The 50,173-nt window shown below is 41.3% G+C and carries 43 protein-coding genes and 1 pseudogene; 17 read left to right on the top strand and 27 right to left on the bottom strand.

Annotation, left to right across the window (positions count from 1 at the left end):
* Positions 1-767: SIR2 family protein (locus AC1DQW_RS22655; RefSeq protein ID WP_477456140.1), on the bottom strand; the 767-nt coding region annotated here is incomplete at its 3' end.
* Positions 768-969: 202 nt separating this feature from the next.
* Between AC1DQW_RS22655 and AC1DQW_RS22650 the strand changes: the two genes are divergently transcribed.
* Complete coding sequence (locus AC1DQW_RS22650; protein WP_477456139.1) at positions 970-1,779, top strand: TIR domain-containing protein; 810 nt, start codon at positions 970-972, stop codon at positions 1,777-1,779.
* Between the two features lie 414 nt (positions 1,780-2,193).
* Here the strand turns inward: AC1DQW_RS22650 and AC1DQW_RS22645 are convergent, their stop codons facing one another.
* The 4 genes from AC1DQW_RS22645 to AC1DQW_RS22630 all read right to left on the bottom strand — a co-directional run bounded on the left by AC1DQW_RS22645 (position 2,194) and on the right by AC1DQW_RS22630 (position 4,016).
* Positions 2,194-2,499: a hypothetical protein gene (locus AC1DQW_RS22645; RefSeq protein WP_477456138.1), complete on the bottom strand. Its 306-nt coding sequence runs from the start codon at positions 2,497-2,499 to the stop codon at positions 2,194-2,196.
* A 425-nt stretch (positions 2,500-2,924) separates the two neighbouring features.
* Positions 2,925-3,209, bottom strand: coding sequence for a hypothetical protein (locus AC1DQW_RS22640; RefSeq protein WP_477456137.1), 285 nt, complete (start codon positions 3,207-3,209; stop codon positions 2,925-2,927).
* A gap of 173 nt (positions 3,210-3,382) precedes the next feature.
* The gene (locus AC1DQW_RS22635) at positions 3,383-3,799 is read right to left on the bottom strand and encodes a putative toxin-antitoxin system toxin component, PIN family (RefSeq protein WP_477456136.1); all 417 of its coding nucleotides are present in this window, start codon (positions 3,797-3,799) and stop codon (positions 3,383-3,385) included.
* Complete coding sequence (locus tag AC1DQW_RS22630; RefSeq protein WP_477456135.1) at positions 3,786-4,016, bottom strand: hypothetical protein; 231 nt, start codon at positions 4,014-4,016, stop codon at positions 3,786-3,788. The genes AC1DQW_RS22635 and AC1DQW_RS22630 overlap by 14 nt, the downstream gene beginning before the upstream one ends.
* A gap of 516 nt (positions 4,017-4,532) precedes the next feature.
* Between AC1DQW_RS22630 and argH the strand changes: the two genes are divergently transcribed.
* From argH to AC1DQW_RS22615, 3 genes are all read left to right on the top strand, one after another.
* Positions 4,533-5,867 (top strand): argininosuccinate lyase, encoded by a 1,335-nt coding sequence (argH, locus tag AC1DQW_RS22625; RefSeq protein WP_477456134.1) that lies wholly within the window; start codon positions 4,533-4,535, stop codon positions 5,865-5,867.
* Positions 5,868-5,923: 56 nt separating this feature from the next.
* Complete coding sequence (locus AC1DQW_RS22620; protein ID WP_477403852.1) at positions 5,924-6,124, top strand: YwbE family protein; 201 nt, start codon at positions 5,924-5,926, stop codon at positions 6,122-6,124.
* 62 nt (positions 6,125-6,186) lie between these two features.
* Complete coding sequence (locus tag AC1DQW_RS22615; protein ID WP_477456133.1) at positions 6,187-6,891, top strand: DUF1345 domain-containing protein; 705 nt, start codon at positions 6,187-6,189, stop codon at positions 6,889-6,891.
* On the opposite strand, the gene AC1DQW_RS22610 is transcribed toward AC1DQW_RS22615, so the two are convergent.
* Positions 6,888-7,817 (bottom strand): DUF72 domain-containing protein, encoded by a 930-nt coding sequence (locus AC1DQW_RS22610; protein WP_477456132.1) that lies wholly within the window; start codon positions 7,815-7,817, stop codon positions 6,888-6,890. The genes AC1DQW_RS22615 and AC1DQW_RS22610 overlap by 4 nt on opposite strands.
* 118 nt (positions 7,818-7,935) lie before the next feature.
* A complete protein-coding gene (locus AC1DQW_RS22605) occupies positions 7,936-9,567 on the bottom strand; it encodes an amidase (protein WP_477456131.1) in 1,632 nt (543 codons plus the stop codon).
* 217 nt (positions 9,568-9,784) lie between these two features.
* Between AC1DQW_RS22605 and AC1DQW_RS22600 the strand changes: the two genes are divergently transcribed.
* Both AC1DQW_RS22600 and AC1DQW_RS22595 read left to right on the top strand, forming a co-directional pair.
* Entirely contained in the window at positions 9,785-10,762 is a 978-nt protein-coding gene (locus AC1DQW_RS22600; protein ID WP_477456130.1) for a glycoside hydrolase family 5 protein, read from the top strand.
* A 112-nt stretch (positions 10,763-10,874) separates the two neighbouring features.
* The gene (locus AC1DQW_RS22595; protein WP_477403862.1) at positions 10,875-11,366 is read left to right on the top strand and encodes a hypothetical protein; all 492 of its coding nucleotides are present in this window, start codon (positions 10,875-10,877) and stop codon (positions 11,364-11,366) included.
* 9 nt (positions 11,367-11,375) lie between these two features.
* On the opposite strand, the gene AC1DQW_RS22590 is transcribed toward AC1DQW_RS22595, so the two are convergent.
* Both AC1DQW_RS22590 and AC1DQW_RS22585 read right to left on the bottom strand, forming a co-directional pair.
* The gene (locus AC1DQW_RS22590; protein WP_477456129.1) at positions 11,376-12,137 is read right to left on the bottom strand and encodes an MBL fold metallo-hydrolase; all 762 of its coding nucleotides are present in this window, start codon (positions 12,135-12,137) and stop codon (positions 11,376-11,378) included.
* Positions 12,134-12,406, bottom strand: coding sequence for a hypothetical protein (locus AC1DQW_RS22585; protein WP_477403866.1), 273 nt, complete (start codon positions 12,404-12,406; stop codon positions 12,134-12,136). Before AC1DQW_RS22585 ends, AC1DQW_RS22590 begins: the two co-directional genes overlap by 4 nt.
* 116 nt (positions 12,407-12,522) lie before the next feature.
* Here AC1DQW_RS22585 and AC1DQW_RS22580 point away from each other — a divergent pair, with 116 nt between their 5' ends.
* Positions 12,523-13,587 carry a polysaccharide deacetylase family protein gene (locus tag AC1DQW_RS22580; RefSeq protein WP_477456128.1) on the top strand — a complete coding sequence of 355 codons (1,065 nt, stop codon included), beginning with the start codon at positions 12,523-12,525 and terminating at the stop codon, positions 13,585-13,587.
* Positions 13,588-13,840: 253 nt separating this feature from the next.
* Here the strand turns inward: AC1DQW_RS22580 and AC1DQW_RS22575 are convergent, their stop codons facing one another.
* The 10 genes from AC1DQW_RS22575 to spt all read right to left on the bottom strand — a co-directional run bounded on the left by AC1DQW_RS22575 (position 13,841) and on the right by spt (position 26,264).
* Entirely contained in the window at positions 13,841-14,389 is a 549-nt protein-coding gene (locus AC1DQW_RS22575; RefSeq protein ID WP_477456127.1) for a CAP domain-containing protein, read from the bottom strand.
* Positions 14,390-14,556: 167 nt separating this feature from the next.
* Positions 14,557-15,327 carry a hypothetical protein gene (locus tag AC1DQW_RS22570; protein WP_477456126.1) on the bottom strand — a complete coding sequence of 257 codons (771 nt, stop codon included), beginning with the start codon at positions 15,325-15,327 and terminating at the stop codon, positions 14,557-14,559.
* 244 nt (positions 15,328-15,571) lie between these two features.
* Entirely contained in the window at positions 15,572-16,510 is a 939-nt protein-coding gene (locus AC1DQW_RS22565) for a phosphatase PAP2 family protein (protein WP_477456125.1), read from the bottom strand.
* A gap of 1 nt (position 16,511) precedes the next feature.
* Complete coding sequence (locus AC1DQW_RS22560; protein ID WP_477403876.1) at positions 16,512-17,135, bottom strand: sterol desaturase family protein; 624 nt, start codon at positions 17,133-17,135, stop codon at positions 16,512-16,514.
* A 255-nt stretch (positions 17,136-17,390) separates the two neighbouring features.
* Complete coding sequence (locus AC1DQW_RS22555) at positions 17,391-18,116, bottom strand: CDP-alcohol phosphatidyltransferase family protein (RefSeq protein WP_477403878.1); 726 nt, start codon at positions 18,114-18,116, stop codon at positions 17,391-17,393.
* Positions 18,117-18,142: 26 nt separating this feature from the next.
* Positions 18,143-20,704 carry a DUF5686 and carboxypeptidase-like regulatory domain-containing protein gene (locus AC1DQW_RS22550; RefSeq protein ID WP_477456124.1) on the bottom strand — a complete coding sequence of 854 codons (2,562 nt, stop codon included), beginning with the start codon at positions 20,702-20,704 and terminating at the stop codon, positions 18,143-18,145.
* Positions 20,705-21,317: 613 nt separating this feature from the next.
* Positions 21,318-22,643, bottom strand: a complete 1,326-nt coding sequence (locus AC1DQW_RS22545) for an inositol-3-phosphate synthase (RefSeq protein ID WP_477402313.1) — start codon at positions 22,641-22,643, stop codon at positions 21,318-21,320.
* Positions 22,644-22,852: 209 nt separating this feature from the next.
* A complete protein-coding gene (locus AC1DQW_RS22540; RefSeq protein ID WP_477456123.1) occupies positions 22,853-23,839 on the bottom strand; it encodes an NAD-dependent epimerase/dehydratase family protein in 987 nt (328 codons plus the stop codon).
* The gene (locus tag AC1DQW_RS22535) at positions 23,836-24,954 is read right to left on the bottom strand and encodes an N-acetyltransferase family protein (protein ID WP_477456122.1); all 1,119 of its coding nucleotides are present in this window, start codon (positions 24,952-24,954) and stop codon (positions 23,836-23,838) included. The genes AC1DQW_RS22540 and AC1DQW_RS22535 overlap by 4 nt, the downstream gene beginning before the upstream one ends.
* Positions 24,955-25,058: 104 nt before the next feature.
* Positions 25,059-26,264: a serine palmitoyltransferase gene (gene spt / locus AC1DQW_RS22530; protein ID WP_477418021.1), complete on the bottom strand. Its 1,206-nt coding sequence runs from the start codon at positions 26,262-26,264 to the stop codon at positions 25,059-25,061.
* A 367-nt stretch (positions 26,265-26,631) separates the two neighbouring features.
* On the opposite strand from spt, the gene AC1DQW_RS22525 reads away from it, so the two are divergent.
* From AC1DQW_RS22525 to AC1DQW_RS22510, 4 genes are all read left to right on the top strand, one after another.
* The gene (locus AC1DQW_RS22525; RefSeq protein ID WP_477456121.1) at positions 26,632-27,981 is read left to right on the top strand and encodes a TolC family protein; all 1,350 of its coding nucleotides are present in this window, start codon (positions 26,632-26,634) and stop codon (positions 27,979-27,981) included.
* Between the two features lie 205 nt (positions 27,982-28,186).
* The gene (locus AC1DQW_RS22520; RefSeq protein WP_477456120.1) at positions 28,187-29,365 is read left to right on the top strand and encodes an efflux RND transporter periplasmic adaptor subunit; all 1,179 of its coding nucleotides are present in this window, start codon (positions 28,187-28,189) and stop codon (positions 29,363-29,365) included.
* A gap of 70 nt (positions 29,366-29,435) precedes the next feature.
* Positions 29,436-32,615, top strand: a complete 3,180-nt coding sequence (locus AC1DQW_RS22515) for an efflux RND transporter permease subunit (protein ID WP_477456119.1) — start codon at positions 29,436-29,438, stop codon at positions 32,613-32,615.
* A 410-nt stretch (positions 32,616-33,025) separates the two neighbouring features.
* Complete coding sequence (locus AC1DQW_RS22510; protein ID WP_477456118.1) at positions 33,026-33,598, top strand: hypothetical protein; 573 nt, start codon at positions 33,026-33,028, stop codon at positions 33,596-33,598.
* Positions 33,599-33,768: 170 nt separating this feature from the next.
* On the opposite strand, the gene AC1DQW_RS22505 is transcribed toward AC1DQW_RS22510, so the two are convergent.
* Positions 33,769-34,962 (bottom strand): pyridoxal phosphate-dependent aminotransferase, encoded by a 1,194-nt coding sequence (locus tag AC1DQW_RS22505; protein WP_477402323.1) that lies wholly within the window; start codon positions 34,960-34,962, stop codon positions 33,769-33,771.
* Positions 34,963-35,052: 90 nt separating this feature from the next.
* On the opposite strand from AC1DQW_RS22505, the gene AC1DQW_RS22500 reads away from it, so the two are divergent.
* From AC1DQW_RS22500 to AC1DQW_RS22480, 5 genes are all read left to right on the top strand, one after another.
* Positions 35,053-36,027, top strand: a complete 975-nt coding sequence (locus AC1DQW_RS22500) for a cation diffusion facilitator family transporter (RefSeq protein ID WP_477456117.1) — start codon at positions 35,053-35,055, stop codon at positions 36,025-36,027.
* Positions 36,027-36,470 (top strand): NUDIX domain-containing protein, encoded by a 444-nt coding sequence (locus AC1DQW_RS22495; protein ID WP_477456116.1) that lies wholly within the window; start codon positions 36,027-36,029, stop codon positions 36,468-36,470. The genes AC1DQW_RS22500 and AC1DQW_RS22495 overlap by 1 nt, the downstream gene beginning before the upstream one ends.
* A complete protein-coding gene (bioA, locus tag AC1DQW_RS22490) occupies positions 36,467-37,732 on the top strand; it encodes an adenosylmethionine--8-amino-7-oxononanoate transaminase (protein WP_477456115.1) in 1,266 nt (421 codons plus the stop codon). Before AC1DQW_RS22495 ends, bioA begins: the two co-directional genes overlap by 4 nt.
* A gap of 2 nt (positions 37,733-37,734) precedes the next feature.
* The gene (locus AC1DQW_RS22485; protein WP_477456114.1) at positions 37,735-38,340 is read left to right on the top strand and encodes a hypothetical protein; all 606 of its coding nucleotides are present in this window, start codon (positions 37,735-37,737) and stop codon (positions 38,338-38,340) included.
* Between the two features lie 332 nt (positions 38,341-38,672).
* The gene (locus tag AC1DQW_RS22480; RefSeq protein ID WP_477456113.1) at positions 38,673-38,996 is read left to right on the top strand and encodes a GIY-YIG nuclease family protein; all 324 of its coding nucleotides are present in this window, start codon (positions 38,673-38,675) and stop codon (positions 38,994-38,996) included.
* Positions 38,997-39,280: 284 nt separating this feature from the next.
* Here the strand turns inward: AC1DQW_RS22480 and AC1DQW_RS22475 are convergent, their stop codons facing one another.
* The 5 genes from AC1DQW_RS22475 to AC1DQW_RS22455 all read right to left on the bottom strand — a co-directional run bounded on the left by AC1DQW_RS22475 (position 39,281) and on the right by AC1DQW_RS22455 (position 45,274).
* Positions 39,281-41,161, bottom strand: a complete 1,881-nt coding sequence (locus AC1DQW_RS22475; RefSeq protein WP_477456112.1) for an LTA synthase family protein — start codon at positions 41,159-41,161, stop codon at positions 39,281-39,283.
* 68 nt (positions 41,162-41,229) lie between these two features.
* Positions 41,230-41,874 carry a DUF4412 domain-containing protein gene (locus AC1DQW_RS22470; RefSeq protein WP_477418042.1) on the bottom strand — a complete coding sequence of 215 codons (645 nt, stop codon included), beginning with the start codon at positions 41,872-41,874 and terminating at the stop codon, positions 41,230-41,232.
* A gap of 66 nt (positions 41,875-41,940) precedes the next feature.
* Positions 41,941-44,052, bottom strand: a complete 2,112-nt coding sequence (locus AC1DQW_RS22465; protein WP_477456111.1) for a ComEC/Rec2 family competence protein — start codon at positions 44,050-44,052, stop codon at positions 41,941-41,943.
* 421 nt (positions 44,053-44,473) lie between these two features.
* Entirely contained in the window at positions 44,474-44,809 is a 336-nt protein-coding gene (locus tag AC1DQW_RS22460; RefSeq protein ID WP_477408445.1) for a MerR family transcriptional regulator, read from the bottom strand.
* 243 nt (positions 44,810-45,052) lie between these two features.
* Positions 45,053-45,274, bottom strand: a complete 222-nt coding sequence (locus tag AC1DQW_RS22455; RefSeq protein WP_477456110.1) for an addiction module protein — start codon at positions 45,272-45,274, stop codon at positions 45,053-45,055.
* A gap of 124 nt (positions 45,275-45,398) precedes the next feature.
* Here AC1DQW_RS22455 and alaS point away from each other — a divergent pair, with 124 nt between their 5' ends.
* Positions 45,399-48,239 carry an alanine--tRNA ligase gene (alaS, locus tag AC1DQW_RS22450; protein WP_477456109.1) on the top strand — a complete coding sequence of 947 codons (2,841 nt, stop codon included), beginning with the start codon at positions 45,399-45,401 and terminating at the stop codon, positions 48,237-48,239.
* A gap of 472 nt (positions 48,240-48,711) precedes the next feature.
* On the opposite strand, the gene AC1DQW_RS22445 is transcribed toward alaS, so the two are convergent.
* Both AC1DQW_RS22445 and AC1DQW_RS22440 read right to left on the bottom strand, forming a co-directional pair.
* Positions 48,712-49,251, bottom strand: a complete 540-nt coding sequence (locus AC1DQW_RS22445) for a hypothetical protein (protein ID WP_477456108.1) — start codon at positions 49,249-49,251, stop codon at positions 48,712-48,714.
* Between the two features lie 718 nt (positions 49,252-49,969).
* Positions 49,970-50,173: pseudogene (locus tag AC1DQW_RS22440) on the bottom strand (hypothetical protein); the annotation flags it as partial.

Raw genomic sequence — 50,173 nt, 5'->3', positions numbered from 1 at the left:
ATAAAATCTATCGCAAATTGAGCCTTGCATAAATCTTCAATTTCTAAATTTCCGTTAAGTTCCATTTTGGGAGAATATTTGGAAACCTGGTCAAAATATTCATTATGTAATTTTAGCAACCTTAAAACCAGTTGCACATACCATTTTTCGAACTTACAGCCCAGAAATATAACGCCCTTGGCACTTTTAAAAGTGTTAAGGATATCTGTTGGAAGATTTCTATCGCCGATAACAGCCTGTAAAAAGTCAAATAGGTCGTTATGAGTTAAAACAAGAGATTCCTCACTGTCTGTACATCCAAATAAGTTGTAGATAACAGGATTGCTTTGGGTGGGTGGGGCGATATTAGCTGGCGCTTTGGTTTTGTCGTATACTTCAAACCTATGTTTAAATTTTTCTTTGTTAAATTCTTCTGTCAGGTAAATATCAGGTGAAGTAGAAATAATTAAATGGAAGGGTATTTTTGTAATATTTTTATAGATGTCTCTTTTAACATTTGCATTGGCATAGAATTTTTTTATTTTATAATATACCTTCGTTTGTGCTGCTCTATCTTTAAATAAAAAAAGCTCGTCGGCTGTATAATATTTTACAATGTTTTCTTCATTCGGAATATCTAAATATTTTAGCAAAGAATTTTCTAAGGTGCCGTTATCAACTTTAATAATGCCTGGCCCTAAAAGCAAAATACATTTCCCTGCCCTTATAGTTTCTATAAGAAAACTCCAGTCAGGAGCGTTTGTTTTGGTAACAGCTGGGTTGGTCATATTACGATAGGGTTTGGGTATATTAAATCTAAACAAATAAGGGATAAAAACAAATTTTTTTAAAAAAAATAATTGACTTGCATTTTCGTATACTATTCAATCATAATTGTTTATAGTTTGTACATTGTGCTTTGACTCGTTTTTAGTTGTTGTTGAGTGTCATTTATATTTTCATATATTAGAATTAAATTATATAGGATCAATGGAAACCCCATATGTACGCGCTTTGATTGCTAATGACAGGATCGATAAAGCAATTCAGCTAATTATTTTAGCTACGCAAGGGACATCGTTAGCTGACGAAGCGACCTCTATTTCAGCTTCATACAGGAGGTATAGTAATGAGTTGATGAAAGATTTACTAAGTGCCGAAGATGGCAAAAAAGCTTTCGCAAGTGTTACAAACCGGCTTTTGAATTTATTGAGAGCATATGACTTACAACCATTGCCTGTACCCGATGCTAATAAAAGTGTTTTTATATCTTACGCTTGGGGGGGCGATAGTGAAATAATTACAGATCAAATAGATAAAACACTTCAAAGTAATAAAATCCTTATCATAAGAGACAAGCGGGATGTGAATTTTAGGAGCAGTATAAAGGATTTCATGGAAACCTTAGGAAAGGGGAAATGTATTATAGTAATTATTAGTGATAGGTACCTAAAGTCTAAAAATTGCTTATACGAGTTATTACAGATTTCGAGCCATGGCTCATTTGTTGATAGGATTTTTCCCGTGGTACTAAAAGATGCAAATATTTTTGATGCTAAAGACTTAATAGGCTACGTTGAGTACTGGGAGTTGCAAATTAAAGAGTTAAAAAAAGCAATAAAAAAAATTTCACCGGAAAACTTACATGGAATCCGGGAGGATTTGGATTTATACTCAAACATACGTGCATTTTTACCAAGATTAGTTGATAAGATTAGAGATATGAATACCTTAACACCTGAAGCACATAGAGATACAAATTTTGAAGAATTGTACAATCAAATAATACATAATTTATAATTCCCCAAGCTGCCGCAAGAGTTTTGATCGACCCACGCTACGCAAGAACTTTTTCGCTGCCACCTCCAGCCTGGTGTGCCTGTATGCAGATCACGGTGTTTTTGTAAAGCACTCAGCTTAAACTACCCCACGGACCACGTTAAGGATGGCAGCGAATACCGGCCCCAGCGCCTAATGCCTGTAGCCGTATAAGCGTACAGCCCGACCCGACGCAGGAGGGGAACGCCCGGAGAAGTATCAAGTAGGCAGTATCAAGTACCAAGACAGGTGGGCCAATTTGTTATGATATAAACCCATCGCTGACACTGGTGCACCAGCGAGATGAATTATTTATAATAGAAAACACCTAAAGCGTATTAAACTCTTTAGGTGCTGAGAAGAAGCAGTTCATGCACATACGGGATTGCGCAACCATTAGTGAGCTACACCTGTTTCCATATTTTCATATTCATAGTGCACAGGCGTTATCACCGGCTTAACCTGGTCAACAGCAATACCAATTTTTTTCAAAATTGGCATCAGGGTTTCACCAAATTTATTGAATGCATCTGCCGATTCCCAAACATCAATCACCATCCAGTTATTGCCTTGCTGTGCTCCTACATGGTGGTGAAGTCCTGATGGTGCCGATTGGCCCACTTTGCGCAGTTCTACCCACGCTTGATCATACTCTTTGGCAGTCATGCCAGGAATGTTGAATTGAACGATTACTTTTTCCATGATTAATTTCATTTAATTGCGACTGAATTGTAACAATACAAAGTACCATGATGGTAGTAAAAAGAAGAGTTTTTTAGATAATTAGGGGGGAAGCTAACAAGAAGACTGTTTAATGCTAACGCTTTAAATATTGATTTATTTTAATTGATTAATTTACAAATAGTGTTTATGCAGATCGATATGGTAATTCTGTTTTTTGTTGCGGTTTATAAAATATGACAATTCTTAAAGTGTTGATTTTTATATAGATAGCATTTTTTACTGTTTCACCTGTTGCGAACGCAACAGTCTGATTTCCCAGCTATCGCAAAGGCTTTGAAGTATCAGGTAGTTAGTATCAAGTATCAAGACATGAAGAAGAGAGATCAAGACAGGAGCGCTTGAAGAAGTATCAGCTAGTTAGTATCAGGTATCAAGACAAGGGGCTAATTTGACATGATATAAACCGATTTGGTTTTTCCGTTTTTGATTAACACCGAATCTGAAAACGCTTTCTTGAAGATTGAGTCGCCTATGTGCACCGTCTTATAAAAATCCATCTTTTGGTGCGACCGGGTTTCCTGGTGTAAATAGTATCGCAGATCATTCCCTTTCAACCGGATTATTATCCTGCTCCTGGCCATCTCCATTTGCGCGATTTCGCCGCGGATGTTGTTTGAATTAAAAGCATAAAAGCCTTTGCTAACAGCCCGGTGATCGAAATATATCATGGTTAAAAATGTGCCTGCCAGGAAAACCAAGAAAATGATCCGCCGAATTTTTTTCTGCCGCTTGTCCATGTCGGTTAAAATTAATCAAATAAATTTGGGGACAAAGGACTTTCGGACAAAGGAATAACTTTGTTGGGACTTATGCCGTTGTCGGTCTTCCGGACAATAAAGCTTTAATATTTTTCAAGGAAATCGGCTGCTGTTAAAATGGATATTTTTTGAAAAGGGTGCAAAACCAACAGGTCTTTATCTCCGGTTATGATACAATCTGCACCGGATGCTACTGCTAATTCTAAATATTTATTGTCTTTAGCATCGCGGCAAGCTTGTATGCTAATGGTTACAGGTATAAATTTTACAATTGTTTTTAAATCTTCGATGATGGTTAGCCGCTTATCAAAGGCAAGATATTTATCGAATTTTGGGCGGATAAAAACATCGCTGAATTCGTTATAGGCATCGTCGGACAGTACTATAATGCCTTCGTTTAGCGCTTTGTAATAAGCTTTTGCGGTTACCGATGCCCTGGAAAGCAAAAATACACTGATGAGTGTATTGGCATCAAGTACAAAATGCTTAGTTTTCTTCACTTAATAGCTGCGCCAGTAACTCCTCGGTTAAACCATTTCGGGCCGCTTCTTTGCGGGCATCCTGCAAAAGTAATTCAAAGTTTTCCTTCTGAGTTTTGCTTAGCGAATCATTTAGTATATGAGCCAGATTTTTGCCTATTTGGGTACGCAATTTAGCCGAGGTATTGCGCCAGGCCTTTGCCGTTTGATCGTCAACTTCTAATACAATCCGTTCCATACTATTTAAATGATAAACAAATTTAACGAATTTGAATTTAAGTAAAGATTTTTGGACGAAGGATTTTTTGGACAAAGGACTTCCGGACTTTCGGACAAAGGATTAATGGAGCAAAGATTAATTTTGGGGGGATTTCCGGATCTTAATTCTTGATTCTTTTTCCTTCCCCGTCTGCAGAACGGTTCCGGGCAAAAGCGGGCCGAACGATGGTGGGCGGTGCGGCTTTATGACATTGCAAATTTGTATGATCCTGGATTTTTCCGGGTTAAAAAATTAACCCTCCACTGCCACAAAATCCTTCAAAAACCCTATGTCGTTTTTTATTATACAAAACAGGATATTTCTCGATTATTATTACATAATAATGCCTTTTTGTTACACATTATTATGCTAAAAATTACAGCGCAGCTCCAATGTCTTAGGTTAAAACAACACAAAAAAATGCAAGGTAATAACCCTTCTAAAATCTTGCTACTTGATACTATCTACTTGCTACTAAATTTACATCTTTGCACTATGAGCAAGTTATGGCAAAAAACCACTAATGTTAATCAGCTGGTCGAGAGTTTCACCGTCGGCCGCGACCGTGAGTTCGACCAGGAAATGGCCGCTTTTGATGTGCTGGGTTCGCTGGCCCATACCCGCATGCTACAAAGCATCGGCCTGATGGATGTTGCTGATCTTGAGCTTGTTCAGCGCGAACTAAAAGCTATTTATGCTGATATTGAGCAGGGAAATTTCACCATCGAAGATGGGGTAGAAGATGTGCACTCGCAGGTAGAAATGCTGCTTACCCAGCGTATTGGCGATGCCGGTAAAAAGATCCACTCCGGCCGCTCCCGCAACGACCAGGTGCTGGTTGACCTGAAACTGTTTTTTCGCCACCAGCTGCAACAGGTAGTTGAAGAAACCGAAATCCTGTTTCGCCAGCTTATTGAGCTGAGTAACAGGTATAAAGATGTGCTGCTGCCCGGTTATACCCACCTGCAGGTGGCCATGCCCTCGTCATTCGGCCTCTGGTTTGGCGCCTACGCCGAAAGCCTCGCCGACGACCTGGAACTGGTATTGGCCGCTTATAGGATCACCAATAAGAACCCCCTGGGTTCAGCAGCCGGCTATGGCTCGTCGTTCCCCCTTAACCGCACTTTAACCACCGAACTATTGGGCTTCGATAGCCTCAACTATAACGTGGTATACGCCCAGATGGGCCGTGGTAAAACCGAGCGTATTATTGCGCAGGCGTTATCATCCATAGCGGCCACCCTTGCCAAAATGGCTATGGATCAGGCACTTTACCTGAGTCAGAACTTCGCATTTGTAAGTTACCCGGATACCCTTACCACCGGCAGCAGCATTATGCCCCACAAAAAAAACCCCGATGTTTGGGAAATTATGCGCGGCAAGTGCAACCGCCTGCAGGCCCTGCCAACCGATGTAGCTATGATGACCACCAACCTGCCATCGGGCTATCACCGTGAACTGCAGCTGCTTAAAGAGCTCCTGTTCCCCGCCTTTGCCGACCTGAAGAGCTGTCTGCATATGGCCACTTTCATGCTCCAGAATATAACGGTGAATACCGATATACTGAAAGATCCTAAATATGCGTACTTGTTTAGTGTAGAGGAAGTTAACCGTATGGTATTAAACGGCACGCCTTTCCGCGATGCCTACAAACAGGTTGGCCTGGCCATTGAGCAAGGCGACTTTAACCCCGACAAAACCGTTAACCACACCCACGAAGGCAGCATAGGCAACCTGGGTAACGAACATATCGCCGCAGCATTTGATAAGCTGCTGACCAACTTTGATTTTGCCAAGGTTGAAGGAGCGATAAGGGGCTTGGTAGGGTAGAGATGGTAATAAATAATAGGTGAAATCACTCTGAAAATCAGTGTAATCCCCAACATATGAACGGACAAAACAGAAGCGATATATACCCCGGTCTTGAGGTTGATATCATCCTGAAAAAAGACCAGCGTACAGGTACTTTAACCCGCGGAATTGTAAAAAGGCTGCTCACCAGCTCGGCTTATCATTCCCGTGGTATCAAGGTACAGTTGGATGATGGACAGGTAGGGCGTGTAGCCTGGATAGTGGAGGAAGATTAATTCATAAATTCTACACAATTGTTTGCCATATTTACATGTACTTACCATAGTATAAATACAATATGCCTGCAAGCCCTAAAAGAAAAGTAAAATCATTGCTCAGATTAGATGCGCACCATAAACTGCTCATCGCATTCATAGTAGGTATTGCCACTGCGGTTTTTATTTGGGGAAAGTGTAGTTTTCCCGCCGCGGTATTATTTACCTGGCTGGCTTTTGGGTTAAGTATTATTGTGATGGATTGGATCATCATCCTGTCTTCGCACCCTCTGGAAGTAAGGCGGATAGCAAAGATCGAAGATTCCAGCCGGGTACTGATATTTGCATTTGTGATAGTAGCCTCGCTAATCAGTATGCTGGCTATTTTCTTCCTGCTCAAATCATCCAGACAACTTCCGCCAGAAATAGCGACCGGTCATGTTTTGTTAGGGATGGCATCGGTAATTGTATCATGGGTGCTGGTACACACCATATTTACCCTGCGCTATGCACACATGTATTACACCACAGACCCTGATGATAATAACCAAACTAAACTAATTGGAGGCCTGGAATTTCCGGGTGATGAAAAGAATTTTGAACCTGATTATTTGGATTTTGTGTATTTTTCCTTTGTTGTGGGTATGACATTCCAGGTATCAGATGTAGAGATCTCCTCCCGCCAGATCCGTCGACTGGCCTGGATCCATGGGATGATCTCGTTCGCTTTTAATACCGCTATAGTGGCATTAAGTATCAACGTAATATCGGGCCTGGTAGCTAATTAAAATAAGCTGCTTTGTTGTTCAATAAACTGGGGGCGTAATAGGTTGGTACCTAAAGCCTTGTTCAATTCGTTGGTTACATAATAGGATAATATAGGCGAAAAACGTTCGTCATGCTGGTGCATAAAAAACCATACGGATTTTAATCCCTGTTGCTTCCAGTCTTTGATGCGTAAAACCCATTCGTCCAGGCGCGCTTTATCCAGATCGTATTCTCCTTCTTTATCGGTACAGCCAACAAAACGGACGAAGGCATGGGGCGTAGGCAGGGTCATATGTAATATGTCGCGTCTTCCGGATGCATCGGTAATTATCGATCCTATATCAAGATCATGCAGAAGCTGAAAAACCTTATCCCGGTTTTCCTGGTTAGCAAACCATTCTTTATGCCTTAGTTCAACAAATACGGGTACATCTTTTGGCAAATGCTCCAGGTAGGCTTTCAGTTCCGGAAAGCTCTTTGGTGTAAAGTTGTCGCTCAATTGCAAAAACAGCGGACCAAGCTTTTCGCCAAATGCCAGCATGCTTTGGTAAAAGCTGGTGGTAATATCTTCAGCGTTTTTTAAGCGCCGGATGTGGCTGATGCTTTGTGTAAACTTTGGGCAAAATTTAAACTGCGGGTTAATAGCAGCTTTGTCTTTCCATTTGGCAATAGTTTCGGGAGGGTACGCATTGTAAAAGGTAGCATTCAGTTCAATGCAATCAAAATGCTTTACGTATTCATCTAAAAAATTAGCATCCTTGGTTTTGGGCGGATAGATCTGCCCAACCCATTCCTTGCGTCCCCACTTGGCACAGCCAACGCGTACCTGTACAGGCTCATTATTTGTTTTAGCCGCTTTTAACACACTTTTTGTGAGTTCTGCGTCAGGTGGCAGTGTGAAATCTATTGAGGCTAATTCTTCGGGTGCTACTTTGCCAAATTCCATGAGTTAGTTGATTGGTGAGTGGTTGATTAAGCAAGGGGTTGGGCTAAGTTAGAAAAAAAGTTCCATGGCTCAGGATATCATGACGAGTTAAACTTAAATCCAAATAAACAATTTTCTGTTACGCCAACAAATCCAGCTTAAACAAAGGTTTAGCCCGTTTATTACTGGCCTGTTCGTAGGCATACCCCAGTTTAATAATATCACCCTCTTTGTAAGCTGTACTAAAAAACGACAGCCCGATAGGCAAGCCATGTAATAAACCCATGGGCACCGTAATATGAGGATAACCGGCCATTGCAGCCGGGCTGGAGAAAGAGAAGCCATTATCATAATCACCATTCACCAGGTCGATACAAACCGCGGGGCCGTTGGTAGGGCCTATAATGGCATCCAATTTATTATCGGTGAGGATCTTATCTATCGCTTTTTTAGTTCCGGTACTGGTTTTCTTTATGGCATCAAGGTATTCTTTGCTGTTCAGGTCGCCTTTGGCTTGTGCAAGTTCCAACGTTTCCTGCTTAAAAAAAGGCATCGCTTTGGCCTCGTTCTGCTTGTTAAACGCTATCACATCTGCAAGGCTTTTAACTTTACCGTTAGCTGCGCTTAAATACTGGTTTAGGCCATCTTTAAATTCGTACAGTAAAACGGTAAATTCACTTTTGCCAATGTCTTTCAGCTCTTTGTTCAGTTCTATCTCAACGATGGTTGCACCTTTGCTTTTAAGTACCTTTATTGCATCCTGTAGTAAAGCTACCATCCCCACATTACCTTCCAGAGCCGATTTTTCAATCCCGAGGCGTTTGCCCTGCAGGCCGTTGGCATCTAAAAATTTTGAATAATCTGCTTCGGCTTTTCCTTTGCTGGCAAGGGTGAAGCTATCCTGCGCATCGATACCTGCTAATGCACCCAGGAATATGGCTGCATCCTTAACAGTACGGGCCATTGGACCGGCGGTATCCTGTGTTTTGGAGATAGGAATAATGCCCCACCGGCTCCACAGCCCTACGGTTGGTTTAATGCCCACCAGGCCATTTACTGATGATGGTGATACTATCGACCCATCCGTTTCAGTACCGATGGCTACAGTGCACAAATTGGCCGCTACAGCGGTGCCCGATCCGGCACTTGATCCGCTGGGATTGCGATCAAGGATATATGGGCATTTGGTTTGTCCGCCCCGGCTGCTCCATGCGCTGGTAGAGTGGGTGGAGCGGAAATTGGCCCACTCGCTCAAATTGGTTTTGCCCAATAATACCGCACCGGCTTCGCGCAGTTTATGTACAATAAAAGCATCTTGTTTTGCAAAATTATCACCCATTGCCAATGAACCGGCGGTGGTGTGCATGTTATCGCCGGTGTTTATATTGTCTTTTATCAGTACGGGGATGCCATGCATTGGGCCGCGTACTTTGCCCTGCGCGCGTTCCTTATCCATAGCGTCAGCCATGTTAAGGGCATCTTTGTTCAGTTCGATTACCGAGTTTAGTTTTGGGCCGTTTTTATCTATCTCCTCAATACGTTTCAGATAAAGCTCGGTTAGCAGGCGCGAGGTGTATTGCTTAGCCTTCATTTTTTCCTGCAGATCGGTTATAGTGGCTTCCGAGAGTTCAAACAGGTCGTCCTTGCTATCGGTTGCCGTGGTATCGTTTTTTTTATCGTCGGCGGCTGGCTGACTGCATGAAGCAGCTACTAATGATGATATTGTTAAGCCTGCTAATGAGCCTGTTTTGAGGAAATTTCTTCTGTGCATAACCGGGTTTTATAAAGCATCTACAAATAACAAAATATTTAGCTAATTAAAAACTGTCAGTCTAAAATGTTACAACATATAATGACTATAAGTAATTTAGTCTCGTTGGTGATAATCCTGCATGTTGACAGGGCAAATTTTAACATAATATAATGTGATTTTTGCAAATCGGCATTTATAAATTCTCATTATTTACATTGCCTTATCCAAATATAAAATGATGAGGCAAGTATTAATTATGCTGCTGCTTTTAACTACAACTACGGTATTATTGGCGCAAAATTTAACGCCCCTTGCCCGTAATGGCGCATTAAAGGTACAGGATGGTAAATTGGTAAACCAACAGGGGGGTGCACCCCAATTGCGGGGTATTAGCCTTTCATGGAGTTTATGGCAGGGGCGTAAATATTATAATGCGGGGGTAGTTAGCTGGCTTGCTGATGATTTTAAGATCTCCATTATCAGGGCGGCAATGGGTGTGGAGCCCGATGGTGGGTATTTACGACAACCGGATGAGCAGCAAAAAATGATCACAGATGTGGTTGATCAGGCTGTGAAGAATGGTATTTATGTACTGATAGACTGGCACGACCATAATGCCAACCTGCATATACGGGAATCAAAAGAGTTTTTTAAGCAAATGGCAAAAAAATATGCAGGCGTGCCTAACGTAATTTACGAAATCTGGAACGAGCCTGCAAAAACGCATTGGAAAACGGTAAAAGATTATGCCATGCAGGTAATTCCTGTGATCCGGAAATACGATAAGGATAATGTAATTGTGGTAGGTAGTCCCAATTGGGATCAGGATGTGGATATAGCTGCTGCTGACCCAATTGCAGGTTTTAATAATATTGCATATTCTTTTCATTTTTATGCCAGCGACCCTTATCACCAGGAAGCACTCCGTGCAAGGGCTGATAAGGCTATAAAACTTGGTCTGCCGCTTATTGTTACAGAATGGGGTGTGGGAGAGGCCAATGGCAACGGCGAGTTTAATATGCACAAAACTCAAACCTGGTTAAAATGGGCAGAAGATAACAAGCTTAGCTGGGCCAACTGGAATATAACCGATAAGCACGAGACAACCGCTATTCTGCAAAAAGGTGCCCCCGTATATGGCGGGTGGACGGAGGCTAATTTAACACCTGCAGGTTTGTATATAAGGAACGTGCTAAGGGAGTTAAATAAATAAGCCCCTCCCAAACCCTCTGCGGGAGCTTAAAGAAAGAAGGGAGGCGGTAATGTATAATTTGCATTACAAATACATATGCAGCATATGTATTGGGTATCTTTATGATCTCTGAATGTACTTTGCTTTTTTAGTAGTGATGATGCCAAGATGCCCGATCAAAATATTGTTCCCCGCTATTTTAATTGCATTGCTGGTTGGATGTGATCATGGTAAAAAAATTTTTAGAAGTGATTGCAATGATGACTATTCTCCTGTTTATAAACGTATTCCTTTTACGGAGCTGGTAAATCACCTTAAAAAATACGATAAGCAATATGTAGAGGTTACCGGTAAGTACATTGAGGCTCCGGAGCAATCTGCTTTATTTAACGATAGCCTTTTTGCCGATCATTCTATTAAACAGGCTATCTGGATAGATTTTAATCCCGATTGCCCGTTATATTTGGAAGGTACACGAATAGGCTTGTTTGCTTATAATAACGGGCAGTTCACCCAGATCAACAATAAACATGTTACCATTAAAGGTAGGGTTGACGCGCATGATACCGGGCATTTAAACCAGTATAAAGGAGCAATAGAAAGGATCAGTTATATTGATTTATAACTAAATATTTTAAATGGTCAGCTTTAGGCCATCATAGGCCAGGTGGATGTTTGGAGGCAATTCACTGGTGATATCCTGGTGTTTACCTAAACGGTGACTGATGTGAGTGAGGTAGGTTTCCCCGGCATCTATTTCCTGCGCAAAGGCAATAGCTTCATCGAGCGTAAAATGCGATATATGGGTTTGTTTTTGCAGTGCGTTTATTACCAGGATTTTGGTTCCTTTTATTTTTTGTTTTTCTTTATCGGATATGGTTTTAGCATCCGTAATGTAGGTAAAATCATTTATCCTGAAGCCCATTACCGGGAGTAGGTAATGTAAAACCTCAACTGGCGTAAATGTTACACTGCCAATGGTAAATGGATCCAAACCTATTGGGTGTATTTTTACCTGTGGAACGCCGGGATAACCGTTACCATCAAAAATATATGGGAATTCGCGAACCAATGCCCTTTGTACGCGAAAATCTGCATATACATCAACCGGGCCATTTTGACGGTAATTAAACGCGCGGATATCATCCATGCCGGCAATATGGTCTTTATGCTCATGGGTAAATACAATAGCATCAAGATGCTTTACGCCTGCACGCAGCATCTGGTACCTGAAATCCGGCCCGGAATCAATAACTATCGTTTTATCTTCGGCTTCAATTAAAACGGAGGTGCGGAGCCGGTTATCCTTTGTGTTTACCGAGGTGCATACCTCGCAGCCGCAGGCAATAACAGGTACACCCTGCGAAGTTCCGGTTCCTAAAAATGTTATGGTCACAGCTGCAGTTTTGTTTGTTTAATTTCCTGCAAAAACGCCACTTGTTTTTCGTCGAGCAGTTTAAAATCTATTTCCAGTTCACGCAAAAGCTCAACAAGGGCTAAAATTTTACTTTCCAGGTTCGAGAAACGGTTAACAATCACCATTCGGCTGTTAAGCAACAGGCATGCACCTGTTTTAAAGTTGCCTTTTTCATACCGCACCTTGTAACCTGCTGTTTTAAGCAGCATTTCCAGTTTTTCGAGGGTATGGTTAGTTGCAGGAAGCATTATTTMAAAAGTAGTAAATTAAGTGTAATTGCAGGTTCATTTTTGGTTATCGCCATCTTTGTTTTAAATAGCCTATATCCCTATATTTATTAACCAATTATACGCTCAATATCACAATGAAAAAAATCATCCTGGTTGCCATATGTATAACGGTCTGTTTAACAGCTTTAGCCCAGCAAACTAAAACCTATGCCGAGAAACTGGGCTGGCCCAAGGGCGCCCGTGTAATTATTTTGCATGTTGACGATGCCGGTATGTCGCACGAATCAAATGATGGGGCAGAAAAAGCTATTGGTGAGGGTGTAGCTACTTCCACCAGTGTGATGATGCCGTGTGCATGGGTATCTGAGTTTAAAACGTACCTGGATAAGCATCCTGGTACAGATGCCGGCCTGCACTTAACTTTAACATCAGAGTGGGATAACTACCGCTGGGGCCCGTTGGCGGGTAAAACAGCAGTGCCGGGACTTACCGATAAGCAAGGTTGTTTATGGCCGTCTGTTGCGGCTGTGTATTTCAGGGCGTCGGCAGATGAGGTAGATAGAGAAATAAGAGCACAGCTGGACAGGGCCCTGAGCATGGACTTTGTTCCTACTCACCTCGACTCGCACATGGGGACGCTTTTTGCCAAACCATCTTATATGGAAAAGTATATTAAGCTGGGTATCGAAAAACAGATCCCGGTTATGTTTCCGGGTGGAGACGACCTGTTTTACAGGGCCGAAGCCAAAGCCGCTACTATTACCGAATTGAAAAAACAGGGTAAATACACCGAAGGTATGGTAATACAAGAGCCGGCAGTTTTGGCTAATGTAAAAGAAACAGGGCTTATGATCTGGAAAGCCGGTTTGCCTGTTTTGGATGATCTGCATAACTCAAGTTACGACTGGCAGATGCCCGATATTGAAAATATGACCGATAAGCAGATCCAAAAATGGTATACCGATCATTATATTGAAAGCATTGGCCGTTTATCGCCCGGCTTAACTATGGTGATTATGCATTGCACCAACCCCACCCCCAATTTTGACTATATATCTGACACCGGTAAAAAACGCAAAGGCGATCTGCTTGCCATGACCGACCCACGATTAAAAGCTTTTTTAAAGCAACAAGGGTTTATTTTAACCACCTGGCGCGAAGTTATGGAACGAAGGGTAAAGGTGGGGAATGTTGAATAGTCCTGATGTGCAGATATGCAAATTTCAGATGTGCAGATTATTTGTCTGAACCGGAATTTTTCACCTATCGTTTGTTTTCAATGGTGTTCAAGAGGGCTGTGCCGTTCGTCGAATTAATGAAATTTGCAGAATTTTAAATCCAATGAATTCAATAGATTCATTTAATCCAGGTTCAAAAATCAAACATTAAAAATCATCTCTATATCCTACATCAATTCCTTCATCTGCACATTTGAAATTTGAAATTTGCACATCAATTCTGTATCAACCTGTATTTTCCCGATTTAATGAGTCTTTGCTGTTCGGCAGTAAACGAGGTGCGGCCGCCAAAATCCTGTACCCAATAAGTGTTATATTCGGCTACACCAACTTCCTTAAAGTCCGGGTTCATGAGGTTTTTGCAATGGCCTTCACTTTTAAACCAGCCGTCCATTACTTCGGCTATGTTTAGCTGTCCCTGGGCAATGTTTTCGCCTATGGCAAAACTCTTAAACCCTTTAAATTTGTATCCGGCAAAAACTATCCTGTCCTCCATGCTGCGGCCGTCTTTGCTGGTATGACTAAAGTAGGTCCGTTTAGCCATATCTTTTGCGTGGCCCGTTGCAGCATCAAATAATTTATCGTTCCAGGTTAGGGGCGGGGCTGGCGGAAAGTAAGTATCGCCGCAATTACATCCCTTGGTGCGTGTTGAATTTATACGTGATAAAAATTCGTTTTTAAATCGGGTACTTTGACCATACGTGGTTCCAAACATGAATAAAATGGTAAGCGTGCAAATAGCTTTTGCAATTAAATTTCTCATATAGTATATGACAAATTAAATGAAACGGGGTTTAATTTTCAATAGTATAGTGAAGCCAGCTTATTGTTTGGGTTTCCGGGGCCGGATGCGCCACTGGCTTGGTTTTTTACGTCGCAAGTAATAGATCATTACAGCAATTGCCATTACGGCAAGAGCGATAATGAGTATTATAACGAGACTGTATGCCTTGCCGAGCTGAGTTTGGGACCTCTTTTGTAACTCGAGGTATATGCTTTTTTTTTGACGATGATTGCAACCTGTTTTTTGATTATAGCCGAATCCTTTTTGGTTATAAGCGCAAGGCGGTCCTCTTCGGCTTTATGTAAGATGCTATCATCAAGAAACTCATGCCTTTTTATGGCGATAGTGGCCTTCTCGTAATCTTTCATGTGCCGGTACAAACCTGCAATACCTACCTGTACGGCCGATTCATTTTTAGGGTCAGCATTTTTGATTGCAAGGTTAAGAGCTTCCTTAAGGTCGCGCATGGCCAGCTTATAGTCTTTAATGTCGCTTTTTATAGCCGAGAGTTCAATTAATGAGGCGATGATATTGGGTACATCATTCTTTTGACGCGATATGCTATTTGATTGTAAAATAAACCACTTGGCCTGTACGTATTTGCGTTGCGACCGGTAAATTTTTGACAGGTTATTATAACAGGTGCGTAAACCTAAAGAATCATTAATGCTTGAATAGGTATGCAATGCCAGCATGGTATAATTTAAAGCTTCGCCTTGGTAATAATATCTTACGTGCCTGTTTGCAATAGTATCGTAATTTAAATATTGCGCGGCAATTTGGGTGTATATAGGGCCTTTTAATGAATCGTTGGTGAGCTGTAATTTTTGCTTAAGACTATCAAGGTCACCCGCATATGCTGATAATTTGAATCCGGCTAATACAATAAAGAAGAGGCAGGTAAGTAGTTTTTTCATATAGGGGCTATTGAATATAGCAGTATATTTTCATATTCAACAGTCAAATAATGTGCCTGTATTATCAACACTTTATCCCTATTATATAAAATGATTAAATAATGGCCGTTTTTAGGCTGAAATGGCTGTTATTATGCCAAATACAAAGGCCCGAATTTTAATTCACAATTTTTCTGATTTTTTGCACATTATTAATTGGTATAGTAAATAGTACACCATATTAACCTAATATTGATTAATTGTACTAAACAATAACCTGTTCATACCGGTTAATAAACTGCTGTATGGATTTAAACCGCGAAAGTATAAAGTTGAAAAGTGCAATACCGATGGCAGCGCAGATAATACCGGCCAATACATCAAGTATATAATGATGACTTGCGTATACTGCTGTAAACCAAATGCCCAGCATTACCACAGCAAAAAATATATTCACCCTGCCCAATCGGTTTTTAATGCCATAATATAAAACAATAACAGGGTATGACGAATGAAGTGACGGCATAGCCGCAAAAACATTTGAGCCTTTAGCATAAATAGATTTAAATACGCCCGCGTTAAAATAGGCATCAAACTTTGCCAGGCCGGCGGTATTTCCTTGTGTTAGGGGTTGAAAAGCAAACCCGTGATATTGTACATACCATGGCGGTGCGGCAGGGAATGCGTAGTATACTACAAAACCCAGTAAGTTTACCAGTACAAACGTAAGCGAGAATTTAAGAAACTGCTTTTTGTTCCTGAAAAATAAGGATGCCGCAAAAGCTAGTGGCACCGGAATCCAGCATAAATAAAATATACCTGCAGCCACATCAATAAATGTATTGCCATTTACCCGCCAATATTCGTTAGGCGTTAGCAGGTTACCTTTATAATGGATACCAAACAATTGCTTCTCGAAATTGTAAATATCGGCTATATGTACCGAATTGAATTTGTAGTTTGGGAAGGCCTTCATATAATCAAATATGATCCAGTACACAACGAATATACTAAAGCCAAGGATAAATTTACGGGTAACCGGAGCTGCGTAAAAAAGGGAATTGAATATCAATACCAATACAAGCTCATCGGGTTTGTAACCTATTAAAAAGTAGGAGAGTACTAAATAACCTAAGGAAATTAGCGTAACAATAAGTATAGTTTTAATATTGATTGTTACACTATTGTGTGTAGCACTATTCACTTTATTTTTTTAAGAAGCCTGAACGGAATATTTTATCCCACAATGGTGAACTTACGCCATAACCTCGGTCGGGGTCCTGGTAATGATGCAGCATGTGGTGTTGTTTGATTTTTTTAAACAAGCCGCTTTTAAAGTTGAAATGATGCATAGCATAGTGCGATATATCATAAAACAGGTAGCCTAATATAAAACCCGGGAAAAAGCCAAAAACATAGTTTACAGGCAATATGGCTTTAAATAAAAAGTAAAAACCAGTAGCTAAGGGTATACTAAGTGAGGGTGGCAGTACCAGGCGTTTGGTATCGCTGGGATAATCATGGTGTACGCCATGCATTATAAAATGTAGCCTTTTTGCCCATTCCCAGTTCTCGTTTGGTTTAAGATGGAATACAAAACGATGCATAATGTATTCTGTAATTGTCCACACAAACAAACCTAAAATAAACAGCTCTGCGTATGTTAGCACATCAATACCCGCAGCAAAAGCCAGGTAGGTTGAGTATACAATAACGGGTACAAAAATATACAGGGGTACGGTATAATGTACCTTTGATAAACTCTCTAAAAAGTTGCTTTTAAACATCCTCACAGACTCATGTGAGTTGGATACATAATTCTTTTTCATGGCATATCAGGTTTAAAATGCTTGATGATTTGTCTGCCTGTTATTTTATCTTTTATGTTGATCTGAATTTAATTTCCGGATACAATTGTTAATCCGGCTCAATTTTAACAAACATTTACCAATATGTAAATGCCATTATTTAATTGTTACGAAGATATGATATTTTGATGAGGTCTTAAGTCAAAAGTTCCAGGTTTTGAATTCGGTACAATCAGGGACTTTAATCCGGGTGGTTAACAGCTAAAGACTTTGACTTTACAACTTATCCTCTTCTTCTTGTTTTATTAAAGCTCTTTTAGCTTCTCTTAACCTGTTAAACGCTGTTATGTTGGTTAATACGGCCAGTATAACAAGCGGAAAGGTAAATATTGAAATAGGTTCAAATATGTGAAACTTTATGCCCGGTACAAACAATTTGTAATTGCCGCCAATATACTGAGCCACAATGCCGCTTAATAATGCGCATAAACCAATAGTAACCACACGTTCGGGCCTTTGCATTAAACCGCCTTTAATTTCAACTCCCAAACCTTCGGCGCGTGCCCTCACGTAACTCACCATCATGGAACCAATAAGGGCTATAAAAGCCGCTATAGAGCTTATAAAGTAGTGATGACCTACCAGGTAATAGCAAATACCCAGGAACATAATCAGCTCGCTGTAACGGTCAAGCACCGAATCATACAGTGCGCCAAAAGTTGATTTCATATTACCCAAACGGGCCACCTGGCCATCAAGCATATCAAACAAACCGGCAAACAGTATAAGGCCACCAGCCCAGCCAACATAGCGTAAGTCGCCCCGGTTACCTTCTTCGGCACCTAAAATAAATATGGCGGCTACACCTACGTTCAGCACAAAACCAATTGATGTAACTGCGTTTGGAGTTAAGCCAACTTTGATCAGGATTTTTACAACGGGATCAATTACCCGGTAAATACCCAACTGCAGGTTTGTTCTTAACGATATTTTCTGTTCCATTTTTGTAATAGTTTGACGTTACAAAATTAAAAATCAAATTTAACTCTTACACGGAAACCCCATTGTGATATATCCGGGTGGTCTAAATAATTAAATCTCTTCACAAAATCAATCCGTATAAATTTAAATATATTTTCGACACCAACACTACCCTCAACGTAAGGTGTTTTACCAAGTGTATAGGTAATTGGCACCCCATTGCCATCAACAGGGAATTGATATAAAGACGGATGTAAGTTTGGATTGTTTTGATCGCTTAAACTACCGTACAAAACTTTTGCCGAAAATACTTCACGCCATTTTAATTTTTTTAACAAAGGTACCTTGTTAAAAAAGAAACCCATAAAGTGCTGATCGATTCTGAAGCTTGCGTATTTATCACTGGCAAACTCCAAAAAGTTCATTAAGTTATATGAATCAATGTCATAAGCATAGGTTTGATTGGCATGGTGAATGGTGAGCAATGGATATGGTACCGAGCCAAATAGTTTACCTCCGCTTAAATTAACATCTGCATAACCCAATTGCGATTCATAAACGCGCTTATCAATACGGGCGTCAATTTTTTGATAATTATACTCGCCGCCAAACAGGTTTTTTACACCGGCAGTGTACTGTAGTTGGTAGGTGGGATATTTATTAGGAATAGGTATGCGGTAAATTTTACCCTGGTAAAATTCTTCGTGAGGGGCATAACGGATTCCGGCAGTAAGCTGGGTTGTGGTGAGGTCATGGATAGAGTTTGACTGACCGTTTACAACATTGTTAAAATAAAGTGAGCCGGCTGGTTCCTGTGTCCATTTATTGAAACCTGCATTGTATGAAAAGTGGCTTTCAAATTCATGTACATAATCTAACCTGTAATTATCGTTATAAAGGTATTTGTCATTTACCCCGCGTTTAAATGATAGCAATAAGTTATCTTCCTGAACAAACTGCAGGTTTAACCCTGGGATTTTGGTATCACGCTGGAAGCTTGCCCTTATATAATTTTGGGGGAATTTATAAATAGATTTATTGTTTAACGAGTAGGTACCACTCACGAAATATTTCCAGCGCTGATCCCTAAAACCATAGGCGGCATAAGTTTCAAAATAATAACGCCTGCTTAATTCGGGGGTGGTACGACCACCAAACCTCAATTTAAAACCTTCAACCGGGTTAAAGCTGTAAAATGTATTTGCAGGGCCAATTTCAAACTTACCAAAACCTTTGTAACCTGCAAGCAGCAGCGTGGCAATATCAACGGTACGCTTAAAGGATGGCATGTTTTTTAAGCTGTCGATGTTTTTATAAACCTTTGATTCGGCAGTTGTTAAGGTATCCAGGCGATTTTCTGTCCAGAAAGCCTCAGTTCGGTTACGGGCTTCGTCGGATGCTTCTTCTGATTGCTTGGTATAGGCAGTATCCGGCCTGGGTTTGTTTACAATATAATTACCATAAGTTATGGTGCGCATACCAAATAAACTGCTTTTGGCGTCCTTTTTTGAAGCGCCAAAATCGGCAATGGTATTGCTCTTACTTAAATGGTAACGGCCATCGGGATTTTGTTCAAAATCCAGGTCAACCTGTATCGACCGGATAAAATTAATATTGATGTGCTTATTTACTAATAAAGATGCCTTTTGAACCGCGTAATTACCATCGAGCGTTATATAGATACTTCCCTCAAATAACACGTCGTTTGTATTGCGAGGCGTAAAACTTAGTTGAACCAGTTTTTGGTTTTTGCTATCGGTAATGGTATCGGTTATAAAAAACTTATAGTAATTGGGAGAGTTATTTGATATCGGGCTTAAAAACTGGCTCGTTATCAGGAATACGTTATTGTCGTAAATATCAACCTTTGTATAAAGGTGTTTAAAGTATTGTGTTAAACCCGAATTATCGACAGCCGGGCCAAAGTTTACACTTTTTTCGCCCAAAATTACTTCCCTGGTTTTTTCGGGATTTTTACGATAGTAATTCTGTAGCAGTTTCTCGTTCAGGAAAATAGGTAATATTGATTTACCGGGTATAGATGTACTATCGCGGTTATCTAATACAAACTTATATTTCCTGAAAAACTTACGATCAGAGAATTGTGCCGAAACGTTGGCAGCACCAAACATCATCTTATCGTATTCCCGGTACTCTACATAGTTGTAAGCTTCAGGTCGGTTTTTTTCCTTATTCTCGATAACTTTACGAATCAATTCAACCGCCGGGTTATCCTTGTTACGGTACTTTGGCTTTTTACCTGCTTTAATATTAACTTCGTTAAGTTGCTGCGCCGATGGAAAAAGCCTTACATTTATAACCTGCTCCTTACCCGGAACAACAGTTAAAAATGCGTCCTTGTAACCTAAAAAGGATATTTTTATTTGTTTGTATGAAAGCTGGTTTGTTGAAAGGCGATATTTGCCATTATTATCAGTAGTAACACCCGTAGAAGTGCCGGTAAAACTAACTACAACATAAGGAAGTGTTTGTTTATTACCTGCATCAGTAACTGTACCTGTTATAATGGTAGTTTGGGCAAATAACGATGTGACAGAAAAAAAGAATATCGAAAAGAATAAACTTTTGTAAAATTTTTTAAACTCCATGTATTTTATGCAATTATGCAAATACAAACTTTTTTTGATTGATAAAATAGTAACCAGCAACCTGGCCACCAAAACTCCTTTTGAATGCTGATATTGTAAATTACCAGTTCAAAACTACAGATCGATCAATCGTTTACACTTTTCATCCAGCTGATCTGCCCGGCGCTTCACCTGCTTTATTTAAGCATGTTCGTGCACCTTTTACAACCCTTATACATAGCCTGCAACTGCGCCTCAAAGGTAAAAAAAATCCCTACAGACTAATGTGGTCAAAAAGTCAAATATTGTCCGCATTAATAGCAAAGGTGCACATCGTTATTAATATCTTTAAATTATACTATTGAGCAAACGGCACTATTAGATATATATTATCACCTTTTTGTTTCGTGATAATATGTATCAATTACATAAGGTGTTGATTTTTAGGTATGATTATTAAATTTTGCTGCAATTGTAATTAAAATGATATGTTTTAGGGTTATAAATTCCTCAAATTTAACAATTATTAACAGGTTAACTAATAGATAATTATGGATCTTAAATTAAGTTTAAATAAACAGCCGCATAAAGAATTGAATCAATATACGGCTGTTATTATTTTATGTTGTTTTAGTTATGCTTCTTCGGCAAACATATCATCGTAGTAATCTAAGCCAAGGTGAGTTATCAAATCTTCGCCCATTAAGTAGCGCAGCGTATTTTCTAACTTTATCAACTGTTTAAATATATCATTCTCGGGATGTAAGCCAGCCGCTGTTTGAGGCGATTTAAGATAGAAGGATAACCATTCCTGGATCCCGCTCATGCCGGCTCTTTTTGCCATATCACTAAATAAAGCAAGGTCGAGCGCGATAGGGGCGGCCAGGATAGAGTCGCGGCAGAGGAAGTTGATCTTGATCTGCATTTTATAGCCTAACCAGCCAAAAATGTCTATGTTATCCCAGCTTTCTTTGTTATCGCCATGCGGCGGATAGTAGTTGATCCTGATTTTATGGTAAATGTTACCATAAAGTTCCGGGTTATCTTCCGGTTTAAAAATATCCTCCAGTACGCCCAGTTTTGATACTTCTTTGGTTTTAAAGTTATCCGGATCATCAAGCACAAGGCCATCGCGGTTACCAAGAATGTTGGTTGAGAACCATCCGTGCACACCTAATGAACGTGCAGCTAAGCCTGGCGCTAAAATTGTTTTCATTAAAGTTTGTCCGGTTTTAAAATCCTTACCCGCAATAGGGGTTTTGGTTAATTTGGCAAGTTCAATTAAAGCCGGAATATCAACTGTTAAGTTAGGGGCACCGTTTGAGAAAGGTACACCTAATTTTAAAGCAGCATAAGCATATATCATACTTGGTGCAATCAGTTTATCATCATCCTTTAAAGCCTGTTCAAAAGCTGCAAGGGACTGGTGGATTGCTGATGCCTCGTAATAAATTTCTGTTGAACCGCACCATACAAGTACTACCCTGTCAAGACCGTTTTTTTCTTTGAAGTTTTTAATATCCTCCATTACCTGTTGCGCCAATTCAAAACGTGTACCTGTTTTAACGTGGGTGCCGGTAAGGTTTTTAGCGTAATTATGGTCAAAAGCTGCCTTCATGGGTACAATAGCTTCCAACTCGGCTTTTACAGCGTTTAATAGCGCGGGCTCAAGTACTTTAGCGGTTGACGCAGCTTCAAAAACGTTATCATCATAAACATCCCATCCGCCAAAAACAATGTCGTTTAAATTAGCAAGCGGAACAAATTCATTAATTTTAGGGTTACGGTTTTCAGTTCGTTTACCTAAACGAATGTGACCCATTTGTGTAAGGGAGCCAATTGGTTGCGAGATACCTTTTTTTACAGCTTCAACGCCGGCAATCAGTGTGGTAGCTACAGCGCCTAAGCCGGGGATAAGGATTCCCAGTTTGCCTTCGGCAGGAGAGATTTTAATTTTCATTGTAATTGTTTATTGTTTAATTATTATGGCCCGGGCCATCTGTTTGGTTTTACCGGATTTACCTTAATGTTTTAACAGGAAATGGTTTGTGTTAATTGTGTTAAGTGTTTGATTTTCAATTTACTTAAACGTTTAAGTAAATTGACATAATTTTATTGTTTTTTAATTTTAAAGTGCATGTTTTGTAATGATTATTTTAGTTTGCCTGGTTATAACCAATCATTGGCCCTATACCATTTCAGCGTTTCTATTAAACCGGTCTTTAAGTTATAGGTTGGATAAAACCCAAGTTCTGATTTTGCTTTTTCAATGTCAACAGACCAGTTTACGGCCATAAGCTCATTAAGTTTTTCGGTATTTAATATAGCGGCCCTATTGCTCAAAGAACTTACTTTTTCTGATACCAATGCTATTATTTTTACAAATATTACAGGCAAATGAAATTTGAAGGTTTTTAAGCTTAGCGCTTCCTTTGCTAAATTAGCTAACTCATATTTACTATAAAAATTGCCGTCGCTAAGGTTGTASTCTGAAATATTCCAGTCGTACAGCGATTTAATAGCAGCTTTTGCAACATCTTTAACATAAATAAAGGTAAGTTTTTGCTCGGCTTTACCCATATAAGGTTCAAGCCCCCGGGTGAGCTGTTTAAAAAATATAAATATGCCGGTGTCCCTTGGTCCATATATAGCGGTGGGGCGTAAAATGGTATAGTTTAAATTTTCTATAGTTTTAAGTTGATTCTCGGCTAATAACTTACTGCGGCCGTAGGCCGTAACCGGGTTGGGCTTTATATTTTCGCTGATGGAACCCACCAATGTTTTAAGCGGGCCAAGCGCCGCAAGGCTGCTTATGAGCACGAATTTTTTTAGGTTTATATCTGCCTGTACTGCAGCCGATGCCAGGTTAAACGTGTGTGTGGCATTAATGTAGTTGTATGCCGCCTGTGATTTGGCTGCGGTAACACCTGCGGCATGGATAATATAATGAGGTTTTATATAACTCAGTTGTTGTTTTAAGGCCGAAAGATCCCGGTAATCGAGGTTTATAAAGTTGATGTCAAGATGTTTTAAATGATCTATCTTACTGCTTTTGCGCACTGCGGCATACACTTCAAGATTGTTATGTAATGCCTCCTCTATAATGTGAAATCCTGCAAACCCACTTGCCCCGGTTATTAAAACCCGTTCCCTCATATCGCTTTCTGGTATAACCTGTATTTTTTGTATGGATCGCCTTTAATAGCTTCAATGGCGCGGTTCACCATATCATTATGTTCCAAAGTCCATCCGGCTTCGGCATGTTTAAATCCTTTTCTTTTATATTCTCTTATAATGGTGCCATATAAACAAGCTTCGATACCCATTTTACGGTAGCCATCAATAACACCCAACGCGTAGATACGGATACTCTGGATACTCTTTTTGCCAAATAATAGCTTAAAGATGCCTGTAGGTAATAACCGCCCGCGTTTTATCTTTTGAAAAATCTCGTTATAATTGGGCAGGGCCAAACCAAACGCAACAATTTTGCCTTCCTGTTCGGCAACCAATGCAAAATCAGGATCGAGGATCAGTTTAAGATCTTTGGCCAGGTAGTCAAATTCCTCGTCGGTTAAAGGTACAAAGCCGGTATTGCTATCCCAGGCGGAGTTATAAACCTCGCGCAGTTTAGCAGCATCTTCCTTGAATTTTTTCATGTTTACCTTGCGGATAATGATATTATTCCGCTTTAAACGTTCCTCCAGGGAGTTTAATAACCTAACTGATTTATCGTCATAAGCCTGTCCATCCCAATGCCACGCAATAAGATCAACATCTTTGCTAAGGCCATAGGCTTCAATGAGGTTGGCATAGTAAGGTTTGTTATAGGTATTCATTAAAAAGGCAGGACTATCAAACCCTTCAATCAATAAACCGCAAGGCTCATTGGTGCTAAAGTTTACCGGGCCTAAAAGTTTACCGCTCACTCCTTTCTCTTTAAGCCATTGGGTTACGGTTTCAAAAAGTAAGGTGGATACATTTATATCATTTACACAATCAAAAAAACCAAAAAAACCATCGTTAACATGGTTATACTCATTGTGCGCATTATTAAGTATGGCAGCAATCCGGCCTACAATTTTATCACCATCATAAGCTAAAAAAGGTTGTACTGTGTTGTGCTTATGAAAAGGGTGAATGGTTAGCAAATCCCGTTGGGCTATAAACAGTTCGGGAATATAGTTTGGGTCGCCCTCATACAAATCATGCGGAAAATCAATAAATGAAGCTAATTCCTTTTTAGAATTAACTGTTACAATTTTTATCATGAGTAGTATTCAATATTTGCCCTAAGGCCATAGAAACTGAAAAGTCCGTATGCACATGAGCTTGTTTTAAACTAAAACAGCAACAAATACATACGGACATTTTATTATATTTTTTCTTTAACAGAAGTAACGCCTACTTCTTTAAACGCTTTTGCAAGTTTTTCAACGGCTTCATCAATTTGTGCAAAGGTATGAGTTGCCATTAACGAGAAACGCAGCAACGATGAATCTGAAGGTACAGCCGGCGAAACTACCGGGTTAACAAACACACCATCGGCTTGTAATTGCTTGGTTACAAGGAAAGTTTTTTCGTTATCACGCACGTAAATAGGTAATATCGGGCTTTCGGTAGGACCAAGGTCAAAGCCTTCTTCCAGTAACAGCTTCATGGCATAATTGGTATTATCCCAAAGTTTCTGGATTCTTTCCGGCTCCGATTCGATGATATCAAGTGCGGCAATAACGCTGGCAACAGAACCCGGAGGCATGCTGGCGCTAAACATCAATGAACGCGCGCGGTGTTTTATGTAATCAATGGTATCCTTATCGCTGGCAATAAAACCACCTAATGATGCCAATGATTTACTAAAAGTACCCATGATAAGATCAACATCATCAGTAAGGTTAAAATGCGACGCGGTACCGGCACCTTTATGGCCAATTACCCCAAGGCTGTGTGCATCATCTATCATGATGTTTGCACCATACTGATCGGCAAGATCAACTATCTGCGGTAGCTTAACAATATCACCTTCCATGCTGAATATACCATCAACAGCAATAATTTTTACAGCATCCTCTGGTAATAAGGCCAGTTTACGCTGCAGGTCGTTCATATCATTGTGGGCATATTTAATCACTTTCGAAAACGAAAGCCTGCTGCCATCAATGATACAGGCATGATCATACTCATCCAATATGATATAATCATTACGACCGGTTATGCATGATAGTACCCCAAGGTTTACCTGGTAACCAGTGCTGAATAGTACAGTAGCTTCTTTGCCAACATAGCTGGCAAGCCTGTTCTCTAACTCGATATGGATATCGAGTGTCCCATTTAAAAAACGAGATCCGGCACAACCTGTGCCGTATTTATCGATCGCTTTTTTTGAAGCTTCCTTAATTTTAGGGTGATTGGTAAGGCCTAAGTAGGAATTAGAACCAAACATTAACACTCTTTTATTATCTATTAAAACTTCAGTGTCCTGAGCAGACTCAATAGGCCTGAAATAAGGATACAATCCCTTTTCCCGGAGCATATTTGCAACCTGGAACTCGGCGATTTTCCCATGTAGTTTTTTAACCATGTATTAACTCTGCTTAAATTTTGCGTAAAAATACCATGAATAAGCAAATAACTTATACGGTAAGTGTAATTTTTTTAAAAATAGCTTATCATTAGGTTAACCTAATTGATAAAGGTGTATTCATATTACATGGCAAATTAATTAATTTTTTTGTTTATTCCGCACCTTATATTTTCATTTTTTTGTAAAAACCGAAAATTGGCAGGTTTTTGCCATGCATTTATAAAATTTCGGTAATATTCTTGTGGTTCATAATATTTTGTTGATATTAATCACATATTCGCACTCCCCTGTGTAATTCGATTAAAACTATAGCAACTTTGTTTTGTAGTTTATGTCAGTTTGCATTGACATCTATTTCCTTCGTATGAAAAAACTAAAAAACCTATCCATCTTAACAATAATTAATTTAACATTAATTTTACATTCGCCGGTTTTTGCTCAAGGCGGGGTTGATACTATTGGCGGGGGACCGGTTTCGCTTAAGCAAGCTGTTGATTACGCGCTGCGCAATCAACCCGCAGTAAGGCAGGCTTCTATTGATGAGCAGATCAATGAGCGCGATATCAGGATAGGTTTATCGGGATGGCTGCCGCAGGTAAATTCATCAGGACTATATAACTACTATTTTAAAGGCAGCCCGCAGGCAGGCGCAGGAGGCGCCAATATCCCTTCAAACGCAGGTAGTATCCGTAACCTGTCTACATTGGGTGTTACAGCATCGCAGGTATTATATAATAATGATGTATTCCTGGCTTCAAAAGCATCCAGGTACTCTCGCGAGTATTACAGGGAAAATACTTTAAGCACCCAGATAGGAGTTGTATCGGATGTAAGCAAGGCTTTTTTTGATGTATTGTTATCGCAAAAACAGCTTAATATTACCAACGAGGATATTACACGGCTGCAGCGTAGCTTAAAAGATGCCACCAACAGGTACCAGGCAGGCGTATCTGATAAAACAGATTATAAGCAGGCAACCATTGCCCTCAATAATTCAATAGCTACGCGTAAGGCGAMAGAAGAATCAATAAAAAGCAAAACGGCCTATTTAAAACAGATCATGGGCATTGGTGGCGAAAAGCCCTTAACGCTATCATACGATTCATCACGATACGAACAGGAGGCCTACATTGATACCAATCAAACGCTGGATGTAAACAACCGCATCGAATTTAGGCTGCTGCAAAGCTCAAAAGCGCTTAAGAGTCTAAATATTAACTATTACCGTTACGGTTTTTTACCCTCTATATCGGCGGTAGGTAGTTATAATTATGCATACTTTAATCATGATTTTAATAATCTATATAGCAATGCCTATCCAACGGGTTATGCTGGTATTACTTTAAGCCTGCCAATTTTCCAGGGAGGCAAACGCCTGCAGAATTTAGCAAAAGCACGCTTACAGGTTGAGCGCACCGACCTGGATATAGAAAATACCCGCAACAGCATCAACACCGAGTATGTGCAGGCATTGGCTGGCTATAAAAGTAATTACACCAGCTACCGGCTTGTGCGTGAAAACGTAGACCTGGCAAGGGATGTTTATAAAATAGTAAGTCTGCAATACCGTGAGGGAGTTAAAACTTACCTTGATGTTATTGTAGCACAATCAGACCTGCGTACTGCCGAGCTGAACTATTATAATGCCTTGTTCCAGCTGCTGGCCAGCAAGATCGATCTGCAAAGATCATTGGGGACATTAACCGTACAATAACAATATTAAATAGAATTCAAACGAACAACACTATAATGAAACCATCATGAGTTGCCGCTTAAAAACAAAAAAATAAACGCTCATGATAGCTTCATTACCTTTAAAAAACAAATCACTATAATGAAACCATCATGAGTAATCGCTTAAAAACAAAATTATAGATGCTCATGATAGCTTCATTACCTTTAAAAAACAAATCACTATAATGAAAAACAGATATATATATTGGTTAGCCCCGGCAGCATTAATAACATGGGTATCATGTGGTAAAGCCGGTAAGGGTGGGGCAGCCGCGCAGCCGCCAACACCGGTTTCAATTGCCGAAGCCAAAACTGCAGAGGCTACCTATTATGATAGGTACCAGGGAGTAGTAATATCTATTAACACTGTTGAGCTGCGTAGCCAGGTGCCGGGTTTTGTAACGGGTATATTTTTTAAGGAAGGTGATGTTGTACAAAAGGGCAAAGTGCTTTATGAAATTGATAAACGTAAATATGAAGCAGCATATCAGCAAGCCCAGGCTAACGTGTTAAGCGCCCAGGCCAACCTGGTAAAAGCCCAAAAAGATGTTGACAGGTATAATATGCTGTTGAAAAACGATGCTATTGCCCGGCAAACTGTCGACCAGGCTACCGCTGCATATGAAACAAATAAAAGCCAGGTGGCTGTAGCTAAAGCGGGGCTTGCATCGGCTGCTACAGATCTTTCTTATGCTACCATCCGGGCGCCTTTCACAGGGCGCATAGGTATTTCGCAGGTGAGGCTGGGTGCACAGATTGCTGTCGGTACTACGTTGATGAACACCATATCAGCCGAGCACCCTATTGGTGTCGACGTTGTAATTAACGAGCAGGATATTAACCGCTTTTATAATCTGCAAAAAGCAAGCAGCGATACCACTTTTAAACTACAGCTGCCCGATGGTACTACTTATAATAAAACCGGCAAAGTTTTAGCTATTGACCGGGGCGTAAACAGCGGAACCGGAAGTATTAAAGTACGTATCCAGTTCCCTAATGAGGATGATGTACTGAAGGATGGCATGAGCTGCGTTTTACAGGTATTGAATGGGCAATCGGGCAACAGGGTGCAGATACCTAATAAAGCGGTAACCGAGCAAATGGGCGAGTTTTTTGTTTTTGTAACCAGGGATACTACAGTTAAAGATACCGCCCAGGATAAAACCATAAAAGACAGGCGCGATACCATTGCCAACCAGGTAAAGGTAAAGCTTGGCCCCCGTGTTAATACAGATATAGTGGTTATGGCCGGTATCAAAGCCGGCGACAAGGTGGTGACCGATGGCTTTCAGCGTTTGCGCGATGGCGGCAGAATAACGCTTGGCGCCGGTGGCCCGCCTGCAGGTGCGGCTCCAAAAAAATAATGTTTATATACGAAGAGAGATTTAAGCTTGTGGCAGGGAACAATCCCTGCAAAACTTAATAATAAAAAGAATGATCGCAGATACTTTTATACGACGACCGGTAACCGCAATAGTGATCTCAATAGTGATTGTAATTGTGGGCGTATTGTCAATGACCAGCTTACCTATCGGGCAATATCCCGATATTACCCCGCCAACTGTTTCTGTTACCGGTACTTATACCGGGGCTGATGCATTAACGGTAGAGCAAACCGTGGCCACCCCGGTAGAGGTACAAGTGAATGGCGTGCCGGGCATGACCTATTTACAAAGTAACAGCAGCAGTAACGGCCAAATGAGCATGACGGTTAACTTTGATGTAGGTACCGATATTAATATAGCAGCGCTTGATGTGCAAAACCGTGTGGGTATTGCGCTCCCGACCTTGCCGCAGGAGGTGCAGCGTTTAGGGATGATTGTGCGCAAGCGTAATCCCAGTATATTAATGCTGGTTGCCATGTATTCACCTAAAGGCAGCCATGATGTTACTTTTACCGATAATTATACCAATGTTTTTATAAAGGATGCTATTTTACGTACCAAAGGGGTGGGCGATGTTGTTAGCCGTGCTGATGATTTCAGTATGCGTATCTGGCTTAACCCCGATAAGCTCGCAGCTTTGGGCATGTCTGCAGGCGATGTAACCTCTGCATTGGCCGAGCAAAACGCCCAGGTGGCCCCAGGTACTGTTGGTGCCACGCCCCAGCAAAAAGCGCAAACCTTTGAATATTCTGTACTGGTAAAAGGCCGTTTAAGCAAACCCGAAGAATTTGGTAATGTAGTTGTGAAAACCGTGCCGGCTACAGGTGCTATTGTACATTTAAAGGATGTAGCACGTATTGAGCTGGGTAAATTCAATTACTCCGGTAATTCGTTTGTTGATGGTAAAAGGGCATCATATCTGTTGGTGTACCAGGCCCCAAACAGCAATTCGCTTGAAACTGCCGAGAACGTATACGCTACCATGGAGCAGCTTAAAAAAAGTTTCCCGGCTGATATTGATTATGTGGTGCCTTTTGAAGCGGTAACTGTAGTTAAAGTATCAGTTAGCGAAGTGGTTGAAACCCTGCTTATAGCATTGGGGTTGGTTATTGTAGTGGTATTTTTATTCCTGCAAAACTGGCGTTCCACCCTTATCCCTGTATTGGCTATTCCCGTTTCTATCATAGGTACATTTATATTCTTTATCCCACTCCATTTTACCATAAATACGCTTACGCTGTTTGGCTTTGTATTAGCCATAGGTATTGTGGTTGATGATGCTATTGTGGTGGTTGAAGCTGTACAGCATTATATGGATGAGGAGGGCATGTCTCCACGTGAAGCAACGGAGCATGCCATGCGCGATATATCGGCGCCGGTAATTGCCATTGCCCTTATATTAGCTGCTGTGTTTGTGCCGGTAGGGTTTGTGCCTGGTATAGTTGGGCGGCTTTACCAGCAATTTGCCATTACCATAGCCATATCGGTATTGATATCGGCATTTGTGGCGCTTTCGTTAACCCCGGCGCTGTGCACGCTGCTACTCCGTCCGCATAAAATTGATGAAAAATCAAAAGGACTCAACAAATTCTTTTTTGTATTTAATGACTGGTTCACCCGTATAACGGGCAGGTACCGCAATTCTGTTGATAAGGGCATAAAAAATTCAAAGTTCATTATCATTATACTGGTGTGTATTATTATAGGTACCATACTTTTATTCAGGGGTAAACCATCAGGATTTATTCCGTTAGAGGATGATGGTCGTGTTTATATCACCTATGATCTGCCCGAAGCTTCATCAACAGTAAGAACGGTTGATGTGCTGCACCAAATGATGAAAACCCTCGATAGCGTACCCGAAATTGCACATTATGCGGCATTAGGCGGTTTGAACGCTATTAGCTTTGCAAGTAAGGCCAATAGCGCCACTATGTTTGTTCAGCTTAAGCCCTGGGATGAGCGTAAGGAAAAATCGCAGCAGATAACTGCCCTTGTTGCCAAGCTTACTAAAAAACTGGCCAGGTTTAAAGAGGCTAATGTGGTAGTAATTCAGCCACCTGCTATTCCGGGTTTGGGAAGTACCGGTGGTTTTTCATTTATATTAGAAGAGAAAGAAGCAGGGGGTGATATAAAGGTGTTTGAAAGAACATTGAAAACATTTGTGGGCGAGCTTAATAAACGCCCCGAAATTGCCAGGGCCTTCACCTTTTTTACAGCGAGTACGCCTGCTTACCAGTTAACTATTGACCGGGAGAAAGCAAAAAAATTAGGCGTTTCTATCGCCGATGTAAACAGTGCCCTACAAACCTATATGGGGAGTACCTATATTAATGACTTTACCATATACGGACGAAACTTTAGGGTACTTGCACAGGCAGATACTGCTTACCGGAGTAATATTAGCAATATCGGACAATACTTTGTGCGCAATTCATTTGGTACAATGGTGCCGTTAAGTACCCTTACCTCTTACAAGGTTATTGAAAACTCTCCGCTGATTGCACATTATAACCTGTTCAGGTCGGCTGAGATCAATGGGAGTACCAGGCCCGGTTACAGCAGCGGTGATGCTATAACGGCTTTAAAAGAAGTTGCTGCCAAGTCGCTGCCACAGGGCTTTGGTTACGAGTTTTCGGGCCTTAGCCGCGAAGAGTTATTGTCTGGTTCAACAACAGTTTACATTTTTGCACTTTCTATAGGCTTTGTATTCCTTTTCCTCGCCGCGTTATATGAAAGCTGGTCAGTTCCGTTTTCGGTGCTGCTGGCTGTGCCTTTAGGCGCATTTGGAGCCATCCTTTTCCTTACGTTCTGGCCCGACCTAACCAATAACGTATATGCGCAGATTGGTTTAATTACCTTGATAGGTTTGGCTGCCAAAAACGCGATTTTGATAGTTGAGTTTGCCAAAGAACGTGTAGACAGGGGGATGAACCTTGAAAAAGCTACCCTTGAAGCGGTGCGCCTGCGTTTACGTCCAATCATCATGACCTCGATGGCATTTATGTTGGGGGTTGTGCCCTTAATGATTTCATCCGGTGCTGGCGCCGAGGCCCGGAAAACCATAGGATGGACGGTGTTTGGGGGGATGCTTGCAGCCACATCGCTTGCTATATTTATAGTGCCCGTTTTATACTATACCATCACCAGGTTTGCTTATGGTAAAGAAAAACTGGCCGAGATAGAAAAAAGCTATAAGCCCGATCCAAAACATGATCCACATATTTAATACTTGTTCATAAAAACAAAAAAAGAGGAGCAAAAACTTCTCTTTTTTTGTTTTTGGCAAGCCATAGCATCTCATCGGTATGCCAATAGTTATTAAATTTTTAGCCTATAAACTACAAAAATCATTAATTGCAGACACTTTTTGTATAAGCAGCATTCTGTTTTTCTGTACATTAATTTGATGTTAAATAAATTTCTAAAAACGAATGGTAAATATCATTTTTTAATAAAAAAGTATATTGATAATCAATATTTAAGCTAAATACTTACTTAAAATAACTACAATAAAACTCCGTATTTAAATCGTCATGCCAATCTCACAAGGGTTAAAAGTTATCAAAATGGCAAAGTATTTGTAAAGGAGGTATCAATGCAATGAAAAAATTGCAGAGTTATATAAAAATTACAACTATGAAAACAATGACAAAAATTATAGCCGGAGCTTGTACAGCTGTAGCTATATTCATCGGAACAAATGTAAGCGCACAAACTACTCCCGCCAACAAAATACGTTTTGGTATTGGTTTAGAAGCAGGTGTACCTACAGGTAACGCACATGATATTTCGAAATTTGAGCTTGGTGGTACCGGACGTTTACAATATGGGGTTAATAACAATGTAGCTTTAACGCTAACATCTGGTTACTATAACTTTTTTGGTAAAACTTATACCACATCAGTAACCACTCCAACCGGCACAGCCACTTCAACTTTTAAAGCCAGATCACTTGGTATGATCCCGGTTAAAGCTGGTCTTAAAGCGTTTGTTAGCGATGGCTTTTATCTGTCGGGCGAAGCAGGTGCTGGGTTTGAAGTTCATCCGATAGTAGCCGGCGGTGAAAAAAACACCAAACTTATTCTTTCTCCCGGCATTGGTTACGCAACCAAATCATGGGATGTTGGTGCACGTTATGAAAATTTTTCTGGCCAGGGTAATAACTATGGCCTCGTAGGTTTACGTGTAGCCTACGGTTTTGGATTATAGAAAAACCTGGTCACTAAATAATAAAAGCCCCTCGTCGTGATGATGAGGGGCTTTTTGTTATTCTGAACCGGAATTTTTCGAATTTAAGAATTAACAGAATTTCAGCTGCATTTAAATTCGAATTTTTTTTAATTCGCGTAATTCATCTTTGAAATCTGAAATCTGAACATCTACACCAGTTTCCCCAGCGCTTCTTTAATCCTTCTTACAGCCTCTATCAGCTTATCCTCTGCAGCGGCGTAGGAGATGCGGATAGAAGTAGTATCACCAAATGAATCACCGCCTACGGTAGCTACATGAGCTTCCTCCAGCAGGTATATGCTCAGTTCATCAGCATCTTTAATTGTTTTGCCATTATAGCTTTTGCCAAAGAACGAGGTAACGTTAGGAAAAAAGTAAAACGCGCCATCGGGCAGGTTTAATTTTATACCGTCAATTTCGCTCAATAGTTTATAAACAATGTCGCGGCGTCTTTTAAAGGCTGCGCGCATTTCAAGTACTGTTTCCAGGCCGCCTTCATAAGCAGCAATACCGGCACGCTGGGTAATTGAACAGGTTCCTGAGGTTATTTGTCCCTGCATTTTATCGCAGGCCGTAGCAATCTCTTTGTTGCTTGCGGTGTAACCAATCCTCCAACCGGTCATGGCAAATGCTTTCGACCAGCCGTTGATGATCACCACACGATCTTTTATATAATCAAACTGGGCTATTGATTCGTGTTTATCAATATAGTTGATATGCTCATAGATCTCGTCGCTCATGATATAAACATGAGGGTGTTTTTCAAATACTTTGGCCAGGCCTTCCAGCTCATCCTTGCTGTAAACACTACCGGTAGGGTTACATGGCGATGAGAACATAAACAATTTAGTTTTTGGCGTAATGGCCGCCTCTAACTGCTCAGGCGTAATTTTAAAGTTTTGTTCAACAGTTGTGTTGATGAAAACACTTACACCCTCGGCAAGCTTAACAACTTCGCTGTATGATACCCAGTAGGGGGTAGGGATAATTACTTCGTCGCCCGGGTTCACCAAACATAATACCGCGTTGGCAATAGCCTGTTTGGCACCTGTTGAAACTACTATCTGGCTAACATCATAATCAAGGTTATTTTCGTTCTTTAACTTGGCAACAACAGCTTTACGCAGTTCGGGATAACCAGCTACAGGAGTGTAGTAGGTAAAGTTTTTATCCATGGCCTGTTTAGCGGCTTCCTTGATGTGCTCAGGGGTATGAAAATCAGGCTCGCCAAAGCTCAGGCTGATCACATCAACACCTTTTGCGGCAAGTTCACGGCCCATTTTGGCCATTTTAATTGTTTGTGATTCGGACAAGTTATTTATCCGGTTACTTAATGCGCTCATATAAATTATGTTATCGGGGCAAATATAGAAAATAACTTTACTGCTACTTACGCTTGTTATTTATAAATTTGTCGCCTTATTCAGATTGCTTTGAAGGAACAAAAAAGGATCATATTAATTTCGCTCATAACAGGTATTGTGCTCATGATAGCGAAATTTGGTGCCTACTTTTTAACCGCATCTAATTTTATACTAACAGATGCCGCCGAAAGCATAGTTAATGTAATAGCCAGTTCTTTCGCGTTTTTTAGTATTTACCTGGCATCGTTGCCGCGCGACGAAAACCATCCTTACGGGCATGGTAAGGTTGAATTCTTTTCTGTTTTCATCGAGGGATCGCTTATAGGCATTGCCGGGGTTATCATTATCATTAAATCAGTTTACAGCATATTTTACCCAAATAACATCCACGATTTGCTTACCGGAGCCACAATTATCGGTCTTACAGGTGTTGTAAACGGATCATTGGGTTATTATTTGATCTATAAAGGGAAGGGGCTACACTCTATTACTCTGGATGCCGATGGTCGCCACCTGCTTTCAGATATGGTAACCAGCGGTGGCCTGGTGCTTGGTTTGTTGCTGATACATTTTACCAACATTTTATGGCTTGATAGTGCCTTATCAATATTAGTTGGTATTTATATACTATATAGCAGTTATAAACTGGTGCGCAAATCGGTAGGGGGGTTGATGGATGAAGCCGATTTTAAGGTGGTAAGGGATATTGTAAAAGTTTTAAGCGATAAACGCCGCGAGGCCTGGATTGATGTGCATAACCTGCGCGCCCAGAAATACGGTAACGAGCTGCATATCGACTGCCACTTAACGCTGCCCAATTATTTCGACCTGAACACTGTACATACCGAAGTATCACTGGTTGATAAAATGATCAATAATGAATTTGGCATAAAAACCGAACTTTTTATCCATACAGATCCATGTTTGCCAAATTGCTGCCACTATTGCAGCATGCCCAACTGTCCTATACGGTCGGAAGCACAAACAGAAACTATTGAATGGACAATGGATATTGTAGTACGCAACAAAAAACACTTTGAATAATGGCAGAGTATTTTAATGTAAGGGTTTACGGTCTGCTGCTTAATGATAACGACGAAGTGCTGGTAAGCGATGAGCAGGAATACGGTATGCAATTCACCAAATTCCCTGGTGGCGGCCTGGAATTGGGCGAAGGCCTGGTTGAAGGCTTAAAACGTGAATTTATGGAAGAGTGCAACCTGGAAATTGAGGTTGTAAGCCATTTTTATACAACAGATTTTTTTGTAAAATCGGCCTTTAACAATTCGCAGGTTATCAGTGTTTACTATTTGGTGAGGAGTATTACCCCTGTGGATTTAGTTACCAAAACCATAGCATTTGATTTCGACGGCGAAAGCGAAGTACTGCAGTCATTCAGGTGGGTAAATTTAACTGCATTAAGTATAGCCGATTTTGCATTCCCGACAGATAAACGGGTAGTTGAACTTTTACAGGATGAGTTATGAGCCTTACCGAACGAGATCTTAAAGTTATCTGGCACCCATATACCCAAATGAAAACTGCCGCGCCGCCCATACCTATTGTGAAGGGGCAGGGAGCGCTGTTATTTGATGAAACTGGTAAACAATATATAGACGCGGTATCATCCTGGTGGGTAAATATCCACGGGCACGCGCACCCTTACATTGCCCAAAAAGTTGCCGAACAACTGCAAAAGCTGGAGCATGTAATTTTCGCTGGGTTTACCCATGAAGGCGCTGTTGAACTGGCCGAACGCTTATTGGCAATTTTGCCCGATAATCAGCAAAAAGCGTTTTACTCCGATAATGGCTCAACAGCTATTGAGGTAGCCATAAAAATGTGCCTCCAATACTGGCTTAATAAAGGCAATCAGCGTACCAGGATCCTGGCCTTCAACAATGCTTACCACGGGGATACCTTTGGCGCCATGGCCGTAAGCGGCCGCAGTGCGTTTACCAAAGCCTTTGATAGCCTGCTGTTTGAGGTAGAATTTATTGATACACCCAACAAGGAAAACATCCAAAGCCTCAAATCTCAAATCTCACATCTCAAATCTCAATTAGCCTGCTTTATTTTCGAGCCACTGGTACAAGGATCAGCCGGAATGCTGATGTATGAGGCTGAATACCTTAATGAGTTAATGGCCCACTGCAAGCAAGAGGGTGTGCTGATGATAGATGACGAGGTATTTACGGGCTTTGGCCGTACAGGGAAGGCTTTTGCATGCAATTATGTGGATGTACAGCCCGATATCATGTGTTTTTCTAAAGGCTTAACCGGTGGGACCATGGCCCTCGGCCTAACCACGTGTACCCAACAGATCTACAATGCTTTTTTATCAGACGACAGGTTAAAAACCCTGTTTCACGGCCATTCATTTACCGCTAATCCTATTGCCTGCGCCTCGGCTTTGGCGAGTTTGGATCTTTTTCAGCAACCAGCGACGGAAGTTAATATCCGGCGTATAGCGGCAGCCCATGCCCAATTTGGTGCTAAGATCAAACATCACCCTACAATAAAAACCGTAAGGCAAACCGGCACTATTTTAGCCATGGAGTGGGAAACGGGCGACAATACTTCGTACTTTAATTCGCTGCGCGATAAACTATACCATTACTTTTTAGCCGCCGGTGTCATACTGCGCCCCCTGGGCAATGTAATTTACATTTTACCCCCTTATTGCATTACTGATGATGAACTGCAGTATGTTTACAGTAAAATAGAGCAGGCACTTCAAGAACTATAACCATGATGTTAAACAAACTTTTACCTCAGATAATAGCCGATAACGAACTACACTCACGCTGGTTAAATACGCTATCGCTGATGGAAAACACCGGTGCACGCAAGATCTCGGCAAGTGAAGACCCGCTTACAGTAACTTATATCATCCTGAAGCATGCCGCCGAAGAGCACCGCCACGCCTTCTACCTAAAAAAACAACTCGAAAAAACAGGGGTTGAATTACCAACCTACGCGGCCGAATACCTGCTTGCCCCCGGTTCAAGCAAATACTACCTTAACCAGCTGGATATAGACGTTTGCCGTTATCTGAAAACTGAGCTGAATCTTACCGGTGCCGAACTGCGCTTTGCCGCCTATCTGCTGGTAACATACGCCATTGAGGTACGTGCCGATGAACTTTACCCCATTTACCAAACCGCCCTTGACGAAGCAGCTAGCAAAGTGAACGTAAAATCAATCATCCTGGAAGAAGAAGGCCACCTGGAAGAAATGCTGAACCAGCTCCATAAATTTTCGCCCGATTGGGAAAAACATGCCAATAAAGCTGTGGCGTTTGAAACAAGGTTGTTTAATATGTGGGTGGAGCAGTTGGGGGACTCATTGAGTTAGATGGTTGGGGCTCCCTTTGTCATGCTGAACGTAGTGAAGCATCTATTCTTCGCCCTGCATATTCGTCCTGCCAGTTCATGAATAGATTCTTCGTGCCTCAGAACAACAAAATCCCCCCTTTGTCATGCTGAACGTAGTGAAGCATCTATTCTTCGCCCTGCATATTCGTCCTGCCAGTTCATGAATAGATTCTTCGTGCCTCTGAATGACAAAATCCCCCCTTTGTCATGCTGAATGTAGTGAAGCATCTATTCTTCACCCTGCATTGTTCACGAATAGATTCATCTGCCTCCGAATGACAAACAAAAACTTTTCTTAAATTCATACCCTATATGCGCCAGTATAACTTCTTTACTTATATTCTTACCAATTACAATAAGAAAGTGCTGTACACTGGCGTTACAAACGACCTCGACAAACGCCTATATGAACATTACTTCGGCATCAATCAAGCCGAAAGCTTTACTTCAAAATATAAATGTTTCTATTTAGTTTGGTATGAAAGACACCAATATATAAATCATGCAATTGAAAGAGAAAAAGAAATTAAAGGTTGGGTAAGGGACAAAAAGATTAAATTGATTGAACAGGAAAACCCCAACTGGAATTTTTTAAATAAAGAAATTATGGAGTGGCCCCCTGTGTTTACCGGGTGAAGTATCAATTCTTCGCCCTGCATATCCGTCCTGTATAGTCCACGAGTAGATTCTTCGTTCCTCAGAATGACAAACTTTTAAATAGGTTTATTCAAAGTCCCTTTTTGTCATGCTGAACGTAGTGAAACATCTATTATTCACCATGCTTCTTCGCCCTGTACAGTCTGCGAATAGATCCTTCACTGCGTTCAGGATGACAAACCTTTTAAAACGTCATTTCCCCTTCAGCGTTTCGTGAAATTTTACCACTCAGAATGACAAAACGCAAAATCCTTCAATCCGGCCTAATACCCCATATACTCCGTATACACCTCCTGCAAAAAGGCTTTGCCATATAGCAGCGCTTTATCCGTGGCCTTTGCATCAGCGTTTTTATTGCCGGTATAAACTATCCTTTTGCCCGAGTTATCATAAGATACTACCTGCTGCGGCATCATGAAGCAAAAGCCGTTATCCCAGTTAAAAAAGGCAAAATCGGCAGTGTTGGGGTTAAGCAGATCTTTCGACCATTTAAATTGTTTATGAGGCAGATCCAACTGCGCAAACAGTGTGGCAGCAATATCTGTTTGTCCGCCTAATTTGCCAATCTTTTTGCCCCGGTATTCGGGCTTTATCACATCACCAAAAAACAAAAGCGGGATATGGTATTTTACAGGATTGTAAGCCTCAGATATATTATGCGGCAGGCGATGCCCATGATCGGCTACTAAAATGAAGAGTGTATTTTTATACCAGTCCTGCTTTTTGGCCAGCTCAAAATAAGCGTTAAGGCACGAGTCGGTAAAATAAGCTGTGCTCCTGAACTTGTTGCTGGCATCGCCATCTTTATCTTCATCGGGGAAATGTGCTTTCCCTGGTAATATGAAAGGCTCGTGGTTGGTTGATGTTTGCAGGTATGTAAAAAAAGGCTGTTTTTGTTGTTGYGCGTATTGTAAGTGTTTAGTTAACAGTACGTCGTCATACACGCCCCATTGGGTTTTTACCTGGCTTTTGTCAAAGACCAGCTCATCGGTAATATGATTAACCTCATGGCTTTTCATGAAGGTGTTAAAGTGCATATAGCTGCTTTTACCGCCATAAAAATAGGATGTTATGTAACCGGCGTTTTTTAAGGTTGTGGCTATGGCGGGCAGTTTAGCCTGTTTCAGCGTATCCGAAACTATGGTGCGGATAGCCTGCGATGGAAAACCACTCATAATGGATATGATACCCTTATCCGTCCGATCGGCAGAGGAATAAATGTTATTGAACAGGATGCCGTTTTTGATGAATTTTTCAAAATTGGGGGCAACACCTTTGTCGCCGCCTAATGATTCAATAACATCGGCCGTATAGCTTTCCATCTGGATAATCACCACGTTGGGGTGGCTGGTGGTTAATACCTTTATGGTACTGTCATTTTTAACGCTGTAAGCTTCTGCAACCAGTTGCGCTGCGCTGCCTTGCTGCATAAACACGAAAGGGTTGTAAGGAGTACGCAAATTTTCAACCACGTTATTAAACAGGTTCCACTCGGTATTAAGGGCTGCCTGGTTTAGAAACTCATGGTCAGAAAAATAGGCCGAGTTTTGGTTTACCGGTGCGGATTGAATTCCGCCCCGCATCAACAGGAAATTAAAGAACACCAGCAGAATAATGAGCACCGCTTTTAGCCGCGGTTCAACTTTTGGCTTTTTAAATTTGTAGTCTATGATCTTATTGGATAGCAATATGCCCGATGCCAATAATATCAAACAGATAATAATACACCTGCCCACCGGTGATGAGCCTGTTGAAGCAAAGGCCTCTGATGGTGCATCATATAATGATTTAAACACCCTGAACACCACTTTGGTGCCCCACTCGCGAAATATATTGAAGTTGAGGCCAGTATTTAAGGAGATACAAAACAGGCAGAACCATACATAAACTTTAAGCCAGGCAGGCTTGACGTACGATTTTGGGATGCACCAGTTAACAATAAATACCAGGAGCGGGATAGCGCAGATATAGGCTGCTGCCGATGCATCAAGCCTTAGGCCGTAGAAAAAGGTTTGCAGGATCTCGCTAAAACCGGCCTCTTTAAGTTTAGGCAGAAAATACAATTCAAATGTAACCCGGGTTATTGCAAAAAACAATATCCAGAAAACAAAAAATCTGACCAGGCTAAAAAGGTTTCTTAACATAAGGGGTACAAAAATAGTACTTTAACCTCAATGTTAAGAAACCTTTAATGAATAGTTAATGAAGAAGCTTATTTGCCTCCGCGCATAGCTTTCAAGTCATCCATGGTGATTTTTTCAAAATCAGAAGGGATACCAAATGTGCCTGCAGGTACTTTTTGCTCGGTTACACTTTTTACAGTAACCTCGGTTGATTGTCCCTGGCTAAATGAAGTGTACTGAACCGGGAAACCACCAATACCAGCGTAATATTTTGCAACGCCTGTTGTTGGAATCTCGATATCATTGGTGATCCATATATCATAGCTTTTTTTGGTTTTTGAATCTGTTGCAACCACTTTTTTACAGTTAAAGCCCGAGATCACTTTAGTTTCGGTGCCGGGAGCAAAAGTAAATTGCGGCATAGCAGCAATTGCCTGTTCAATATCGTCAGGACTGGCCACTGCTGCTTTTTTAATGTTTGCAACGGGTACATCTACTAATATTACCATTGATTTAGCATTTGCATCGGTCAGGATTTTGATATTAGCCGGGCCATTTGAAAAAGCAAACGCGTTTGAATCGGCTCTGAAATAGCTTTTGGCCTGTATTTGCTGTCCCATCATTGATGTAGTAAAGTCAACTACTCCTTCGGTGTATTTTTTTTGTGCGTTTGCACTCATAGCGGTTGCGGTTAGGGCCAGACCCAAAGCAACATTTAGAAATTTTATGCTCATATTTTTTGTTTGATTAATACCAATTTACCTGTTTTTTAATAGAAGACAAATTTATTGGTGTTTAGTTTAATGTTGGAAATTAGATAATGTTATTAACGAAATGTTACGTTTTAATATTTTATAGTTTACATGCAAACGTTTTGCGTCGCCTTCAAACTTACGTATGGTTTGGCTACTGTTGCTGCCATCAATCACAAGTACCTGGTACTCATATGATCTGTTAATTTCAAATAAACTTAAATGTGGGTTGGCGGTGATATAAAGGTAATTGGTTTTTAATTTTTGCGGTAATAACTGGTTTTGTAATCGCTTATCAAATATAATTATTCTTTTATCATAAAACTGAACAATGGGGCCTTGTTTTTTTAAATAAGGTAAACTGATATTTTGGTTTGGGCTAATAATTGTAGCATCATTTACCTGTGTACTATCCAGGTATGGTTGTACCGAATAACTGTAATTCCGGTCGGTATCGGCAAGGTTGGTTAATACAATGGCGCTGTTTCCGCTTTTAAGTACTATCCCTGTGTTTTTGCGCAGGTTTAAAAAAGCTATAGAGCTGGTAGTTTGTGCGCGGTATTTTTTTATGCTGATGCTGATACAAAGCAACAGCAGGCCAACCATAGCAAGCTTTATCAGCCATGATTTTTTATCATACAAAAAATAAAACAGGCTGATGATAATGATATAAAGTAAAAGGTACTCGGGGGTGGTGAGCCATATTTTACTGATGCCGGCAAACGGGGCGTGTTCAATTATGGCCAGCGCTTTGTTCATGAACAGGATGGTTGTCTCCAGTAGGTAAGCCAATACGTTTGATAGTAGCGGAACCCACGAAAACATAAGGTAGGCTATGCCGCTGTACATAATAACGGTAGTGGGGATAATGATAAGCAAATTACTGAGCAAAAAGTAAACCGGGAACTGGTGAAAATACAACGCGCTTAAGGGGAAGGTGATCACCTGTGCCGCTATAGATACCGAGCAGATGGCCCATAGTTTATCGGCCCATTTGTTTTTAAACTCCATCCATTGATATACCATGGGCTGCAAAACTATAAGGCCCGCAACAGCAAGGTATGAGAGCTGAAAGCCTACATCGCTTATAAAAAGCGGATTATAAAGCAACAATATAAACGCCGATATGGCCAGTATATTAAGCATATTAATGTACCGGGCATAGGTTTTGCCTATAATAACCATACTGATCATCACTGCCGCCCGACAAACTGCGGGCGAAAAGCCGCTGAGCATGGCATAGTACCAGATAAGCGCGACAATGATGCCCGCTTTGATATGCCTGCCATACCGGCAATTGTTTAAAAAACCCAGCGCCCATTGCAGCAATAAGTAAATAATAGCCACGTGCGCACCAGAGACCGACAGCACATGGATGGTTCCTGTTTTTGAATAGGCCTGCAAAATATCGTTGCTCAAGTCGGCTTTGTAACCTAATATCAGGGTTGATGCTACGGCGATAGCGCCCGGATCATGCATTTGCCGGCGGAATTTTACCACCATTTGCCGCCGCAGCTTCAGCGAAAAGGCAATAAGCGGGTTGCCGGCATCATGTTTTATTACACGATACATTCTCGGGTATAAAAATGCCTGGTAGTAAATATTTTGATTCGCCAGGTACTTTTTATAGTTGAACTCAGCCGGATTAAACGGTGGATCGATGGCGTTATATTTGGCCGGGATCAGTAGCTCATCGCCATATTGCAGGGTTATGGCTGCGCTGTCTTTTATGGTGATAAGCAGCGTGCCATTGGCACCGGTAGCTTTTTTATAGTTGATATTTTGCCGAACCGATGCTGTGACTCTTACCAGTCCGTTTTTAAGTTGGGGCTCGTTATTGATCGTTACTGCCAGGTATTGCGCGGGCGATCTTGAAAAATGATATTCATTCGTCAGCTCGTTATAATTGATGGCGCTGATGCATCCGGCCGAAAGCAAAATAAAGTTCATCAGCAAGCCGCCCAACCAGCGCAGTTTGTAAACAGCAAAACGCTGATAAGTTAAATTGAGGAAGATAAATACGATCCCCGATCCGCCAAAAACACCCCATAGCACCGGGAGGTATGCAGCCGTTATAAGGCTAATCCCTAAGGTTATCCCCAATAAAAAGGGCAGGAGCAATACAACAAAAGGGATCTCGCCTTTATGATTCGCGATCATTTATTTAATAGCAAGCAATAAAGATATGTTTTAGGCGGATACCTCAAACAACGGTGATAAAATAAATCGATTCAGGGAATAATTATAGCGATAATCTTAAAAGGGATATTAAGCTTGCGCCGGCAGGGTAAAAGCGCCAAAATGAAACACATATCCAGCCCTCATTAAGGAACCCACCGACTAAGCTGGAAAAAACAGTAATGACATTGCTGCAAATGGGCTGTTGTAGAGACGCATAATTGCGTCTCCCGCAGGACATTCAGGATTTGCAAGGCCGATTTGCAAGACCAATTTGCATGAGTGATTTGCACGCGGGAGACGCAATTATGCGTCTCTACGTTGAAAACTAAAAAAAAATATAATTGATAATCAAAGCATTGGCTTTGTGCATCTGCTTTTAGCTTTTATATAAAGCCCGTACCTACAACTGGTCGCGTACTTCGAGCAGGAATTTTTTTATGTTTTCGAGCGAATCGATAACACGCTGGTTCTCGCGTGTATCGCTCATGTTGTTTTTAAGATGATCTTTTGCGCCGTTTAGGGTATAGCCTTTATCGCGGATGAGGTGAAAGATGATCTTGAAGTTTTCGATATCTTCGGGGGTAAAATAGCGGTTGCCCTTTTTGTTCTTTTTGGGCTGCAATACATCAAACTCCTTTTCATAGAAACGGATAAGCGACTGATTCACATCAAACATGGCCGATACCTCGCCCATGGTGTAATACATCTTGCTTATTTCGCGGTCTTTGTAAGGCATATGCAAAGATATTCTTTTGATTTCGGATTTGGGATTTTCGATTTCGGATTTTCTGTATGAAAGTTGTCTTATAAAGGGGATTTGTAAGTCGTTGATTGTTAGTGTTATTTTTTTATGCAGTCTAGGTCATTGCGAGGTACGAAGCAATCGCATGCTATACAGGGTGGACCTGTATAGTTCGCGATTGCCGCGCTGCGCTCGCAATGACATCGTTGTTGTTCGGTCCAAAACCCTACACATCGTTCAAACATCTTCAGGCCGTTTCCTGGTTTCGCTCCAGGGAAGGGATGAGGTTCTGCCGCTTAAAAGATCGGCCTGGCGTCGGGCTATTTCCTGGGCATGCTCATCGGTAAATACGCGATCATCTTCAATATCTATCACATATTGATAACCTAAACTATCAAGAAAGGCTAAAAGCACTTTTTTTTCCTGTTCATTTGCAAATTCGATTTTCAGCGTTTCCATAATCAAAATTAATATTTATTTTCTCAATTACGCTTAATTCATCTCATATAACTATACATTACTACACAAAAATTCACACTTTTGCACTTCAACTTTGTTTTCGATATTACAATTATAATATACTATGACAGCTACCGAAATACGCCAGGCTTTTCTTGATTTTTTTGTTTCCAAGGGACATATCATCGTTCCTTCTGCTCCAATTGTAATAAAAAACGATCCAACCCTGATGTTCACCAACGCTGGGATGAACCAGTTTAAAGATATATTTTTGGGCGAAGCACCTGCAAAAGCATCCCGCGTTGCCGATACCCAACGCTGCCTGCGCGTGAGTGGTAAGCATAACGACCTGGAGGAAGTGGGCATTGATACCTATCACCATACCATGTTCGAGATGTTGGGTAACTGGAGTTTTGGCGATTACTTTAAAAAAGAAGCCATTGCCTGGAGCTGGGAGCTGTTGACCGAAGTTTATAAATTACCCAAAGACCGCCTGTACGTTACCTATTTTGAAGGTGACGAAAAGGACGGCCTTGAAAAAGATACCGAAACTTACGACTTGTGGAAAGCCCTGGTTGCCGAAGACCATATCTTGCCCGGAAACAAAAAGGACAACTTCTGGGAGATGGGCGAAACCGGTCCCTGCGGCCCATGTTCGGAAATTCATTACGATAGCCGGGAAGAAGGTGAAAGGTTAAAGGTGAAAGGCGAAAGGCTTGTTAACGCCGACCATGACCAGGTGATTGAGATCTGGAATAACGTATTTATGCAGTTTAACCGCTTAAAAGGCGGCGCATTGCAGCCGTTGCCTGCCAAACACGTAGATACCGGTATGGGCTTTGAACGTTTGGTACGGGTGCTACAGGCCAAAACATCAAACTATGATAGCGACATTTTTCAGCCGATGATCCAGTTCATTGCTGAAAAGAGCGGCAAAACCTACAACAGCGCAGCGAAACCCGGCGATGCCGGTTGGAACGAAGCCGTTGCCATGCGCGTATTGGCCGACCATATCCGTGCTATCAGCTTTGCCATTGCCGATGGGCAGCTGCCTGCAAGTAACAAAGCAGGTTATGTTATCCGCAGAATTTTACGCCGTGCTGTGCGTTACAGCTATCAAACTTTAGGGTTTAAAGAACCTTTCTTTAACCAGTTAGTACCATTGTTGGCAGAACAGTTTAAGGGAGTGTTTGATAATTTGTACAGCCAGAAAGATTTTGTGCAGAAGGTTATTTTGGAAGAGGAGGTTTCGTTCTTGAGGACCTTGGAGAAAGGGATTAGGCTTTTCAATTATGAACGTGAGCTCATGGAAAAGTTAAAGCTTAAAATTGATACATACCATTATGGTATTGAATGGGATAAATCAACCGTGGCTTCATCAACGATAAGCTTTCTAAAAAGTGTGTTCCCTGCCGACTCCAAACAAGCTTATAGTGATCTGGAATTAGAGAAAATTAATGAGTTTAGCAGAAGTGCAAAAACAGATCAAGAATTTTTTACTCAGCTTGATTCATTTTTGAAAATCATAAAAGGCAACGTAGCTTTTGAATTATACGATACGTATGGATTCCCATTAGATCTGACTGAATTACTTGCAAAAGAGCAAGGCTGGACAGTCGATACGAAAGGTTTTGAAGTTGCCCTTCAAGAACAAAAAACTCGCTCCCGTTCTGCATCAATAGTTGACACCGGGGATTGGATCACCATAAGAGAAGATGAAGGCTCCATCTTCACCGGCTACGATGAAACAGAAACTGTTGCCCATGTGGTGAAATACCGCAAGGTAACGGCCAAGGGTAAAGAGCAATTCCAGATTGTGCTGGATAAAACACCTTTTTATGCAGAAAGCGGTGGCCAGGTAGGGGATAAGGGCGAACTTGTTTTCCCTGATGGTGAGATTGTTTTGGTAACCGATACTAAAAAAGAGAACGGACTGACCGTTCATTATGTAGATGAGCTGCCCGAGGATATTGACGATGCCTTAACCGCTATTGTTGATCCTGCGCTGCGCGGGCAAACCAATGCCAACCACTCGGCTACGCACCTGCTGCATGCCGCATTGAAACAGGTTTTGGGCAGTCATGTTAATCAAAAAGGCTCATTGGTAAACAGCGACTACCTCCGTTTTGATTTTTCGCACTTTGCCAAAGTTACCGATGAGGAACTGGGGCAGATAGAAGCCATCGTGAACCAAAAGGTACGTCAGAATATCCCGCTGAAAGAAGAACGCAGTATGTTATATGCCGAGGCCATCACCAGCGGTGTAACGGCCCTGTTTGGCGAAAAATATGGCGAGTATGTACGTGTAATTACCTTCGAAGATGAGTTTAGCAAGGAGCTTTGCGGCGGCACGCACGTACAGGCTACCGGGCAAATAGGTTTCTTCAAAATTATTACCGAAAGCGCTGTAGCCGCCGGGGTTAGGCGTATTGAGGCTATTACCGGGGTAGCTGCCGAGGTTTATATCACCAGCCAAAGCCTCCTGGTTAACCAGCTGAAGGACCTGCTTAAAAATCCAAAAGATTTGTCAAAAAGCGTGGAAAGCCTGCTGGACGAAAACAGCAAGCTAAAAAAGGAGATCGAGAAATCGATCCTTGAAAAATCATCGGGCTTAAAAAATGAGCTTGCTCAAAAAGCCGAAGCTATAAATGGCATCAACTTTATAGCTCAAAAAGTAGCGCTGCCAAATGCAGAAGCCGTTAAAAACCTGGCTTACCAGTTAAAAGATATAGTACCCAACCTGTTCCTGGTGCTTGCTGCCGATTTCGACGGTAAACCGAGCCTTACCGTAATGATTGCCGAAAACCTGGTAAAGAAAAAAGGCCTGCATGCCGGTAACATTGTAAAAGAACTGGCCAAAGAAGTAAAAGGCGGCGGCGGCGGTCAGCCATTTTTTGCAACTGCTGGCGGTAGCGATGTAAGTGGTTTGGATAATGCTTTGGCAAAGGCGAAGAGTTTTATTTAAAAATATCATTGCGAGGTACCCCCAACAACAACTATCCCGCCATTGCGTGTAGAAAAATCTGGGGACTCCGAGGAGATAATGATGTTTTAAAAGTTTGTCATCCTGAACGGAGTGAAGGATCTATTCGCAGACTGTACAGGGCGAAGAAGCATGGCGGAGATTAGATCCTTCGCTCCGTTCAGGATGACAAAAAGGTTTTTTTGAAAACACATCATGGGTAGCCTGTCGAAGCATAGTGGGCAAAGGCCTCTCCGCACGAGTCTTCGACAGGCTCAGACAGACAGGCCTTACACCTTGAAAATAGAATACGTCATGGGTAGGCACGAAGCAATCGCATGCTATACAGAGCGGACCTGCACAGTTCGCGATTGCCGCGCTGCGCTCGACATGGTTGTTGAATCCTAAACCCAACGCGCCATGTAACAAAAAAAGACCACCCACTGGCAATCTTTTTATTATAGCGTGTATGTGCTTAGTGTTTGTCGTGTCCTTTATGCTGGCCGTTATTGGCCTTGTGCTGTGCAGCACGGGCATGTTGCGGCCTGGCGTGTACAACACGGGTATGGTTTACAACCCTTGTACGGGTAATTGCTCTTGGTTTGGCATGCACAGCGGTACGGTTTACTACCCTGGTGTGGTAATGATCGCGTACAATTACGTTGCGCACGCCCTTGTAACGTGCATAGCGGGTACGGTCAACATTATAATAAGTGTATGCCCTGGGCCTGTTAACAGCTACTTTATAGCCGCTGCGGATGTCATAACTGGCGTAGCGGGGCGGTAAAGCTGGTCTGAATACCCATTGGCCACCATCAAGATAAACATATTGGTGTGTTGGCACATAATAATAACTTTCCACATCGGGCAGATAGTAGTAATTCACGCCGGTATATGCTGGCGGTGGGTTCCATGCCCCAATTTGTACGCTTACGTTAACCTGTGCTTTTGTTTGGGTTGTTGATACTGCAAGGGTAATAACACCTGCAAGCAATCCTATAATTATTTTTTTCATAGTATAGTCTAATTATACAGCACTATCCAATTATTGTGCCGTGTTACAGGTAGACCCTGGCTGGCACTAAAGGTTTAATGAGTAAAACTTTAAGGGTTACCCATGAGGTGTTCGCTGAAATTTTTTTGTCATCCTGAACGATAGTGAAGGATCCACTCTCCGCCAAGCTTCTTCGCCCTGTACAGTGCGAATATATTTAGGTACTCAAATGTTTCGTTTTAACTGAGTAACATTGGCCCGCTCTTGGCCGCGGGAGGGCCAGACACTTTTGTCTTGAAACAAAAGTGTCCAAAGACCGAGCATAGCGAGATAATGAGCATCTATAAAAAGCAAATAATAAGTGAATAATTCAAGTCAGCAGAAATGCTTCTTTGCGCTCGGGGCCTTTACCCTGCAAAACGGGCAAAACCTGGGCTGGAATTATTTTGCCCTTGCCCGCATATCCCCGAACATGCAAAAACTTCCTATGCCCTGCAGCCGCACAGCCCGGCATTGTTTTGCCCGTTTTCACCCGAAGCTGTTCTGCTGACTTTTGGGGAATACGAGAGTCTTTTTTTGATAGAACGACCCAAGTTAAAATTCTGTTAATCCTGATTCAGACAAAATTTACGTTAGGGATAGTAGTGGATACCGTCCGCCAGTTGGCGGATTAAGGCCTGTGTAGTATGAACGAATAGGTACTGTCTTAGAAAACAAATAAATTTTCATAAAAATTAGATTAATTTTGTTGTTTAATGAGAGCTTCTTTTAGATGTTCATCAAGTGTAGCCCCAGGCATTGCCGGGGCTATTATTTTTTTAGTGTGATCGAATTTGGCGTCGTATTTTTCGTTTTTCTTCCACAAGTAATACATCATTACCAATAGTTTTTTTTGTACTGCTACATACCCTTTCATCTTAATCCTTGTCCGGTCATAAACGCG

This window comes from Mucilaginibacter sp. P5_A4, from assembly GCF_056400605.1.
The sequence above is the reverse complement of the archived record's forward strand: the minus strand, read 5'-3'. Positions and strand labels throughout refer to the sequence as shown.

What these genes read in the sequence shown, in the direction of transcription:
- AC1DQW_RS22505 (WP_477402323.1), bottom strand. Translation starts at nt 34,962, where the DNA reads ATGAGCGCATTAAGTAACCGGATAAATAACTTGTCCGAATCACAAACA.
- AC1DQW_RS22445 (WP_477456108.1), bottom strand. Translation starts at nt 49,251, where the DNA reads ATGAAAAAAATAATTATAGGATTGCTTGCAGGTGTTATTACCCTTGCA.
- AC1DQW_RS22575 (WP_477456127.1), bottom strand. Translation starts at nt 14,389, where the DNA reads ATGAGAAATTTAATTGCAAAAGCTATTTGCACGCTTACCATTTTATTC.
- AC1DQW_RS22580 (WP_477456128.1), top strand. Translation starts at nt 12,523, where the DNA reads ATGAAAAAAATCATCCTGGTTGCCATATGTATAACGGTCTGTTTAACA.
- AC1DQW_RS22520 (WP_477456120.1), top strand. Translation starts at nt 28,187, where the DNA reads ATGAAAAACAGATATATATATTGGTTAGCCCCGGCAGCATTAATAACA.
- spt (WP_477418021.1), bottom strand. Translation starts at nt 26,264, where the DNA reads ATGGTTAAAAAACTACATGGGAAAATCGCCGAGTTCCAGGTTGCAAAT.
- AC1DQW_RS22605 (WP_477456131.1), bottom strand. Translation starts at nt 9,567, where the DNA reads ATGCACAGAAGAAATTTCCTCAAAACAGGCTCATTAGCAGGCTTAACA.
- AC1DQW_RS22645 (WP_477456138.1), bottom strand. Translation starts at nt 2,499, where the DNA reads ATGGAAAAAGTAATCGTTCAATTCAACATTCCTGGCATGACTGCCAAA.
- AC1DQW_RS22550 (WP_477456124.1), bottom strand. Translation starts at nt 20,704, where the DNA reads ATGGAGTTTAAAAAATTTTACAAAAGTTTATTCTTTTCGATATTCTTT.
- AC1DQW_RS22615 (WP_477456133.1), top strand. Translation starts at nt 6,187, where the DNA reads ATGCCTGCAAGCCCTAAAAGAAAAGTAAAATCATTGCTCAGATTAGAT.
- AC1DQW_RS22455 (WP_477456110.1), bottom strand. Translation starts at nt 45,274, where the DNA reads ATGGAAACGCTGAAAATCGAATTTGCAAATGAACAGGAAAAAAAAGTG.
- AC1DQW_RS22585 (WP_477403866.1), bottom strand. Translation starts at nt 12,406, where the DNA reads ATGCTTCCTGCAACTAACCATACCCTCGAAAAACTGGAAATGCTGCTT.
- AC1DQW_RS22570 (WP_477456126.1), bottom strand. Translation starts at nt 15,327, where the DNA reads ATGAAAAAACTACTTACCTGCCTCTTCTTTATTGTATTAGCCGGATTC.
- AC1DQW_RS22545 (WP_477402313.1), bottom strand. Translation starts at nt 22,643, where the DNA reads ATGAAAATTAAAATCTCTCCTGCCGAAGGCAAACTGGGAATCCTTATC.
- AC1DQW_RS22620 (WP_477403852.1), top strand. Translation starts at nt 5,924, where the DNA reads ATGAACGGACAAAACAGAAGCGATATATACCCCGGTCTTGAGGTTGAT.
- AC1DQW_RS22630 (WP_477456135.1), bottom strand. Translation starts at nt 4,016, where the DNA reads ATGGAACGGATTGTATTAGAAGTTGACGATCAAACGGCAAAGGCCTGG.
- AC1DQW_RS22560 (WP_477403876.1), bottom strand. Translation starts at nt 17,135, where the DNA reads ATGAAAAAGAATTATGTATCCAACTCACATGAGTCTGTGAGGATGTTT.
- AC1DQW_RS22515 (WP_477456119.1), top strand. Translation starts at nt 29,436, where the DNA reads ATGATCGCAGATACTTTTATACGACGACCGGTAACCGCAATAGTGATC.
- AC1DQW_RS22650 (WP_477456139.1), top strand. Translation starts at nt 970, where the DNA reads ATGGAAACCCCATATGTACGCGCTTTGATTGCTAATGACAGGATCGAT.
- AC1DQW_RS22535 (WP_477456122.1), bottom strand. Translation starts at nt 24,954, where the DNA reads ATGATAAAAATTGTAACAGTTAATTCTAAAAAGGAATTAGCTTCATTT.
- AC1DQW_RS22495 (WP_477456116.1), top strand. Translation starts at nt 36,027, where the DNA reads ATGGCAGAGTATTTTAATGTAAGGGTTTACGGTCTGCTGCTTAATGAT.
- AC1DQW_RS22465 (WP_477456111.1), bottom strand. Translation starts at nt 44,052, where the DNA reads ATGATCGCGAATCATAAAGGCGAGATCCCTTTTGTTGTATTGCTCCTG.
- AC1DQW_RS22480 (WP_477456113.1), top strand. Translation starts at nt 38,673, where the DNA reads ATGCGCCAGTATAACTTCTTTACTTATATTCTTACCAATTACAATAAG.
- alaS (WP_477456109.1), top strand. Translation starts at nt 45,399, where the DNA reads ATGACAGCTACCGAAATACGCCAGGCTTTTCTTGATTTTTTTGTTTCC.
- argH (WP_477456134.1), top strand. Translation starts at nt 4,533, where the DNA reads ATGAGCAAGTTATGGCAAAAAACCACTAATGTTAATCAGCTGGTCGAG.
- AC1DQW_RS22640 (WP_477456137.1), bottom strand. Translation starts at nt 3,209, where the DNA reads ATGATATATTTCGATCACCGGGCTGTTAGCAAAGGCTTTTATGCTTTT.
- AC1DQW_RS22460 (WP_477408445.1), bottom strand. Translation starts at nt 44,809, where the DNA reads ATGCCTTACAAAGACCGCGAAATAAGCAAGATGTATTACACCATGGGC.
- AC1DQW_RS22510 (WP_477456118.1), top strand. Translation starts at nt 33,026, where the DNA reads ATGAAAACAATGACAAAAATTATAGCCGGAGCTTGTACAGCTGTAGCT.
- AC1DQW_RS22610 (WP_477456132.1), bottom strand. Translation starts at nt 7,817, where the DNA reads ATGGAATTTGGCAAAGTAGCACCCGAAGAATTAGCCTCAATAGATTTC.
- AC1DQW_RS22485 (WP_477456114.1), top strand. Translation starts at nt 37,735, where the DNA reads ATGATGTTAAACAAACTTTTACCTCAGATAATAGCCGATAACGAACTA.
- bioA (WP_477456115.1), top strand. Translation starts at nt 36,467, where the DNA reads ATGAGCCTTACCGAACGAGATCTTAAAGTTATCTGGCACCCATATACC.
- AC1DQW_RS22555 (WP_477403878.1), bottom strand. Translation starts at nt 18,116, where the DNA reads ATGGAACAGAAAATATCGTTAAGAACAAACCTGCAGTTGGGTATTTAC.
- AC1DQW_RS22595 (WP_477403862.1), top strand. Translation starts at nt 10,875, where the DNA reads ATGTACTTTGCTTTTTTAGTAGTGATGATGCCAAGATGCCCGATCAAA.
- AC1DQW_RS22470 (WP_477418042.1), bottom strand. Translation starts at nt 41,874, where the DNA reads ATGAGCATAAAATTTCTAAATGTTGCTTTGGGTCTGGCCCTAACCGCA.
- AC1DQW_RS22600 (WP_477456130.1), top strand. Translation starts at nt 9,785, where the DNA reads ATGATGAGGCAAGTATTAATTATGCTGCTGCTTTTAACTACAACTACG.